Source organism: Pseudarthrobacter sp. HLT1-3 (assembly GCF_059383535.1).
On sequence record NZ_JBWZCJ010000004.1, the window covers coordinates 113,556 to 169,510 of the forward strand.

At 66.3% G+C, this 55,955-nt stretch carries 50 protein-coding genes and 1 tRNA gene; 39 read left to right on the forward strand and 12 right to left on the reverse strand.

Going from position 1 to position 55,955, the window contains the following annotated elements:
* Window positions 1–355 precede the first annotated feature (355 nt).
* Window positions 356–438 (forward strand) — tRNA-Leu (locus tag AC50X9_RS05170).
* 245 nt (window positions 439–683) lie between these two features.
* On the opposite strand, the gene AC50X9_RS05175 is transcribed toward AC50X9_RS05170, so the two are convergent.
* The gene (locus tag AC50X9_RS05175) at window positions 684–1,370 is read right to left on the reverse strand and encodes a TetR/AcrR family transcriptional regulator (protein ID WP_494890981.1); all 687 of its coding nucleotides are present in this window, start codon (window positions 1,368–1,370) and stop codon (window positions 684–686) included.
* 171 nt (window positions 1,371–1,541) lie between these two features.
* Here AC50X9_RS05175 and AC50X9_RS05180 point away from each other — a divergent pair, with 171 nt between their 5' ends.
* The 4 genes from AC50X9_RS05180 (at window position 1,542) to AC50X9_RS05195 (ending at window position 6,070) form a co-directional block, all read left to right on the forward strand.
* A complete protein-coding gene (locus tag AC50X9_RS05180; protein WP_494890983.1) occupies window positions 1,542–2,963 on the forward strand; it encodes a flavin monoamine oxidase family protein in 1,422 nt (473 codons plus the stop codon).
* 62 nt (window positions 2,964–3,025) lie between these two features.
* Window positions 3,026–3,946, forward strand: a complete 921-nt coding sequence (locus tag AC50X9_RS05185; RefSeq protein WP_494890985.1) for a universal stress protein — start codon at window positions 3,026–3,028, stop codon at window positions 3,944–3,946.
* Window positions 3,943–5,463 carry an APC family permease gene (locus tag AC50X9_RS05190; RefSeq protein ID WP_494890987.1) on the forward strand — a complete coding sequence of 507 codons (1,521 nt, stop codon included), beginning with the start codon at window positions 3,943–3,945 and terminating at the stop codon, window positions 5,461–5,463. Before AC50X9_RS05185 ends, AC50X9_RS05190 begins: the two co-directional genes overlap by 4 nt.
* 124 nt (window positions 5,464–5,587) lie before the next feature.
* Window positions 5,588–6,070, forward strand: coding sequence for a pyridoxamine 5'-phosphate oxidase family protein (locus AC50X9_RS05195; protein ID WP_494890989.1), 483 nt, complete (start codon window positions 5,588–5,590; stop codon window positions 6,068–6,070).
* A 7-nt stretch (window positions 6,071–6,077) separates the two neighbouring features.
* Here AC50X9_RS05195 and AC50X9_RS05200 read toward each other — a convergent pair whose 3' ends face one another.
* Both AC50X9_RS05200 and AC50X9_RS05205 read right to left on the reverse strand, forming a co-directional pair.
* Window positions 6,078–6,716 carry an NADPH-dependent F420 reductase gene (locus AC50X9_RS05200; protein ID WP_494890991.1) on the reverse strand — a complete coding sequence of 213 codons (639 nt, stop codon included), beginning with the start codon at window positions 6,714–6,716 and terminating at the stop codon, window positions 6,078–6,080.
* Window positions 6,717–6,783: 67 nt separating this feature from the next.
* Window positions 6,784–7,413, reverse strand: coding sequence for a hypothetical protein (locus tag AC50X9_RS05205; RefSeq protein WP_494890993.1), 630 nt, complete (start codon window positions 7,411–7,413; stop codon window positions 6,784–6,786).
* 156 nt (window positions 7,414–7,569) lie between these two features.
* Here AC50X9_RS05205 and AC50X9_RS05210 point away from each other — a divergent pair, with 156 nt between their 5' ends.
* Window positions 7,570–7,953: a VOC family protein gene (locus AC50X9_RS05210; RefSeq protein ID WP_494890995.1), complete on the forward strand. Its 384-nt coding sequence runs from the start codon at window positions 7,570–7,572 to the stop codon at window positions 7,951–7,953.
* A 74-nt stretch (window positions 7,954–8,027) separates the two neighbouring features.
* On the opposite strand, the gene AC50X9_RS05215 is transcribed toward AC50X9_RS05210, so the two are convergent.
* Window positions 8,028–8,432: a DUF5997 family protein gene (locus tag AC50X9_RS05215; protein ID WP_494890997.1), complete on the reverse strand. Its 405-nt coding sequence runs from the start codon at window positions 8,430–8,432 to the stop codon at window positions 8,028–8,030.
* A gap of 89 nt (window positions 8,433–8,521) precedes the next feature.
* On the opposite strand from AC50X9_RS05215, the gene AC50X9_RS05220 reads away from it, so the two are divergent.
* Complete coding sequence (locus AC50X9_RS05220) at window positions 8,522–9,274, forward strand: LysR family transcriptional regulator substrate-binding protein (protein WP_494890999.1); 753 nt, start codon at window positions 8,522–8,524, stop codon at window positions 9,272–9,274.
* A gap of 23 nt (window positions 9,275–9,297) precedes the next feature.
* Here AC50X9_RS05220 and AC50X9_RS05225 read toward each other — a convergent pair whose 3' ends face one another.
* Window positions 9,298–9,633 carry a hypothetical protein gene (locus tag AC50X9_RS05225; RefSeq protein ID WP_494891001.1) on the reverse strand — a complete coding sequence of 112 codons (336 nt, stop codon included), beginning with the start codon at window positions 9,631–9,633 and terminating at the stop codon, window positions 9,298–9,300.
* 180 nt (window positions 9,634–9,813) lie between these two features.
* On the opposite strand from AC50X9_RS05225, the gene AC50X9_RS05230 reads away from it, so the two are divergent.
* The 8 genes from AC50X9_RS05230 (at window position 9,814) to AC50X9_RS05265 (ending at window position 16,112) form a co-directional block, all read left to right on the forward strand.
* On the forward strand, window positions 9,814–10,116 hold the full coding sequence (locus tag AC50X9_RS05230; protein ID WP_494891003.1) for an urease subunit gamma: 303 nt from the start codon (window positions 9,814–9,816) through the stop codon (window positions 10,114–10,116).
* 10 nt (window positions 10,117–10,126) lie between these two features.
* The gene (locus tag AC50X9_RS05235; protein WP_494891005.1) at window positions 10,127–10,471 is read left to right on the forward strand and encodes an urease subunit beta; all 345 of its coding nucleotides are present in this window, start codon (window positions 10,127–10,129) and stop codon (window positions 10,469–10,471) included.
* Entirely contained in the window at window positions 10,468–12,252 is a 1,785-nt protein-coding gene (gene ureC, locus AC50X9_RS05240; RefSeq protein ID WP_494891007.1) for an urease subunit alpha, read from the forward strand. The genes AC50X9_RS05235 and ureC overlap by 4 nt, the downstream gene beginning before the upstream one ends.
* A 33-nt stretch (window positions 12,253–12,285) precedes the next feature.
* Window positions 12,286–12,768 carry an urease accessory protein UreE gene (ureE, locus tag AC50X9_RS05245; protein ID WP_494891009.1) on the forward strand — a complete coding sequence of 161 codons (483 nt, stop codon included), beginning with the start codon at window positions 12,286–12,288 and terminating at the stop codon, window positions 12,766–12,768.
* Window positions 12,749–13,438 (forward strand): urease accessory protein UreF, encoded by a 690-nt coding sequence (locus tag AC50X9_RS05250; protein ID WP_494891011.1) that lies wholly within the window; start codon window positions 12,749–12,751, stop codon window positions 13,436–13,438. The genes ureE and AC50X9_RS05250 overlap by 20 nt, the downstream gene beginning before the upstream one ends.
* A 33-nt stretch (window positions 13,439–13,471) precedes the next feature.
* Window positions 13,472–14,089 carry an urease accessory protein UreG gene (gene ureG, locus AC50X9_RS05255; RefSeq protein WP_494891013.1) on the forward strand — a complete coding sequence of 206 codons (618 nt, stop codon included), beginning with the start codon at window positions 13,472–13,474 and terminating at the stop codon, window positions 14,087–14,089.
* A gap of 140 nt (window positions 14,090–14,229) precedes the next feature.
* Entirely contained in the window at window positions 14,230–15,060 is an 831-nt protein-coding gene (locus tag AC50X9_RS05260) for an urease accessory protein UreD (RefSeq protein WP_494891232.1), read from the forward strand.
* A gap of 8 nt (window positions 15,061–15,068) precedes the next feature.
* A complete protein-coding gene (locus AC50X9_RS05265) occupies window positions 15,069–16,112 on the forward strand; it encodes a HoxN/HupN/NixA family nickel/cobalt transporter (RefSeq protein WP_494891015.1) in 1,044 nt (347 codons plus the stop codon).
* Window positions 16,113–16,137: 25 nt separating this feature from the next.
* Here AC50X9_RS05265 and AC50X9_RS05270 read toward each other — a convergent pair whose 3' ends face one another.
* The gene (locus tag AC50X9_RS05270; protein WP_494891017.1) at window positions 16,138–16,611 is read right to left on the reverse strand and encodes a hypothetical protein; all 474 of its coding nucleotides are present in this window, start codon (window positions 16,609–16,611) and stop codon (window positions 16,138–16,140) included.
* Between the two features lie 122 nt (window positions 16,612–16,733).
* Here AC50X9_RS05270 and AC50X9_RS05275 point away from each other — a divergent pair, with 122 nt between their 5' ends.
* Window positions 16,734–17,141, forward strand: coding sequence for a VOC family protein (locus AC50X9_RS05275; protein ID WP_494891019.1), 408 nt, complete (start codon window positions 16,734–16,736; stop codon window positions 17,139–17,141).
* Between the two features lie 182 nt (window positions 17,142–17,323).
* On the opposite strand, the gene AC50X9_RS05280 is transcribed toward AC50X9_RS05275, so the two are convergent.
* A complete protein-coding gene (locus AC50X9_RS05280; protein ID WP_494891021.1) occupies window positions 17,324–18,055 on the reverse strand; it encodes a GntR family transcriptional regulator in 732 nt (243 codons plus the stop codon).
* Window positions 18,056–18,162: 107 nt separating this feature from the next.
* On the opposite strand from AC50X9_RS05280, the gene AC50X9_RS05285 reads away from it, so the two are divergent.
* The 4 genes from AC50X9_RS05285 to AC50X9_RS05300 all read left to right on the forward strand — a co-directional run bounded on the left by AC50X9_RS05285 (window position 18,163) and on the right by AC50X9_RS05300 (window position 23,898).
* The gene (locus AC50X9_RS05285; protein ID WP_494891023.1) at window positions 18,163–18,921 is read left to right on the forward strand and encodes a LamB/YcsF family protein; all 759 of its coding nucleotides are present in this window, start codon (window positions 18,163–18,165) and stop codon (window positions 18,919–18,921) included.
* Between the two features lie 142 nt (window positions 18,922–19,063).
* Window positions 19,064–20,401, forward strand: a complete 1,338-nt coding sequence (locus AC50X9_RS05290; protein ID WP_494891025.1) for an MFS transporter — start codon at window positions 19,064–19,066, stop codon at window positions 20,399–20,401.
* 45 nt (window positions 20,402–20,446) lie between these two features.
* The gene (locus tag AC50X9_RS05295; RefSeq protein WP_494891027.1) at window positions 20,447–22,138 is read left to right on the forward strand and encodes a 5-oxoprolinase subunit B/C family protein; all 1,692 of its coding nucleotides are present in this window, start codon (window positions 20,447–20,449) and stop codon (window positions 22,136–22,138) included.
* Window positions 22,138–23,898, forward strand: coding sequence for an acetyl/propionyl/methylcrotonyl-CoA carboxylase subunit alpha (locus tag AC50X9_RS05300; RefSeq protein WP_494891029.1), 1,761 nt, complete (start codon window positions 22,138–22,140; stop codon window positions 23,896–23,898). Before AC50X9_RS05295 ends, AC50X9_RS05300 begins: the two co-directional genes overlap by 1 nt.
* Window positions 23,899–24,003: 105 nt before the next feature.
* Here the strand turns inward: AC50X9_RS05300 and AC50X9_RS05305 are convergent, their stop codons facing one another.
* Window positions 24,004–24,723, reverse strand: a complete 720-nt coding sequence (locus AC50X9_RS05305) for an SDR family NAD(P)-dependent oxidoreductase (protein ID WP_494891031.1) — start codon at window positions 24,721–24,723, stop codon at window positions 24,004–24,006.
* A 372-nt stretch (window positions 24,724–25,095) separates the two neighbouring features.
* Between AC50X9_RS05305 and AC50X9_RS05310 the strand changes: the two genes are divergently transcribed.
* Window positions 25,096–26,232 (forward strand): acyl-CoA dehydrogenase family protein, encoded by a 1,137-nt coding sequence (locus AC50X9_RS05310; protein ID WP_494891033.1) that lies wholly within the window; start codon window positions 25,096–25,098, stop codon window positions 26,230–26,232.
* 9 nt (window positions 26,233–26,241) lie between these two features.
* Here the strand turns inward: AC50X9_RS05310 and AC50X9_RS05315 are convergent, their stop codons facing one another.
* The gene (locus AC50X9_RS05315; protein WP_494891035.1) at window positions 26,242–27,117 is read right to left on the reverse strand and encodes a helix-turn-helix transcriptional regulator; all 876 of its coding nucleotides are present in this window, start codon (window positions 27,115–27,117) and stop codon (window positions 26,242–26,244) included.
* Between the two features lie 190 nt (window positions 27,118–27,307).
* On the opposite strand from AC50X9_RS05315, the gene AC50X9_RS05320 reads away from it, so the two are divergent.
* Complete coding sequence (locus AC50X9_RS05320; protein WP_494891037.1) at window positions 27,308–28,351, forward strand: NAD(P)-dependent alcohol dehydrogenase; 1,044 nt, start codon at window positions 27,308–27,310, stop codon at window positions 28,349–28,351.
* 160 nt (window positions 28,352–28,511) lie between these two features.
* On the opposite strand, the gene AC50X9_RS05325 is transcribed toward AC50X9_RS05320, so the two are convergent.
* Window positions 28,512–29,558 (reverse strand): hypothetical protein, encoded by a 1,047-nt coding sequence (locus AC50X9_RS05325; protein ID WP_494891039.1) that lies wholly within the window; start codon window positions 29,556–29,558, stop codon window positions 28,512–28,514.
* 306 nt (window positions 29,559–29,864) lie between these two features.
* Here AC50X9_RS05325 and AC50X9_RS05330 point away from each other — a divergent pair, with 306 nt between their 5' ends.
* The 7 genes from AC50X9_RS05330 (at window position 29,865) to AC50X9_RS05360 (ending at window position 39,091) form a co-directional block, all read left to right on the forward strand.
* Window positions 29,865–30,551: an HD domain-containing protein gene (locus tag AC50X9_RS05330; protein ID WP_494891040.1), complete on the forward strand. Its 687-nt coding sequence runs from the start codon at window positions 29,865–29,867 to the stop codon at window positions 30,549–30,551.
* 60 nt (window positions 30,552–30,611) lie between these two features.
* Window positions 30,612–31,877 carry a 3-hydroxyacyl-CoA dehydrogenase family protein gene (locus AC50X9_RS05335; protein WP_494891042.1) on the forward strand — a complete coding sequence of 422 codons (1,266 nt, stop codon included), beginning with the start codon at window positions 30,612–30,614 and terminating at the stop codon, window positions 31,875–31,877.
* A 75-nt stretch (window positions 31,878–31,952) separates the two neighbouring features.
* A complete protein-coding gene (locus tag AC50X9_RS05340) occupies window positions 31,953–33,143 on the forward strand; it encodes an acyl-CoA dehydrogenase family protein (RefSeq protein WP_494891044.1) in 1,191 nt (396 codons plus the stop codon).
* 10 nt (window positions 33,144–33,153) lie between these two features.
* A complete protein-coding gene (locus tag AC50X9_RS05345) occupies window positions 33,154–34,785 on the forward strand; it encodes an AMP-binding protein (protein ID WP_494891046.1) in 1,632 nt (543 codons plus the stop codon).
* On the forward strand, window positions 34,782–35,981 hold the full coding sequence (locus AC50X9_RS05350; protein WP_494891048.1) for an acetyl-CoA C-acetyltransferase: 1,200 nt from the start codon (window positions 34,782–34,784) through the stop codon (window positions 35,979–35,981). Before AC50X9_RS05345 ends, AC50X9_RS05350 begins: the two co-directional genes overlap by 4 nt.
* The gene (locus tag AC50X9_RS05355; RefSeq protein WP_494891050.1) at window positions 35,965–36,648 is read left to right on the forward strand and encodes a TetR/AcrR family transcriptional regulator; all 684 of its coding nucleotides are present in this window, start codon (window positions 35,965–35,967) and stop codon (window positions 36,646–36,648) included. Before AC50X9_RS05350 ends, AC50X9_RS05355 begins: the two co-directional genes overlap by 17 nt.
* A 76-nt stretch (window positions 36,649–36,724) precedes the next feature.
* The gene (locus tag AC50X9_RS05360) at window positions 36,725–39,091 is read left to right on the forward strand and encodes an ATP-binding cassette domain-containing protein (protein WP_494891052.1); all 2,367 of its coding nucleotides are present in this window, start codon (window positions 36,725–36,727) and stop codon (window positions 39,089–39,091) included.
* On the opposite strand, the gene AC50X9_RS05365 is transcribed toward AC50X9_RS05360, so the two are convergent.
* Window positions 39,076–39,372: a hypothetical protein gene (locus AC50X9_RS05365; RefSeq protein ID WP_494891053.1), complete on the reverse strand. Its 297-nt coding sequence runs from the start codon at window positions 39,370–39,372 to the stop codon at window positions 39,076–39,078. The genes AC50X9_RS05360 and AC50X9_RS05365 overlap by 16 nt on opposite strands.
* Before the next feature lie 366 nt (window positions 39,373–39,738).
* On the opposite strand from AC50X9_RS05365, the gene AC50X9_RS05370 reads away from it, so the two are divergent.
* Window positions 39,739–40,086, forward strand: coding sequence for a hypothetical protein (locus AC50X9_RS05370; protein ID WP_494891055.1), 348 nt, complete (start codon window positions 39,739–39,741; stop codon window positions 40,084–40,086).
* A gap of 85 nt (window positions 40,087–40,171) precedes the next feature.
* On the forward strand, window positions 40,172–40,660 hold the full coding sequence (locus tag AC50X9_RS05375) for a GNAT family N-acetyltransferase (RefSeq protein WP_494891057.1): 489 nt from the start codon (window positions 40,172–40,174) through the stop codon (window positions 40,658–40,660).
* A gap of 12 nt (window positions 40,661–40,672) precedes the next feature.
* Here AC50X9_RS05375 and AC50X9_RS05380 read toward each other — a convergent pair whose 3' ends face one another.
* The gene (locus AC50X9_RS05380; protein WP_494891059.1) at window positions 40,673–43,342 is read right to left on the reverse strand and encodes a PEP/pyruvate-binding domain-containing protein; all 2,670 of its coding nucleotides are present in this window, start codon (window positions 43,340–43,342) and stop codon (window positions 40,673–40,675) included.
* 329 nt (window positions 43,343–43,671) lie between these two features.
* On the opposite strand from AC50X9_RS05380, the gene AC50X9_RS05385 reads away from it, so the two are divergent.
* From AC50X9_RS05385 to AC50X9_RS05420, 8 genes are all read left to right on the forward strand, one after another.
* Window positions 43,672–44,115: a nuclear transport factor 2 family protein gene (locus AC50X9_RS05385; protein WP_494891061.1), complete on the forward strand. Its 444-nt coding sequence runs from the start codon at window positions 43,672–43,674 to the stop codon at window positions 44,113–44,115.
* 163 nt (window positions 44,116–44,278) lie between these two features.
* Window positions 44,279–45,232: an alpha/beta hydrolase gene (locus tag AC50X9_RS05390; RefSeq protein WP_494891063.1), complete on the forward strand. Its 954-nt coding sequence runs from the start codon at window positions 44,279–44,281 to the stop codon at window positions 45,230–45,232.
* Window positions 45,229–46,827 carry a flavin-containing monooxygenase gene (locus tag AC50X9_RS05395; RefSeq protein ID WP_494891065.1) on the forward strand — a complete coding sequence of 533 codons (1,599 nt, stop codon included), beginning with the start codon at window positions 45,229–45,231 and terminating at the stop codon, window positions 46,825–46,827. The genes AC50X9_RS05390 and AC50X9_RS05395 overlap by 4 nt, the downstream gene beginning before the upstream one ends.
* Before the next feature lie 179 nt (window positions 46,828–47,006).
* Window positions 47,007–48,602, forward strand: coding sequence for a GMC family oxidoreductase (locus AC50X9_RS05400; RefSeq protein ID WP_494891067.1), 1,596 nt, complete (start codon window positions 47,007–47,009; stop codon window positions 48,600–48,602).
* Window positions 48,603–48,680: 78 nt separating this feature from the next.
* Window positions 48,681–50,156, forward strand: coding sequence for an aldehyde dehydrogenase (locus AC50X9_RS05405; protein ID WP_494891069.1), 1,476 nt, complete (start codon window positions 48,681–48,683; stop codon window positions 50,154–50,156).
* A 265-nt stretch (window positions 50,157–50,421) separates the two neighbouring features.
* Window positions 50,422–51,744, forward strand: a complete 1,323-nt coding sequence (locus AC50X9_RS05410; RefSeq protein ID WP_494891071.1) for an MFS transporter — start codon at window positions 50,422–50,424, stop codon at window positions 51,742–51,744.
* Between the two features lie 1,601 nt (window positions 51,745–53,345).
* Window positions 53,346–53,909, forward strand: a complete 564-nt coding sequence (locus tag AC50X9_RS05415) for a nuclear transport factor 2 family protein (protein WP_494891073.1) — start codon at window positions 53,346–53,348, stop codon at window positions 53,907–53,909.
* 257 nt (window positions 53,910–54,166) lie between these two features.
* Window positions 54,167–55,381 carry an MFS transporter gene (locus AC50X9_RS05420; RefSeq protein WP_494891074.1) on the forward strand — a complete coding sequence of 405 codons (1,215 nt, stop codon included), beginning with the start codon at window positions 54,167–54,169 and terminating at the stop codon, window positions 55,379–55,381.
* Window positions 55,382–55,955 lie beyond the last annotated feature (574 nt).

The window sequence follows — 55,955 nt, forward strand, 5'->3', positions numbered from 1 at the left end:
TCCCAAATCTGCGGGAGCCCGCCATCAGCGGGCACTCCTACATCAGATACTACTGGGCGAGTCTGGGAATGGCCTTAATTCGCATCGCGGCTCCGTGCCGGAAAATTGCCGCCGACGGGCCCTGACATGCGCTGACATCGCCCCGCCCGCACCGCCGGGGAGGGCCTCCAGCCGGCGCCAAGAGGCGGCATTCGGGTGGCGCAGGGTTCCCGATTGGAGCGCAAGCAGCGGCCGGATACCGTCGCTGCGGGTACCGATTGGTGTTTTGCCGCAGTTGTCCGTTATGCTTGATCTCGCTGCTTTTACGAGGTTGGCGGCCCGGATTCCGGACCAATAATTGAGTGGAAGAAGTTGCGCGCGAGTGGCGGAACGGCAGACGCGCTGGCTTCAGGTGCCAGTGTCCGAAAGGGCGTGGGGGTTCAAATCCCCCCTCGCGCACGCAAATGAAAGAACCCCGGTCTTCAGGCCGGGGTTCTTTTTTCTTAACCCACATCCGCCGACACCCCGTAACCACCAACCGCCCCCGTCATGGCGAGGCCCGCCCGAATCCTCCGGACACCAACGCGGGGTCACTCAGCGCCCATTCCTGGGTGGTTTATCGGCGCTAGCTGACCCCGCGTTGCTCCTGGCTAGCTGGGCTTGCTGGGGCAGAGCCCAGGCAGCGCACCGGAGGAGTGCCGCGGCTAGCCGCGCAGCGCGCCGAAGTGCGCGATCATCGCCTCGAGGCCCAGGTTGAAGGCGACGTCGGCGGGCTTCTCATAGCCTTCCAGGTCCTGTTCCGTGACCGCGGCGGTGAAGTTCGGCGTCGACTCCGCCATGCTCCCCGAGTCAAAAATGTCCGCCGGGGCCGTGACGTCATAGGCCGAGCCAAAGATGAAGGACTCCAGGGCCACGATCGCGGAAACGATCCGTCCCTGCGGGAAACCCGCGCGGCTGAAGCCGGCGCTGACGGCCTCATACAGGGCCAGCGTTTTGGGCGCGTCGGCCACCGGGAGCACCGCGATCACCGGGATCAGCGGCGTGTGCTTGGAAAACACGTCTCGATAGCTCCACGCCCAGCTGCGCACAGCCCGGTCCCACGGTTCGGACGCGAAGGCGGACACGTCAACGAACGAGGTCAGGTGGTCCTGGACCAGGACCAGCACATCCCTTTTGGACGAGACGTGGTTGTACAGGGCCGACGGCGCCACGTTCAGCGTCCGCGCCAGGGCGGCCATCGTAAAGCCGTCATAGCCGCTCTTGCCGATCAGCTGCAGCGCCGCGGCGGTAATGCCGTCCTGGTCAAGGACCGCTGCGGCGGGCCTGCCCACCCGGCGTCGCGGTGTGGCGTCCTCATGGGGATCCGCTGGGGCGCTGATTGATGCCGGCATTCCTGGCCTCTCTGCTGTCGGTGGGGTCCTCCCATTCTCCCCCGAACTCACCCGCGGAAATTCTTGGACGTGAGGTCTTCCCTGGCGCACCCGAAGGGTCTATAGTCGAGTCTAAATGAATGGCATTCATTTAGTGGTCCGCATCACTTCCGCGGGCACAGAGAGGACATCATGCTGGAACTTGATCGCGACGTCGTCATCGTCGGCGCGGGCCCTGCCGGGCTGACCGCCGCCCGGGAACTGCAGAAAGCCGGCCTGAGCGTGGCCGTCCTGGAGGCCCGCGACCGCGTCGGCGGCCGCACCTGGACCGACACAATCGACGGCGCCCTGCTGGAAATCGGCGGCCAGTGGGTCTCACCGGACCAGACCGAACTGCTGGCGCTTCTCGACGAACTCGGCCTGAAAACCTACTCCCGTTACCGCGAAGGCGAGTCCGTCTACATCGGCTCCGACGGCAGGCGCACCCTATATACCGGCGACACATTCCCGGTGGGCGGGACCACCGCCGCCGAGATGGACAAGCTCACCGTCCTGCTTGACGCCCTCGCGGCCGAGATCGGCCCGACCGAGCCGTGGGCGCATCCCAAGGCCCGCGAGCTGGACACCATCTCCTTCCACCACTGGCTGCGTGAGAACTCCGCGGACGAGGAAGCCTGCAACAACATCGGCCTCTTCATCGCCGGCGGCATGCTGACCAAACCCGCGCACGCTTTCTCCGCCCTGCAGGCGGTGCTGATGGCGGCCTCCGCCGGGTCCTTCAGCCACCTCACCGATGAGGACTTCATCCTCGACAAGCGCGTCATCGGCGGCATGCAGCAGGTTTCCGAGCTGCTCGCCGCCGAACTGGGTGACGACGTCGTGCTGGACAGCCCGGTGCGGAGCATCACCTGGGCGCCGGCATCCGCCGACGGAATCGGCGGACCAGACGCAACGGATGCCGGGCACCGCGTAACCGCCGTCTCGGATCGGGCCACCGTGAACGCGCGCTTCGTGATCATGGCTGTGCCGCCGAACCTCTATTCCCGGGTCTCCTTCAACCCGCCGCTGCCGCGGCGCCAGCACCAGATGCACCAGCACCAGTCGCTGGGCCTGGTCATCAAAGTGCACGCGGTCTACAGCACCCCGTTCTGGCGCGGGGATGGCCTCTCCGGAACCTGCTTCGGTGCCGGCGCCCTGGTCCAGGAGGTCTACGACAACACCAACCACGAAGACCCCCGCGGCACCCTGGTCGGCTTCGTCTCGGACGAGAAGGCCGATGCCATGTTCGAGCTCAGCGCCGAGGACCGCCGTCGCGCCATCCTCGGCTCGATCGCCGAATTCCTGGGGGCCAAAGCCCTCGAGCCGGAGGTCTACTACGAGTCGGACTGGGGCTCCGAAGAGTGGACCCGCGGCGCCTACGCCGCCAGCTACGACCTTGGCGGACTGCACCGCTACGGCAAGGACCAGCACGCGCCGGTGGGCCCGATCTACTGGTCCTCCTCCGACCTGGCCGCCGAGGGCTACCAGCACGTCGACGGCGCCGTCCGGATGGGACGCCACACGGCAGCCCGGATCGTGGCAGCGGCAGACCGCACGTCCGTCGCACCCAACTGATCGCATACCGAGATGATCCGTTCCACCCCAACCCGCCCGACAGTTCAGAGAGGACCGGCCAGATGCGTTACGTAGTGGGGTATTCAGCCAATGCCAGAGGCCGCGACGCGGTAAATCTGGCCGTCGCACTGGCGCGGGGCCGGGGGGCCAGCCTGGACCTGGTGCTGGTGCTGGTGGTACCCGAAGTCCAGCAGTTCGCCGCCGCCCATGCACCCAAAGCCGGGTTCGAAAAGCTCCTGAACGAGCAGGCATGCCAGTGGCTTGACGAGGCCCTCGCCCTCGTTCCGGCAGACGTGCCGGCGCGTGGGCACCTCCGCACCGGTGACTCGGATGCCCACGCGCTGATTGAGGCGGCTGAGGAACTCGGGGCCGACATCCTGGTCATCGGGGCAACCAGCTCAGGGCTGTTCAAGCGGTTCAGCATCGGTTCGGTGGCCAGCGCGCTGCTGCACGCGTCAACCGTCCCGGTGGCGCTGGCACCCCACGGCTACCACCGCAAGGATGCCCTGACCCGGATCAGTTGCGGGCTCGGCACCCGGGCGGGAGCCGGGAAGCTGCTGGACTTCGCCCTTGGCATGGCGGCGAACCGGAAGGTCCCGTTGCGGGTGGTCTCCCTGCTGGCGGTCGACGGCGGCGACCCGGCCGCGGCGGTTGGGGCCGCCCGCGAACACGCGGAGAAGTCGGTCGCGGCTGCCGCGCCGGTCAGCCCGGAAGGCATCCCGTTGGCGGCCACCACGGAAGTGGTGGTTGCGCAGGGGCGGAGCATCGAGGAGGCCGTGGACGGCCTCGCCTGGGAAGACGGCGAGGTTTTGGTGATCGGCTCCAGCCGGCTGGCCCAGCCGCGCTCCATCTTCCTGGGCAGCACGGCGAACCGGATCCTGCGTGCCCTGCCGGTGCCGATGCTGGTGGTTCCCAGCGGATATGAACTCAAGCCCGAAAACCCCGCAACCTCTACTGACACTTCCCGAGAGGCACTCCAATGAGCACCGAACACGTGGCTGCGAAAACCTCGCACGACCCCCACGCAGGACTGAGCGCCAAGGGCCTCAAGGCCGGATCCGTTGGCCTGATCGGTGCCGTCGTCATCGGCGTGTCCTGCATTGCCCCGGCCTACACCCTGACAGCTGCCCTTGGCCCGACGGTCGCGGAGGTCGGGGTCCAGCTGCCCGCGATCTTCCTGGTGGGCTTCATTCCGATGCTGCTGGTGGCCTTCGGCTACCGGGAACTGAACAACGCCATGCCCGACGCCGGAACCTCCTTCACGTGGGCATCGCGCGCCTTCGGCCCGTGGATGGGCTGGATGGGCGGCTGGGGCCTGATCGCCGCGACGAACATCGTGCTGTCCAACCTGGCGGCCGTGGCGGTGGACTTCTTCTACCTCATGCTGGCCCAGCTGTTCGGCAATCCGGAACTGGCTGACCTGACCCTGAACCTGCCGCTGAACATCGCCACCACGCTGGTCTTCATCGCGCTGGCCTGCTGGATCTCCTACCGCGGCATGGAAACCACCAAGGGCGTGCAGTATGTGCTGGTCGCGTTCCAGCTCTTTGTCCTCGGCTGGTTCGCCGTCGCCGCCTTCAGCCACGTGGCCAACGGCACCGCCTTCGACGCCACCGCGATCACACCCGAGTGGTTCAACCCGTTCGCCGTCGGATCCTTCTCGGCCTTCGCCGCCGGCGTCTCGCTTTCAATCTTCATTTACTGGGGCTGGGACGTCACCCTGACCATGAACGAGGAAACCCGCAACCCGGAAAAGACCCCGGGCCGCGCGGCCACCGTCACCGTGCTGGTCATCGTGATCATCTACATGACCGTCGCCCTGGCCACGCTGGCGTTCGCCGGCATCGGCCAGGAGGGACTGGGCGCCGGAAACCCCGAAAACCAGGGCAGCATCTTTGCCGTCCTCGCCGGACCGGTGATGGGACCCTTCGCCATCCTGATGTCCCTGTCCATCCTGAGCAGCTCGGCCGCGTCCCTGCAGTCGACGTTTGTTTCGCCGGCCCGGACGCTGCTCGCAATGGGCCACTACAAGGCCCTGCCGGCGAAGTTCGGCAGGATCAGCCCGACCTTCAAGTCGCCGAGCTACGCGACCATCGCTGCGGCCATCGCCGCGGCGGGGTTCTATGTGATCACCCGGACCACCTCCGAGAACGCTTTGTGGGACACCATCACTGCGCTCGGCATGATGATCTGCTTCTACTACGGCATCACCGCCCTGGCCTGCGTCTGGTTCTTCCGCGCCGAGGCGTTCAGCGGGGCCCAGGCGTTCTTCTTCAAGTTCCTGTCACCACTCCTGGGCGGCGTCATCCTGCTGGTGATGTTCTTCAAGACCGCCTACGACTCCATGGACCCGGCGTACGGCTCCGGATCGTCCGTCGGCGGCGTTGGCCTGGTGTTCATCCTGGGCATGGGCGTGATCCTGCTGGGCGTGGTGCTCATGCTGGTCATGGCCAGAATCCGCCCGGAGTTCTTCAAGGGCCAAATCCTGCGTCAGGGATAGTGACCCCGGCAGCTACGAACCGGGAAGGTCCTCCTTCCGCCAGCCATTGGAAAGTAAGCACACTTACCAATAGGCTGGCGGGAGGGGGACCTTCCCCTGTTTGGAACCAGAACGAGGTGACAGCATGTCGGACGCAGAGAGCATCAGCAAAGTTACGGACATCATCAACGATTCGCGGATCGGGATGTTCACCACCGTCAACGAAGACGGCGCACTGGTCAGCCGTCCGCTGGCTGTCCAGGACGTGAAGGACGACGGCGACATGTGGTTCTTCACCTCGGCCACCACCTCCCAGGTCGCCCACGTCCGCGCACACCCGGGCGTGAACGTCTCCTTCGGCAAACGAACGGAATGGGTGTCGGTGGCCGGAACGGCAGAAGTCGTCACCGACCGCCAGAAGATCCACGAGCTCTGGAACCAGATGGTCGAGGCGTGGTTCCCGGACGGCCCGGACACCCCCGAGGTGGTACTCCTCCACGTCGACTCGGACTCCGCCGAATACTGGACCAGCCCCGGCGGAACCGCCGCGACGGTGCTGCAGTGGGTCAAGTCCAAGGTCCTGAACAGCCGGATGAGCGTGGGCGAAAGCGGCACGGTCGAACTCTAGGCGGCAGTCAGTCGATGATCTTCAGCCCGGTGGCCCAGTTGAACGATTCGTACGCCGGGTTGGCCTGAAGAGCCATCACGAGGAGCTGGAAGCCCTCCAGCTCCCGGGCATGCCGTAGCCCGCCGACCCGCAAGGGCCGGAGCCCGGCCGCAGCCGCAAACGAGGCGACCTGGTTGCCGGCCTCCTCGGAGTCGGAGGCGATGAAGACGTCCAGCGCCAGGCCGCCCGTCGCTCCAGCCGTCAGCGGTCCGGGGAAGGTGGTGTTGAATGCCTTGACGACGTTTGCCCCCGGCAGCAGGGCCGCGATTTCCTCGGCGGCCGAGGACCCCGGTTCGACCAGCAGGGAATCGAAGGTCTCCGTATTGATCGGGTTGCTGATGTCCACGACGGTCTTGCCGCTCAGGGTGTCGCCGTAGTGAGTTGCAACTTCCCTGGCCGGGCCGTAGTAGAGGGCCAGCACCACGATGTCCCCGTCCGGGATGTCGCCCAGGCTTCCGGATGTCGCGTCACCACCCAGTTCGGCTGCGAGTGTGGCCGCGTGCTCCGGGGTCCGGTCCAGGATCTGGAGTGTCCGGCCGGCTGCCACAACGCGGGTTCCGATCGCCCGTGCCATGTTGCCGCTGCCGATGATGGTGATGTCTGTCATGGTGCTTCCTTCCAGGGGTGACTGTGGAGCGCAGAGACAAGGCCAAGCCGGTGGAATGCAGGATACGTCAGCCCAGGACCGGATCCGGGCCGGGGAATCCGGCGGTGCTGGTCGGGGCGTCGTGGCGGACACCGGCGGCCCGCTCGGCGTCGACGAGGGCCCGTTCCAACCGGTCAACCGCGGGGGCGTAGCCGGCGTCGGTGCCGCTGCGCAGGCGTTCCGCGGCCTTCATCGCCCGGATCAGGGCCGCCGTTTCCGGCTGCCGCGGGTCACTCATGGCTGGGAAGTCGATGGTGTGCGCGGGGTCCAGTTCATAACGCTGCCATCTGGCCAGGGCACTGCGGTGCCGGGAGGTGGCCTCCTCGTTCCTTGCAGCCGTCTCCCGGGAGAAGCGCCGGCCCGCCTGCCAGCTGAAGACCCGGGGGGTCCAAAGATACGAGGCAGCCGCCGCGCCCACGGCGACGACACTGAGGATGAGCCCGGCCCACGGGGCCACCAGGGCGGGCAGGATGACGGCCGGCGCAACGATGGCGAACCCGGCGAAACCGTCCCAGAAGACGGCGTCCGGCAGGCCGTCGTCGTCGGCCAGATGCTTCCGGAGCGAATAGACGGAGGCCCCCGCCGCGCAGACGATCACGGCGGCCAGGGCAAGCAATTGCACTGCCGGGAAGGGGACGGGTTCAAACAGGGACGGCATTCCAACACCTCCAGGGATCCTGCCCGGGGCGGGCGAGGTTCCGCTGATTCCATTGGAATCCATCCGACGCGGGCCGTCAATGGTGCAGCCAATGGTGCGGCGGCCGCCGCGCGGTCCGGTTCCCACTCGGGTACGTCCCGGCGTAGCGTATGCCCCATGCGACTGAAAATGTGCAGCATCCACGTCAAAGACCCCTCTGCCGCCTTCGAGTTCTACACCGGAATCCTGGGCTTCGAGAGCCTGATGGCCCTCCCGGAGCACAATCTGTTCATCGTGAAGGACCCGGCCGGAGCCGGCGGCGGAACCGTCGGGCTGCTGCTGGAGCCCAGCGACAACCCGATCGGGGCCGCCTACATGAACGGATGCCACGACGCCGGGCTGCCCGCGATCGTCTTCGGGGTGACCGATGTCCGCGCGGAGTTCAAGCGGCTCACGGCCAAGGGAGTCATCTTCCAGGGCGAGCCGTCCGTCGGTCCCGGGGGGACGACGGCGGTGTTCGACGACGGGTGCGGGAACTACGTGCAACTCCACCAGGACTGAACCGGGACTGATCCGTACCAGGAGCCGGCCGGCGTCGGCAGCCGGCCTGGGTTGCGACCGCGTCCTTGACGCTACTACTCGGCCGCGGTGCGTGCCTTCTTGGCGTCCTTCTTCGCGGAATCGTCCTTGACCCGCTGCGCCTCGGCGCGGACGGCGGCGTGGGTGGAGCGTTCGGCGACCAGCCATGCCGGGGGAGCCTGCAGCAGCGCGGTGATTTCCGCCGTCGTCAGCGCTCCCTCAACGCCGCCGCGGGCGAGGCCGCTGATGGAGACGTTCAGCTTCTGCGCAACCACCGGACGGGGGTGCGGGCCGTTGCGGCGAAGCTCCGCCAGCCACTCCGGTGGGTTGGCCTGGAGCTCGGCAAAGTCGGCGCGGCTGATTTCCGAATCCTGGAACTCCTGGGGTGTTGCGGGCAGGTAGATGCCAAGCTTCTTGGCAACGGTGGCCGGCTTCATGGACTGGGAGTTTGCAGAGGTCATGCTTCAAGGGTATCCGGCGGGGCACCAAACCAGCACCAAACAGCCCGCCGGGCGGAAGCCTACGCCAGCCCGGGCGGTACTGTGAACATGTGTCAGCAGCAGAAGAAACACCCCAGACCCCCGACGAAACCGCCGGTGTCCCGGCCGAAGCAGCAGCGCGGGAGTTGCGGTTCGCCTACGTCCCCGGCGTGACCCCGGGCAAGTGGACCCGGCGCTGGGAAGAGCGGATGCCGGACGTTCCGCTGCACTCCTTTATGTCCGACGACGGCGCGCAGCTCACGGTACTGCGCGACGGGTCCGCGGAACTGAGCTTCGTCCGGCTGCCGGTGGAGCGCGAGGGCCTGAACGTGATCCCGCTCTACGAGGAGCAGCCCGTGGTGGTTGCACCCAAGGGACACGAGATCTCCTTGTTCGAGGAAGTGGACCTTGCCGACCTCGGCCAGGAGAAGTTCCTGGACGTGGCGGAACTCGGCGGCCCGGAACTTGCCCTGCAGCTGGTGGCTACCGGTGCCGGCCTGGTGATCCTACCGATGTCCGTGGCCCGCCACTTCAACGTCAAAGACACCGTGGCGCGCCGGCTGACCGGGGCGCCCACCACGGAAATCGCCCTGGCGTGGCCCAGTGACAGCACGGACGAGGTGATTGAGGAGTTCATCGGGATCGTCCGCGGCCGCACCGCCGCGAGCTCACGCCAGCCCTCCGCGCAGCAGGGGAAGCCGAAGAAGGAGCCGAAGCCGGACCGCCGGGGACCTGCGGTCAAGAAGCCCAAGGTCGCGCAGCGCTACGCGCCGAACCCGGACAAGGGCCGCGGCAAGGGGTCACGGAAGAAGGGCAAGCGCTAGGCGGCAGCCCGACCCGCGAGGGGCTACTGGGCGCAGGCGTCCTGCAGGGCCTTGACCGATTCGGCCGGAACCTGGTCGCCGGAATCGGCGATCTGTCGCAGCGGCGTGGTGATCTCGGCGGGAACACCCGCAGTGTCCGCGCCGGCCACCAGACCGCCCAGCAGTTCCTTGTCCTGGACGCTGACCAGGCCGTCCTCCACAAGGGTGCAGGCCTGCTTCTTCACTTCACCGGCAGCCGCGGTCGCAACCTGGGATGCCCCGTCGCTGACCGCCTTGTTCGCGGCGTCCTGCACCGGGCCGCAGCCGGTCAGGGCGATCAGGAGGGCGGCAGCGGACAGGGCAGTGAGGCGAAGTTTCATCCGTCAAGCCTACCAATCGTGGCTGGTGCCGAGGTCGATGGCGCTGCCTCGCACGAGATCGGCCGCCGCCGGCACCGCACATTGTGACGCCGGTAACATGCAGGAAACGTTCCCCGTCTACGCTGGCAACACCGCGGCGCCGCCAGGCCCGCGAACGCCCGGTGATGAAGGGATTCCGTCATGCATCTTCTGCCCCGTGAGCAGGAAAAGCTCATGATCGTGGTCGCGGCCGACCTCGCCCGCCGCCGCCAGTCGCGCGGGCTCAAACTGAACTTCCCGGAGGCAGTGGCCATCATCAGCTATGAACTGGTCGAGGGCGCCCGGGACGGCAGGACCGTCGCGGAGCTGATGAGCTACGGCACCACGCTGCTCCGCCGCGACGACGTGATGGAGGGCGTGCCGGAGATGATCCACGACGTCCAGATCGAAGCCACGTTCCCGGACGGCACCAAGCTCGTCACCGTCCACGATCCGATCCGTTAAGGCAGCTGAGATGATTCCCGGAGAATACGTCCTCAGCCCCCGTCCCGTCCTGCTCAACGCGGGCCGTGACGCGATCGACGTCGTCGTGACCAACACCGGCGACCGGCCCGTGCAGGTGGGCTCACACTTCCACTTCGCCGAAGCGAACGCCGCCCTGACATTCGACCGGCAGTCCGCCTACGGCCGGCGGCTGGACATCCCGGCGGGCACGGCGGCCCGGTTCGAGCCGGGGGACAGCAGGACGGTCCGGCTGATCGAACTCGCCGGCCGGCGCGAGGTCTACGGCCTCAGCAACGCGGTCAACGGAACGCTTGGCCCGAATACGCTGGCCCCGGTTAAAGGAGCAGGCACATGAGCTTCGAACTGTCCCGCAGGCAATATGCGGACCTGTACGGCCCGACGACGGGCGACGCCATCCGCCTCGCCGACACCGAACTGTTCCTCGAAATCGAGAAGGACCTCACCGTCTACGGCGAGGAAGTGGTGTTCGGCGGCGGCAAGGTGATCCGCGACGGCATGGGTCAGAACGGCCAGGCCACCAGGGACGGGGACGGCAGTACTGGTTTCGGCGGTGTCGGTTCCGGCGGCGGAGTTCCCGACACCGTGATCACCAACGTGGTGGTGCTGGACTACACCGGGATCTACAAGGCCGACGTCGCGCTCCGCGACGGGCACATTTTCCGGATCGGCAAAGCCGGGAACCCGCAGATCACCGACGGGGTGGACATCGTGATCGGCGCCAGCACCGAGATCATCGCCGGCGAGCGGAAAATCCTGACCGCCGGCGGTGTGGACTCCCACATCCACTTCATCTCCCCGGACCAGGTCCCCGCCGCCCTGTGCAGCGGCGTGACCACGATGATCGGCGGCGGCACCGGGCCGGCCGAGGGCACCAAGGCCACCACCGTCACCCCCGGCAAATGGCACATCCAGCGGATGCTGCAGGCCGCCGAAGGTCTCCCGATCAACATCGGCCTGTTCGGCAAGGGCCACGCGTCCGCCGTCGAGCCCCTTGCCGAGCAGATCCGCGCCGGCGCGATCGGGCTCAAAGTCCATGAGGACTGGGGCGCCACAACCTCTTCAATCGACACGTCGCTGCGGGTGGCGGACCAGTTCGACGTCCAGGTGGCCATCCACACCGACACCCTGAACGAGTGCGGCTTCGTGGAGGACACCATCCGGGCCATCGACGGCCGCGTGATCCACACCTTCCACACCGAGGGCGCCGGCGGCGGGCACGCCCCGGACATCATCAAGATCGCCGGGCTGCCCAACGTCCTGCCGGCCTCCACCAACCCCACCCTGCCGTACACCCGCAACACGCTCGAAGAGCATCTGGACATGCTCATGGTCTGCCACCACCTGAACCCGGACATCCCGGAGGACGTGGCATTCGCGGACTCCCGCATCCGCGCCGAGACCATCGCCGCCGAGGACGTGCTGCAGGACCTGGGGATCTTCGCGATCACCTCCTCGGACTCGCAGGCCATGGGTCGGGTGGGCGAGGTCATCATCCGCACCTGGCAGGTCGCCGACAAGATGAAGCGGCAGCGCGGCGTGCTCAAGGACCCGGGGGGAGGTGTGCATGGCGCCGCCTCCGGCCGGGGCGCGGACAGCGACAACTTCCGGCTGAAACGCTACGTGGCGAAATACACCATCAACCCGGCCATCGCGCAGGGCATGGCCGACTCGATCGGCTCGGTGGAGGTCGGAAAGTTCGCCGACCTGGTGCTCTGGGACCCGGCGTTCTTCGGGGTGAAGCCGGAGCTGGTGCTGAAGGGCGGGCAGATCGCCTACGCGCTGATGGGCGACGCCAACGCCTCCATCCCCACCCCGCAGCCGCGCACCATGCGGCCGATGTTCGCCGCCTACGGCAAGGCCCTGCAGCAGTCCTCCATCACCTTCCTGTCCCAGGCCGCGATCGACGCCGGGGTCCCGGCGGAGCTCGGACTGCAGAAGGTCATCCGGCCGGTGTCCGGCATCCGCAGCCTCACGAAGGCGGACCTGAAATACAACGGCGCCACCCCGAAGATCGAGGTGGATCCGGAAACGTACCGGGTGAGCGTCGACGGCGAGGATGTCACCTGCGAGCCGTCCGACGTGCTGCCGATGGCGCAGCGCTACTTCCTTTTCTAGGCACCAAATTTCTAGGCACCAAAGGAGACGACCATGATCATCGACAAGGTCCTCGGCAACACCCACGACCTGCCGCCCGGTCCGGACCCGTACCTCGGGCTGCACCGGGAAAAGGTGGTGCTCCCCAGCGCCCAGCTGGTCAAGCGCATCCAGCGGGTCACCACCGACCACGGCCAGGAACTCGGCATCCGGCTGCCCGCCGGCTCCGGGGACCTGCGCGACGGCGACATCCTGCACGTGGCCGCGGCCAACATGATTGTGGTCTCCGTGCTGCCCACCGACGTCCTCGTGATCGCCCCGCGCACCATCCACGAAATGGGCGTGGTGGCGCACGCCCTCGGCAACCGGCACCTGCAGGCCCAGTTCTTCGATGCCGCCTCCGAATACCGGGCCGAGGTCATGGTCTGCCAGTACGACCACACCGTCGAGGACTACCTCAAAAACGTCGGAGCGCCCTACGCCCGCCAGGAGCGCGTGCTGCCCGTCCCCTTCCGCCATGCCGAACACGCCCACTAGCCCCGCCTCCTACCAGCTGGCCTTGCAGCAGCTGACGGATTCTGCGCTACCGACCGGGGCGTTTGCGCACTCGCTGGGCTTTGAAACGTACATTGACCGCGGGCTGGTGCGGGACGAGGAGTCGTTTGGCGTGTGGCTGTCCGCCTTCGTGTCCCAGCAGCTCACCTACTCGGACGCCCTGGCCATCCGGTTCCTGTACGAGGGCGTTCCCGCCGCTGAACTGGACGCGCTGCTGACCGCCCAGCTGCTGCCCCGGCAGTTGCGCGAGGCCAGCATCAAAATGGGTGGCCGGCTGCTCGAGATCGGCGCCGAGATCTTCCCGTCCGCCGGGCTCGCGGACTACCGGGAACTGGTGGGCTCCGGCCGGGCGGCCGGCCACCAGCCGCTCGCGTTCGCCGTCGTCGCACGCTCCCTGGCGGTCCCGCTGCCGGAGGCCCTCGCCGCGTATCTGTTCGCGGCGGTTACGGCGTTGACGCAGAACGCCGTCCGGGCCATCCCGCTGGGGCAGAACGCCGGGCAGCGGCTGCTGCGGCAGGCGGCCGACGACGTCGCTGCCGCGGTTGCGCGGGCCGGCAGCCTCGACCGGTCCGACTTCGGTGCCGTCAGCCCCGGCCTGGAGATTTCGCAGATGCGGCACGAGCGCCAGCGTGCCCGCATGTTCATGAGCTAACCAAGCCCACGAGAAATATGTCTGGAGAAGAATATGTCTGAACCCATCAAAATTGGCATCGGCGGCCCGGTGGGTGCCGGGAAGACCCAGCTTGTCGAGCGCCTCACCCGCCACATGAGCGGGGAAATCTCCATGGCCGCCATCACCAACGACATCTACACGATCGAGGACGCCAGGATCCTGGCGGCCAACAGCATTCTCCCGATCGACCGGATCATCGGCGTGGAAACCGGCGGCTGCCCGCACACCGCCATCCGCGAGGACACGTCCATGAACACGGCCGCCATCGAGGAGCTCAAGAAGCGGCACCCGGACCTGCAGGTGATCTTCGTGGAATCCGGCGGGGACAACCTCTCCGCGACGTTCAGCCCCGAACTGGTGGACTTCTCGATCTACATCATCGACGTCGCCCAGGGCGAGAAGATCCCGCGCAAAGCCGGCCAGGGCATGATCAAGGCCGACCTCTTCATCATCAACAAGACGGACCTCGCCCCGCACGTCGGCGCCGATCTGGCAGTGATGGAGCGGGACTCCAAGGAATTCCGCGGCGACAAGCCGTTCTGCTTCACCAACCTCAGGACCGACGAGGGGCTGGAGCGCGTTATCGAGTGGATGCGGCGGGATGTCCTGATGCTCGACCTGGCACCATGAGCACGACGGCAATTATCTCCCCTGCTGGTGCTGAAGCCGCTCGCGGCGCTTCGCCGGATATAGAGGGCCGTGCCCGCTCCGCGGTGCCCGCCACGCCGCGGCCCTCTATATCCGACTCCGCTGCTGCTGTCGTCGCACCCATGGGGGAACTCGCCTTGCGCATCGACGTGCGAGGCGGACGCTCTGTAGCGTCGCATCAGTACCATCGCGGCGCGTTGCGGGTTTTGCGGGGGCATTACTTGGATGACTCGGGGCAGGTTTGTTATGTGGTGGTGAATCCTGGCGGGGCTTATTTGGGGGCGGATCTCTATGTCATCGACGTGGAGGTGGCCGAGGGGGCGAAGCTGCTGCTCACGACCCAGTCGGCCACCAAGATCTACCGGACGCCGGACTCGTTTGCCGAGCAGCGGATGCGGCTCCGGCTGGGGGCCGGCGCGCAGCTGGAGCTCGCCCCGGACCAGCTGATCGCCTACCGCAAGGCCAGCTACCGGCAGAACACGCACATCACCATGCACCCGACGTCGAGCCTCGTGATGTCCGAGGTAATCACCCCCGGCTGGTCACCTGACGGGGCTTCATTCCGGTACGAAGAACTGCGGCTCAGGACCGAAATCGGGATCGAATCCGAAGCGGGGAGGCGACTGCTGGCTCTGGACAATGTGCTGATCCGGCCGCCGCTGCACGACGTCACCGGGATGGGGTTCATGGAGGGCTTCAGCCACGTGGGATCGCTGATCGTGGTGGATGCGTGGGTTGACCAGGCCCTCGCGGACGAATTTCACGTTCTGACCGACGCGCACGATGCCTATACAGGGATCTCGCTGACTGCCACAGTTGCCGGCATCCGCGGACTTGTCCTCCGCTCCCTTTCGAACAGCACCGGAGAACTCAATCGGCTCCTGGGCGCCTGCAGTGCCCTTCTCCGGAAGCGGTGGCACGGCACGGAGCCGCTGGACCTCAGGAAATACTGATAAGCACCTTGGCCGACTATGCAGCGCTCTACCATCAGCGCGAGCAGCTCCCGCTGCGGACCCGGCTGGGTGTCACCTTCGGTGCCGTCGTGGCCCTGCACGTTGCCGCCGTCGGGTTCCTCTTCGCCGGATTGGTGACGGCCGGAGAGCCGCTGGCCATTGGCCTGGTGCTGACCGCTTACGGCGCCGGCGTCAAGCACAGCTACGACTGGGACCACCTTGCCGCGATCGACAATTCAACCCGCAAATTTGTGGCCCAACGCAAGGACCCGGTAAGCGTCGGCTTCGCCTTCAGCCTGGGCCACAGCTCGGTGGTGATCCTGGCCGGGGTCTTGGTGGTGGGCGGCGCGGGGATGGTGGGCCACTTGATGGCGGACGGCACGACCGGAAACCTCGCGCTGGGCCTGGTCGGCAGCGGCGTTTCGGGGATCTTCCTGCTCGCCATCGGGCTGTTCAATGGATCCGCCTTTGTCCGGGCGGCGCAGGTTTACCGGAGCGTGCGGGCCGGAGGGCAGGTGCAGGACAAGGATCTCGAGGCCACGGGCCTGATGGCCCGGCTGCTGGCGAAACCCCTGTCCGGGGTCCGGCGGCCGCGGAACATCTACGTGATCGGGTTCCTTTTCGGGCTGGGCTTCGACACCGCCACCACGATCGGGCTGCTGGTCATGGCGGCGGCGGCATCCCTGGCCGGGGTCTCCCCGCTTGCCCTGCTGGCGCTGCCGCTGGCGTTCACCGCGGCCATGACGCTGTGCGACACCACCAACGGGGTCGCCATGATGCGGATGTACAGCTCCGCCCTGCACCGGCCCCACCGAAAGCTGGGGTTCAACGCGGTTATCACCGGCATCTCGGCCGTGTCGGCTCTGTTCATTTCGGTCATCACCCTCGGCGGGTTCTTCCACGCCGCCTTCGGCCTCGAGGATCCCGTGACCAGCTGGCTGGGCGGGGTAGATCTGGGCGAAGCCGGGCTGCTGCTGGCCGCGTCGCTGCTGACCGTCTGGGGCGCCGCGGCGCTGCGTGGCGGGCTGCCCGCCTCACGTCGGGCGAACTAGCCAGCCGGCGTCGCCGGGCTGCCCCTTAGGCTCCGGCCGCGCCGGTGGAAACTCCGCTTAGGGCGTCGATGTAATCCAGCGTTTTGGGACTGACATGCCGCACAGCCGCAAGGGCCTCCCGGACAACAGTTCTCCTGGCCTGGTCACCAAGTGCGCCTCGGAGGTCCGATATCGTCTCGATGCCAAGACGCTCAAACACGGCGGTGATGTCCTCTACCTGGGCAAGCCGGCCGGGCGAGGGCCAGTCGATAACTTCCGAGAGTTTGCCAGTATCCAAGTGCCGGCGGAATCCGCTGGTCGTGGCGGCATCCGGCCATGCCTCAACTAGGGCGACCACGCGGGGCTTGACGGTCTCGTGGTAGTTCTGCCGCCGCTGCAACGTCGCATCAACAATGATGGCCCCGATGTGGTCCCAACCGCGGCTCTCATCCTTGGGCCGGTCGGTGCCCTGCGGCTCCACGAACTCCGGAAGGTTGGCATCATCATTGTTGATAGTCATAAGTGAATACTTCCATGTGCCGGTCGTGTGCGCCCGATCGCGTCAGCAGCGGCCGGAGCCCCGGGCGATGGCATAGTTGCTGCATCCGGACGGAAAGCGAGCCAATGTCCTATTCATTCCAAGTGACCTTTGACTGCCACGACCTCGAGACGATGACAAGGTTTTGGGCGGTGGCCCTCAGCTGCAGCCGACAGGAGCCGCCGGAGGGATTTTCCAGCTGGGCCGCATTTGCCACGGTCCAAGGCATCCCCGAGGAGCATTGGCGCGGCGCTGTCATTGACCCTACCGGCAAGGGCCCTCGACTGTTCTTCCAACCGGTTCCCGAGGGGAAGACGGCGAAGAACCGAGTGCACCTGGACATCAATGTAAGCGAGGGTGCCGATTCCAACGCTGATGGTCGCCAGCTGGCCCTCGAGCACGCTGGACGCTGCGTTGAAGCCGGAGCCACGCTCGCCGGGGTGTTCGACGCCGAAGGCGGCTGGCACATGGCGATGCTGGACCCTGAGGGGAACGAGTTCTGCATCCAGTGACCGCCGCGTGGGGGGGTAACAATGACGCGGGAAGTGTTCAACGACTCGCGAAAGTCCTGTCGACACCGGAATCCGGGCGCGGCGGGATTTTGCCGCCACGCAGGACAGAAAGCGTGTCGCGGGAGTGGGTGCGCGCGGCAGGCGTGTCTCCAGGCGTGCTGTTCCGTTGTCTGTCCGGGCGTTCAGTCGCCGTGGACCGCGCTCTGCTTCTCTTCCGAGCGGTCCAGATAGGCCAGCAGCAGGTCACCGGCACGGTCCAGGTCGCCGGACTCGAGTGTCCGGCAGATCTCCTCGTTGTCGTCGAGGTAGCTGCCGTAGAAATGCGCATCGACGGTGGCCTTGTGGAAGAACAGCCGCATCTCGGCCAGTACCTGGGCCATCATTGTGTTCAGCCGGCGGCTCTCGGCCAGCGCCACGATGGCGCCATGGAAATGCTGGTTGGCGCTGCCCAGGGCTTCCTCGTCGTCCGCCGCCGCAGCGGCCCGGCCTTCCTCCACTGCGGCGCGCACGGCCGCGACCCGTTCGGGGCTTCCGCCGCCCCGGATGGCGCTCACTTCAATGAACCGGCGCACCGTATAAACGTCATGGATGTCGCCGGGACCGAGGCTTGCGACGAACACTCCCCGGTTGGGCTGACGGACCACCAGCCGCTCGGCGGCGAGCTCGGCGAACGCCTCGCGCACGGTATTGCGCGAGACGCCCAGCTCCTCGGAGATGGTGGATTCTGTCAGCCGCGCGCCCGGCAGCAGCAGACCTTCCGCCAGCTGCAGCCGCAGTTCCGCCGCCACCCGGTCCGCGACCGAGGGGATGGCAACCCGCAACCGGGCCGCCGCACCGAGGGACGCGCCGGAGCCTGCCAGGCTTGAGCCGGTCGAGCCGGAAATTCCATGTAATCCTGCTTGCGAGCTGGTCATACCTGAAAATTTACACGATCGTCACATCGTGGAATCGATGAATTGTTGAACAATCCGTAGATTTGAGGCATCCTAGATGAGGGGCATCAATGAGACGAGGATCACAAATGGCAACCATCGATCTGAACAGCGACGTAGGAGAGTCCTACGGACGCTGGACCCTGGGAGACGACAGCGCGATGTTCCGCTCCGTTTCCAGCGCCAACGTTGCCTGCGGATTCCACGCCGGCGACCCCAGCGTGATCCGTAAGACCTGCCGCGAGGCCGTGGCCGCCGGCGTCGTGATCGGCGCCCATGTCGGCTACCGCGACCTCGCCGGCTTTGGCCGCCGCTTCCTGGACATCGACCCGATCGAACTCGCGGACGACGTCGTGTACCAGATCGGCGCGCTGCAGGCCCTGGCCGCTGCGGAAGGCGGCAAGGTCACCTATGTGAAACCGCACGGCGGCCTCTACAACGCGATCGTGGCGCACACGGCGCAGGCGAGGGCCGTCGTCGACGCCGTAAAGTCCGTCGATCCGAACCTGCCCATCCTGGGCCTGCCGGGCTCGGAGGTGCTCCGCCTGGCCGAAGCCGCCGGGCTCCGCGCCGTGGCCGAAGCGTTCGCCGACCGGGCCTACAACCCGGACGGCACCCTCGTGTCCCGCACGCTGCCCGGCGCCGTCTTGCATGACCACGCTGCGGTCACTGAGCATGTCCTCCGGATGGCCTCGGATTCCGCCATCCGCGCGATCGACGGGTCTATCCTGAAGATCCGCGCAGAAAGCATCTGCGTGCACGGCGACTCCCCGGGAGCCGTCAACATGGCCGCCGCAGTCCGCGCGGCCCTCACCGCCGCCGGCATCAGCACGGCCGCGTTCGTCTGACCCCTTCGTCAGACCCTTTTCGGCCTGCCCATCCCGCAGGCCGTTCGTAAAAAGCACAGCATTCCCGGCGCCGCGTCATCCACCCGGCGCAGCTATCCCACCCGCAACAGCACAGGCAGCACCCGCACCCTGGAGGAAAACCATGACCGCACCGCACCAGGCCACCCCGGCCGCCAGCAAGAGGAAGCTGCCGCCGGGCGCCCTCAAGGCCTACGTCGCGAGCCTCACCGGCACGTCGCTTGAGTACTACGACTTCGCGATCTACTCCGTGGCCTCGGCCCTGGTGTTCCCGAAGATCTTCTTCCCGGGCAACGACGAATTCGTCGGCCTGCTGCTCTCCTTCTCCGCCTTTGCGGTGGGCTACCTGGCCCGCCCCATCGGCGGCGTGATCTTCGGACGGCTCGGCGACAAAATCGGCCGCAAGCACGTCCTCGTCGTCACCCTGATGCTGATCGGCGTCGCCACCGTATTGATCGGTGCGCTGCCGGACTACTCGGTGATCGGCGTCGCGGCCCCCATCATCCTGGTGCTGCTGCGCCTGGCCCAGGGCATCGGCGTCGGCGGCGAATGGGGCGGGGCCGTCCTGCTCTCCAGCGAATTCGGGGACGCCCACAAGCGCGGCTTCTGGTCCTCCGCCGCCCAGATCGGCCCGCCGGCCGGCAACCTGATGGCCAACGGCGTCCTCGCGCTGCTCGCTGCGACCCTCAGCAACGAAGCCTTCCTCTCCTGGGGCTGGCGCGTCGCCTTCCTCGCGTCCGCCCTGCTGGTGGTCTTCGGCCTGCTGATCCGGCTCAAGCTCGAGGAAACACCCGTGTTCAAGGCCATCCAGGCCCACGGCGAGCAGCCCAAGGCCCCGATCAAGGAGGTCTTCACCAAGGAACCGCGCGCCCTGGTCGCCGCCGCCCTGTCCCGCGTCTGCCCCGACGTGCTCTACGCCCTCTTCACCGTCTTTGTGGCCGTTTACGCCACCAAGGCGCTGGGCATGACCACCGGCAACGTCCTCTCTGCCATCCTGATCGGCTCCGCGGTCCAGCTGTTCCTGATCCCCGCCGCCGGCGCCCTCACGGACCGCTTCAACCGCCGCCTCGTTTATGGCATCGCCGCCCTCGGCACCGCACTCTATATCCCGGTGTTCTTCTGGATGATCCAGGGCAAGTCCGTCGCCATGCTGACCGTCGGCGTCGTGATCGGTCTGGCCTTCCACGCCTTTATGTACGGCCCGCAGGCCGCCTACATCACCGAGCAGTTCCCGGCCCGGCTGCGCTACGCCGGCAGCTCGCTGGCCTACACCCTGGCCGGTGTGGTCGGCGGCGCCGTCGCACCGCTGATCTTCACCGCCCTCTACGGCGCCACCGGCAACTGGTACCTGATCGCCGGCTACCTCGCCCTCGCCTCGGTCGTGACCATCGTCGGGCTGGCCCTGGGCCGGAACCCGCAGACCAAGGAAGAGGAGCGCCTCCTGCAGGAAGCCCACGCCTAAGCCGCGCGGATCCACCCGAAGCACCCACGACGATGAAGGCAGCTGATGATTGAGACAGCGGGGGAAACCCTGGCAGGACAGAAGGTCCGCTCCGTGCGGGCGGTGGGAACCCGCGCGGTCCTCGCCGAGCTCTCCGCCACCCAGGACGTGCTGGCACTGCAGGCACTGCTCCTCGAAAACCCGCTGCCGGGCCAGCAGGACGTGCTCGCCGCAGCCGAGACCGTGCTGGTCACGGCCGACTCGCCGGCGGCGGCACGGCGGATCGCCGCGCAGCTGCTCCAGCTCGACCTCACCGCGCCCGTCCAGCGGGACGGCGAGCTGGTCGTCATCGACGCCGTGTACGACGGCGCGGACCTCACCGAGGTGGGGGAGCTGACCGGCCTCGGGACCGAGGGCGTAATCGCCGCCCACACCGGGCAGATCTGGACCGTGGCCTTCGCCGGCTTCGCCCCCGGCTTCGGCTACATGGTGGGGCAGAACCAGGACCTCGCAGTGCCGCGGCGCAGCTCGCCGCGCACCGCCGTCCCCGCCGGTTCGGTGGCGCTGGCCGGGAACCACTCGGCCGTCTACCCGCGCCGCTCGCCCGGCGGCTGGCAGCTGATCGGCCGCACCGGCGCCCGGATGTGGGACCTGGACCGGGAGCAGCCAGCGCTGGCAGCCCCCGGCCACCGGGTGCAGTTCCGCGCGGTCCGCGAGGTCGTGGCGCTTGCGCCGGAACAGCCGGCCCAGCAGCCCGCTGTGACGTCGGGACTGCGGGTCGTTTCGCCGGGTCTGCAGAGCCTGGTCCAGGACCTGGGCCGGCACGGCCACTCCGGCCTGGGCGTGTCCGCCGCCGGAGCGCTGGACCGGGCCTCGCTGCGCCGGGCCAACCGCCTCGTCGGGAACGCGCCGTCGGCCGCCGCGGTGGAGACCGTCGCCGGCGGGCTTTCGGTGCAGGCTGTCGGGGACCAGGTCCTCGCCGTCGCCGGGGCGCCCGCGGAGCTGACTATCGTCTCGCCGTCCAACACCGAGGACGACGGCGGCGGCCCGGCCCGGCGGACTGTCCCGATTTCAACCCCCTTCGCGCTGCTCGACGGCGAAACCCTGACCCTCGGTTCCCCGCAGACCGGGTTCCGCAGCTACCTCGCCGTCCGCGGCGGCGTGGACACCGCCCCGGTGCTCGGCAGCCGCTCCACCGACACCATGTCCGGGATCGGCCCCGCCCCGCTGGCCGTCGGCCACCTCCTCGCCGCCGGCGGGGAGGCCGAATCCGGCGTCGTCGGGCACCCCGAACTGCAGCCGGACTTCCCGGGCGCCGGCGTCACGGTGCTCGACGTCGTCCCCGGCCCGCGCGCCGACTGGTTCGACGCCGCGGCGCTGGCCTCCTTCGCCGGCCAGGACTGGGACGTGGCCCCGCAGTCCAACCGGGTCGGCATGCGCCTGCAGGGAACTGCGCTGCAGCGCACCCGCCAGGGCGAACTCGCCAGCGAGGGCACCGTTGCCGGCGCCCTGCAGGTCCCGCCGGAAGGGCTCCCCGTGCTCTTCCTGGCCGACCACCCGATCACCGGCGGCTACCCGGTAATCGCCGTGGTGGTCGACTCCCAGCTGGACCGGGCCGCCCAGATCCCGATCGGCGGCAGAATCCGCTTCCGCTGGGTCCCGGCCGATATCGACGCAACCATCCCCACGGGAGCAGCGACCCCCGAATCCGCGAGCACCCCCGAACACGCCACCCCCGAAGAAGAAGCGAGCAACTGATGCGCAAGGTCCTGATCGCCAACCGCGGTGAAATCGCCGTCCGGATCGCCCGGGCCTGCGACGACGCACAGCTGGCCTCGGTCGCCGTGTACGCCGACATCGACGCCGACGCCCTGCACGTCTCCGCCGCGGACGAGGCCTACGCCCTGGGTGGCAACTCGCCCGCCGACACCTACCTGAACATCCCGAAGCTCCTCGCCGCCGCCGCGGAATCCGGCGCGGACGCCCTCCACCCGGGCTACGGCTTCCTCTCCGAGAACGCCGAGTTCGCCCAGGCCGTCCTTGACGCCGGCCTGACCTGGATCGGGCCCACGCCGGACGCCATCCGGCTGCTCGGCAACAAGATCACCGCCCGTGAAACCGCCGTCCTGGCCGGCGCCCCGCTCGTCGCCGGCAGCGACGGCCCGGTGGAGTCCGCGGCCGAGGCGCGCGCCTTCGCCGAACAGCACGGGCTGCCGATCGCCATCAAGGCCGCCTTCGGCGGCGGCGGCCGCGGCATGAAGGTGGTCCGCGCCCTGGATGAGGTTGAGGAAGCCTTCGACTCCGCTGTCCGCGAGGCCGTCGCCGCATTCGGCCGCGGTGACTGCTTCGTGGAGCGCTACCTCGACCGGCCGCGGCACGTCGAGGCGCAGGTCCTCGCGGACCAGCACGGCAACGTCGTCGTCGTCGGAACCCGCGACTGCTCGCTGCAGCGCCGGCACCAGAAACTCGTGGAGGAAGCGCCCGCACCGTTCCTCAGCGCCGAGCAGACCCGCCAGATCTACGACGCCGCCAAGGCCGTCTGCCGCGCAGCCGGCTACTCCGGCGCCGGCACGGTGGAATTCCTGGTCGCCGCGGACGGCACCGTGGCGTTCCTCGAGGTGAACACCCGGCTGCAGGTGGAGCACCCCATCACCGAGGAAACCACCGGAATCGACCTGGTCCAGGAGCAGTTCCGCATCGCCGCGGGCGAGCCGTTGCGCCTCACGGAAGACCCCGCGCCACGCGGGCACGCTTTCGAATTCCGGCTCAACGCCGAGGATGTGGGACGCGGCTTCCTGCCCTCGCCCGGCACCGTCGACGAATTCCGCGGCGCGACCGGCCCGGGCGTCCGGCTCGACACCGGAGTCCGGTCCGGCTCCTTCGTCCCGCCGCAGTTCGACTCGCTGCTGGCCAAACTGATCGTCACTGGCGCGGACCGGCAGCAGGCGCTGCGCCGCGCCCGCCGCGCCCTCGCCGAGATCAGCATCACCGGCGTCGCCACGGTGCTTCCGTTCCACCGGGCCGTGGTGGAGTCCCCGGACTTCACCTCCGAAACCGGCCTCGGCATCCACACCCGCTGGATCGAAACGGACTTCGCGGACAGTATCTCCATCTCCGCCGATCCTGCCTACAGCACAACCATGCCCGACGGCGAACGCCGCACCATCACGGTCGAGGTGGACGGCCGCCGGATGGCCGTCGGGCTGCCGGCGGACCTGCTGGACGGCTGGGCGCGTTCGGGCGGGGTCCTCCCCGCGGGGGTGTCCGTAGAGGGGGCGTCCGACGGCGGAGCTGCCGCCGCTGACCCGGGGGAGCTGCGCGCCGACATGGCCGGGACCGTGGTGAAGTGGCTCGTCGAACCGGGCGCCGAAGTCTCGGCCGGGGACGCCGTCGTCGTGCTGGAGGCGATGAAGATGGAAACCCAGGTGTCCGCGCACCGCGGCGGGACCGTGACGGGCCTGCGCGCGGAGGCCGGCGCCGTCGTTATTGCGGGAGCGGTGCTGGGCCTGATCGGGTAGTCACCGAGGGCTCCCACTGCTGCGGCCGCCGCCCGCGCGGGTCCCGGGAAACGACGTGCGCCCCCTCGGCTGGAGGGGGCGCACTCGGATGCTGCCGGTTTCGGGTCAGACGGCCGTATAGCCACCGTCGATCGGAATGGTCGCGCCGGTGATGAACTTCGCCTTGTCGCTCGCGAGGAAGGTAATGAGGTCGGCGACTTCCTGCGCCTCGCCGACGCGACCGGCCGGGTGCAGCTTTGCATACTGCTCGAGGGTCGGCTCGTCGATGAGCGGCGTGCGGATGACGCCCGGGGCCACCGCGTTCACACGGATGCCCTCCTTCGCGTACATCGTCCCAGCGGAGCGGGTCATGTTCACGACGCCGCCCTTCGAGGCCGAGTAAGCGATGTTGTTCGAGACGGCCACGAGGCCGAACATCGACGCGAGGTTGACAACGACGCCACCGCCGCCCTGTTTGAGGAGCTGCTCGATGACGTACTTGTTGGTGTAGAACACGCCCGAGTAGTCGATGCCGTTGGTGCGCTCCCAGTTCTCGACGGTCGAGGTGACGACGTCGCCCTCGCCGCCGACACCCGCCGAGGCGACGGCAATGTCAAGGCTGCCGAATTCCTCGACCGTCTTTGCGACGGCGGCTTCAACGCTCTCGGCCTTTGAGACGTCGCCCTGGACAAACTTCGCGCCGATCTCGTCGGCGACTTCCTGCGACTTGGGGTTTAAGTCGAAGATCATGACCTTCGCACCTTCGGCGATGAAGGTCTTTGCGGTGGCGAGACCGAGCCCCGATCCGCCGCCGGTGATGAATGCGACCTTGTTCTCGAGCTGCATGAGTCAGTCCAATCTGTGAGCAATTTGCGGGCACGGTCCTGTCGGTGTTCCGCAATACGCGTTTATATGTGTATGCATCTAGTTTGGCACTAATGCTTGAAAAGTCAACTAAAAGTGTGGCGCCTCACGTCTTGTCAGTCAGCCCGGGCGAGCCGCTTCCCGGTCGTGATCTACTTCGTCTGCTTCGTGGTCGCATCCTTGGCGCTCTTGCTCACCCCCGGCGCGCTGCGCAACTTGAGCCATCAAGCAGCGGGGGACCGGGGCCACGTCGGGTCCGTAGGGGGTTCGGGAGGAAAATATAGTAGGAAGTCCTAGTAATTATTGGCCAGTCGTACTACATTGGGTCAAAATCTACGCTTCGGAGGACTGGGTATGTTTGAACTCAACGAGGACCAGCAGTCGCTGGTTGCGATGGTGCGGGACTTCGCCAACGGGGCTCTGGCGCCGAACGCCGCGAAATGGGACGAGACCAAACACTTCCCGGTGGACGTGCTGCGCGAAGCCGGCGCCCTGGGTATGGGCGGCATCTACGTCCAGGAGCAGTTCGGCGGCTCCGGGCTCACGCGCAGCGATGCGGTGCTGATCTTCGAGGAACTGGCCAAGGCCGATCCGACGATTGCCGCCTACATCTCCATCCACAACATGGTGGTCTGGATGATCGACTCGTTCGGCAACGATGAACAGCGCGCCCAGTGGGTCCCGCAGTTGGCCTCGATGGAAGCGCTGGGCAGCTACTGCCTTACCGAACCGGGCGCCGGCTCCGACGCTGCCGCGCTGAGCACCAAGGCAGTGCGCGACGGCGAAGACTACGTGCTCAACGGCGTCAAACAGTTCATCTCCGGTGCGGGATCATCCAGTTTCTACATCGTGATGGCCCGCACCGCCGACACCGGAAACCGCGGCATCACGGCCATCGTCGTCCCGGCGGAAACTCCGGGCCTATCGTTCGGTCCGAACGAGAAAAAGATGGGATGGAACGCCCAGCCGACCCGCCAGGTCATTTTCGACAATGTCCGGGTTCCCGTTGCCAACCGCCTCGGCGAGGAAGGCAGCGGATTTGGGATCGCGATGAAGGGGCTCAACGGAGGCCGCATCAACATGGGCGCCTGCTCCCTGGGCGGCGGTCAGACTGCCCTGGACAAGTCGGTGGCCTACCTCAAGGAACGCGAAGCGTTCGGCGGTCCGCTGATCAACCAGCAAGCACTGCTGTTCCAGCTGGCCGACATGGAAACCGAGCTAGTGACCGCCCGGACGCTTCTCTGGCGGGCAGCGGACGCGCTGGACCGCGGCGCGCCCGACGCCGTCAAGCTCTGCGCCATGGCTAAGCGGGTCGCCACGGATGCCGGGTTCAACGTCGCCAACAACGCGATCCAGCTCCACGGCGGCTACGGCTACCTCTCCGAGTACGGGCTGGAGAAGATCGCCCGGGACCTGCGGGTCCACCAGATCCTCGAAGGCAGCAACGAGATCATGCGCCTGATCATCGGCCGCATCGTGGCCGGCACCTAGCCATGGCCCTTAGCCTTGCTTCAGCGGGTGAGCCGACTCTTGCGTAGCGGCCCAGCTGGCCAGCAGCCGCACGGCGTCCTCGGTGGATGAACCGGGCTCAGCGGTGTAAACGAGCAGCGACAGCCCGGCGTCGGCCGATAGATCAAGGGCCTCATACATCAGGTGGAGGTCCCCGACCACGGGGTGCCGGAGGTGCTTGAGGCCGGAGTAGTGCAGGCGCACGTTGTGAGCCGCCCACCGGGTCCGGAACTCCTCGCTGCGGGTGGACAGTTCACCCACCAGGTCGGTCAGGCCCCGGTCGTAGGGGTCCCGGCCGGCCTCGGTGCGCAGGATCGCCACCGTGTCATTCGCGGCGCGCTCCCAGTCCGGATAAAACCCGAAGGAACGGTCGTCCAGGAAGATGAACCGGGCGTGGTTGGCGGGCCGGACCGGGCTGACGTACATCTCCGAGTACAGGGCGAAGCCGAGCCGGTTGGCGGCAAGGATGTCCATCCGGCCATTGCGCACAAACGCCGGGGCATTGGTGATCGCGTCAAGCATCAGTTGGACGCCCGCACGGACCGGCTGGGCCGTGGGCCGCCGGCGCTGCGGCTTGCGGCTGGTACTGGCGGCCCGGGCCAGATCGAACAGGTGCGCCTGCTCCGCCTCATCGAGCTGCAGTGCCCTCGCCAGGGCTTCCAGCACACCCTCGGACACGCCGGAGAGGTTTCCGCGTTCCAGCCGGGTGTAATACTCGACACTGACGCCCGCCAGCATCGCCACCTCCCCACGGCGCAGCCCGGGGACGCGGCGGTTCCCGCCGTAGACCGGCAGGCCCGCCTGTTCGGGGGTGATTTTCGCCCGCCGGGTGGCAAGGAAGTCCCGGGTCTCGCTCTGGTTGTCCATACCTCCAACGGTAGAGGGTGCGGGCTGGGGAGGGAGTCCCTGCCAGTACCCCTTTCAGCAGGGCCTCCCTCACGGGAACCTGAATGGTGTTTGATGGATAGTGCCCCCGATGACGTCCGGGCCGAAAGGCCGCACCTGACCGGTGCTACGCCGGGGCACCCCCCAAAAACCATCCACAAGCAGGAGATCCATGCTTACCGTTAATGCTTACGCCGCCACCTCCGCGACGGAACCACTGGTTCCCACCACGATCGAGCGACGGGACGTTGGCCCGAACGACGTCCTGATCGACATCAAGTTCGCCGGCATCTGCCACTCGGACATCCACACCGCCCGCGGCGACTGGGGACCGGCCAGCTACCCGCTGGTCCCGGGCCACGAAATCGCCGGCATCGTCGCCGAGGTCGGCTCGGCCGTCACCAAGCACTCCGTCGGCGACCGGGTCGGCGTCGGCTGCATGGTCAACTCGTGCCGCGAATGCGTGAACTGCCTGAAAGGCGAAGAGCAGTTCTGCGTCAAGGGCAACATCGGGACCTACGGTGTTGTCGACCGCGACGGGACCGTCACCCAAGGCGGATACTCCACGCATGTTGTGGTCACCGAGGACTTCGTAGTGCGGATTCCGGAGGCCCTGGAGCTCGACGTCGCGGCGCCGCTGCTCTGCGCCGGCATCACCACCTACTCCCCGCTGAACCACTGGGGCGCCGGCCCCGGCAAGAAGGTCGCCATCGTCGGCCTCGGCGGCCTCGGCCACGTCGCCGTCAAGATCGCGCACGCGATGGGCGCCGAGGTCACCGTGCTCTCGCAGTCGCTGAAGAAGCAGGAGGACGGCCTGCGCCTCGGCGCGGACCACTACTTCGCCACCAACGAGCCCTCCACGTTCGAACAGCTCGCCGGCTCCTTCGACCTGATCCTGAACACTGTCAGCGCGAAGATCGACCTGAACGCCTACCTGTCGCTGCTGGCCGTCGACGGCGCCATGGTCAACGTCGGCGCCCCGGCCGAGCCGCTCTCGCTCAACGTCTTCTCGCTGATTGGCGGACGCCGTTCCTTCGCCGGCTCGCTGATCGGCGGCATCCGGGAGACCCAGGAAATGCTGGACTTCTGCGCCAAGCACGAACTTGGCGCCGAAATCGAGGTCATCCCGGCCGGGAAGATCAACGACGCCTACGAGCGCGTGCTGGCCTCCGACGTGCGGTACCGCTTCGTGATTGACACCGCCACGCTGGGGTAGTCCAGACGCGGCGACAAGCATTCAGGGGAGGGGCCCGGCCGGTTTGAACCGGCCGGGCCCTTCCATATTCCGTTGCCCCGGCCTGGCGCCGCGGGCCGCCGGAACGGGCGCTTCGGTGTCGATATGCCCTAGGGTCACCCCCGCCGCCGGTCCGTTCAGGTCATTTCGTGAAGGGAACCTTCGTCCAGTCGAGCACTTCCCCAGTGGCCTCGCTGTTCGCTGCCACGGTGAACTTCACATAGTTGGTGGCATTGGCGGAGCCGTCAACGGTGATGCGTTGTAGGTCATCGGCGGCAGTGTCCTGGCCGTAGACCTGAAGCCAGGGTGAAGCGCCTCCCAAGGGCTTGTCCTCGGCGTAGACGTGGCTGTCGCCGTTGACCAGGTACACCGGGGCGTCGAAATTGTTGGTTTCCTGGACCAGGGTGTCGATGATTTCCCGGAAGCCGGACATGGCGGCCGGGTCCGCAGTGGCGGCGGCCAGCAGCGAGGGGTCGAACATGTCGGCCTGGGTCATGATTACCACGGCCCGGTCATTGCGCCGGGTTGCGTCGCTGAAGGTATTACGCAGCTGGTCGACGGCGGCGTCGATCCGGTGTTCGGCTTCAGCCTTCTGTTCCGGCGTGGTTTCGGTGCGGCCTAGCCCGGTCCAGGGCTGCAGCGAGTTGTTGCTGCCCTGGATATTTAGCACGGAGAAGGCCACCCGGTTGCGGGTGAAGCGGACGTTCTCGGGCAGGCCGAGAGCGTCTTGCGACTTGACCGGCATGGTCGCGCCGAGGGTCTTTCCGGAGGTCGGGAAGAAGACCTGTCGCAGTTTGTCCAGGCGTTCCAGGGGATTGTAGGCGCCGTTGTTTTCCCGGTGGCAGTCCACCCACTCGTTGTCGCCCGGACTGTAGACCAGGGGGTGCTCGAACGTGTCGAAAGCGGCACGGATCCCGGCGAAGTACTCATCAGTGCAGGCCGAGGAGCCGTTCTTGATGTCGCCGACGTGGGCCACGAAGTCGAGATCCCGATCGGCGTTGATGTCCCCGATCCGCGAGGGGAACAGTTCGGCTTCCCGCTGGCCGTAGGGGATGTCCCCGATCATGCCAAAGCTGAAGGATTCCTGCGCGGTCTCCTCGGGCGGGACAGGAGCTGCGTGGGCCGGCGCGAGTGTAGTGGCGGCCGTGAGCACGGCAAGGCCGGCGGCGGCAAAAATGCGAAATGTCATGGAGATCCTCCCGGGCTGAACAAAGTCAAGTGGTGAACGGTCCCTGTCAGTGTTGTGAGCACGGGTGAGCAGCAGGGGGCCGCCGAATGGCCCGCAGGTGAAACCCCGGGGGACCTCTGCAGTTCCATGCGGTGCTCGGAGAGACAGCGATGTGAAAACTTCGAAGGGCAGCGCGCAACGCTGGGGTAGTCCCGCGCGGCAAGGAGCCAGACCAGTGGGTCGGCCGGTCGACCGGCCGGCCCTTTCTGGTTCCGCTGGGCGGAAGGTTTTCTTGCCCGCGGCCGGTTCGGCGGGCACGCTGGCAGGATGACCAAACTGCAGCCCGACGCCAATTTTTCCGGCCTGGACATCTCCGCAGGGATCGAGGCGGAACCCGACGGCGTCATCGCCCTCGACCCGCAACTGGCGGCGATCTGGAATCTTGCGGCGCCGTATCTGAAGGTCCGCGACAACGACGCCCACACGCTCTACGCAGTCGGGCTGGCCCGGGCCCTGCTCGAGGCGCACCCGGCGGCGGACGCCGCCGTCGTCCTCCCCGCGATCATGCTGCACGACATCGGCTGGTCCCAGGTGCCGCCCGCGGAGGTCCTTCAGGCCATAGCGCCCGGCGGCGGAAGGCCGGATCTGGTGCTGCTGCACGAGAAGGAAGGCGCCAGGCTCGCCGCCGGGATCCTTGCCGAGGCCGGGTACGACGCCGGAAAGGTGCCTGCGATCCTGGACATCATCGATGGCCACGATTCCCGCCGCGAGGCGATCTCGATCGAGGACGCGATCGTCAAGGACGCGGACAAGACCTGGCGGCTCAGCCCGCACGGCATCGATACGGTGATGGACTGGTTCGGCCTGGACCGCGGCCAGGCACTCAGGCTGTGCAGCCAGCGAGTCCACGGGCATCTGTTTACGGCGGAGTCCCAGGCCGTGGCCCGGGCACTGTCCGCGCTGGAGTCCGTGACGCTGTGGCCGCAACGGCAGGCGCTGGCCGGCGGGGAGTAGCAATAGTCTGAAACTCAGTATCACTTGACGTGACACGCAGTTTCGCGATAAAACGGTCACATGGTTCCTGACAACGTCGTTGAAACTGCCACGCCCGCGGGGGCCGGCACAGCTGTCTCCCTCATCCCTGAGATGTCGCCCAGCGCGTACGGGGCGGCCCTTCTGGCCGCCGAACGCCAAACGCCGCAGGGCGTGCCCGGCGCGGACCCGAGACCTGTCCGCAGCGTTGGCGTCCTCGGCGCCGGGCTCATGGCCAGCCAGCTTGCTTTGCTCTTCGCCAAACAGCTTGGTGTCCCGGTCCTGATCACCGACCTGTCCCAGGAAAAGGTGGCCGGGGCACTTAGCTGGATCGCCGGACACCTGGACAAGCAGGTTCTGCGGAATCAGCTCACAGAGCCGGCCGCGCGGGAACTTGGCAGTCTGGTCCGCGGAACGGTGGATAAGCGCGAATACCGGAACTGCGACGTGGTCATTGAGGCCGTGTACGAGGAGCTGAGCGTCAAACGCGCCGTCTTCGCCGAGATAGAGCCCCTGCTCCGCGCTGATGCGCTGCTGCTGACCAACACTTCTTCGCTTTCCGTGGCAGCAATTGGTCAAGGCCTGGCCAATCCGGAACGCCTGGTGGGACTGCACTTCTTCAACCCGGTGGCTGTGCTGCCGCTGGTGGAAATCATCAGCACCGACGACAACGACGACGTCAGCGTCGCCACTGCCTGTTCGCTCGCCCGGCTGCTGGGCAAGACGGCCGTCCTGGTTACGGACACGCCGGGCTTTGTTGTGAACCGGATCCTGAGCCGGCTGTTCTGCGAACTTCTCCGGATCATTGACGACGGCGCCGATCTCCAACTGGCGGACCACGCCCTGGATCCGCTGGGCCTGCCCATGACGCCGCTGACCCTGCTGGGTTTCATCGGACCCGCCGTCCAGCTGCATATCTGCGAGACCATGCACGCCGCCTACCCGGACCGCTTTTACGTCAGCACCAGCCTCGCCGCCCTGGCAAAGGCGGGCCTGCGCGGCTATCTCGACAAGACGGGCACCCTGCTTCCCGAGGCGGCCGCCCTGTTGGCGGATGCCGACGTCGGCGCGGCGGCGCCCGATGCCGAGTCCATCAGGGCACGGATCCTGGACGCCCTGGCGGAGGAGGTGGGCCTGATGCTCGCCGAAAATGTGGTGGCCGGACCGGCGGAAGTGGATTTGTGCATGCTGCTCGGTGCCAACTTCCCGGCGCACCAGGGCGGCCTCACGCCGATGCTTGACCTCAGCGGCGCCTCCCGGCACGTGTGGGGACAGGAATTCCACCCCGGCACCGGATTCGCCCGATAGCCACAGACGCGGACCGTCCAAATGCCGCCTGCCGGCCCTCCTTCCCGCCCCCCTTTCCCTATCCCTCCGCTAAGGATGCAAGCCATGCCCGACTATGACGTCGCCGAACCCCTCGACACCGACTACTACTCCGTCTTCGCGAATATCCCCGCCGCCGACCGTGCAGTCTGGGACCGCGCCAGGGCCTTCACCGCGGAGGCCCTGCCGCAGATGAACGACTACTGGGAGCGCGCCGAGTTCCCTGCCCACCTGGCCAAGCGGATGGGCAGCCTGAACCTGCTGGCCGACGGCATTGACGTCGAAGGCCTGGACCTGATGTCGCCACTGGGCGCCGGACTGGTCAACATGGAAGTCTCCCGCGGGGACGGCTCGCTGGGTACCGTGATCGCGGTCCAGGGCGGGCTGGCAATGCGCTCGATCGCTCTGTTCGGTTCGGACGCGCAGCGCGCCACCTGGCTTGGCCCGCTGGGCCGGGGCGAAAAGCTCGGCGCCTTCGCCCTGACGGAACCCGACCACGGCTCGGATTCCGTGGCACTGGAAACCACCGCCACCCTCGACGGCGGGGAGTACGTCCTCAACGGCGAGAAGAAGTGGATCGGCAACGGCTCGGTGGGGGATGTCACCGTGGTCTGGGCCCGCGATGACGCCGGCGACGTCCGCGGCTTCCTGGTGGAGCAGGACCGCGAGGGGTACGAGGCCGAAACCATGACCGGGAAGGCGTCGCTCCGCGCCATCCACCAGGCCCGGATCAGGCTGAACAATGTCCGCATCCCGGAGGCCAATCTGCTCCCCGGCGTGCGTACGTTCAAGGACACCTCCAAGGTCCTGGTTGCCACCCGGCTGGGCGTCGCGTGGTCGGCCCTGGGCCACGCCACCGCTGTCTACGAAGCCGCGCTGAACTATGCCACGCAGCGGACCCAGTTCGGCAAGCCGCTGGCAAAGTTCCAGCTGGTCCAGGAACGGCTGACCTACATGCTCTCGGAGCTGACCAGCATGCAGCTGCATTGTTTCCACCTGGCGGGCCTTGATGCTGCCGGCCTGATGCGCCCCACCCAGGCCGCGATGGCCAAGTACCACAACACCCGCAAGGCCCGCGAGCTGGCCTCCATTGCCCGTGACATGCTGGGCGGCAACGGCATCCTTCTGGAAAACCACGTGGTCCGGCACCTGCTGGACATCGAATCCATCCATACCTATGAAGGCACGCAAAGCATTCAGACCCTATTGATCGGCCGCGATGTCACCGGACATAGCGCCTTCGCCTAAAGGACCCGCGATGACTGCAACCGAGCTTCCCAACGAAACTCCGCTGAGCCCCCTGCGGTTCCTCCAGCGCTCCGCCGAGGTCTTCGGACAGAGGACGGCGATCATCCACGGCGACCGCTCCTACACTTATGCTGAATTCGCCGCCGAAGCCCAACAGCTGGCCAAGGCGATCAGGAGCAAGATCCAGCCGGGGGACCGGGTAGCCTTCCTGTGTCCCAATGTGCCTGAACTGCTGATTGCCCACTACGCCGTTCCGCTCGCCGGGGGCGTCCTCGTGGCACTGAACACGCGGATGACCGCCCGGGAACTCCAGTACATCCTGGAGCATTCCGAAGCCAGGCTGCTGTTTGCCGATTCGGAACTGCTCGGCACCGTGGCGGGACTGGATCTTGGCCCGACCCAGCTGGCCGGCGTAATCGAAGTGCCCGACAGCACCATCCCCTATCCGGAGGTTCCGGCGGGGATCGGCGCCACCCTCTATGCGGATTTCCTCGCTGCGTCGGCTGGCCGGGAGACAGATCTCGCGTGGGGAGTCCAGGACGAACGCACTCCCATCACGCTGAACTACACCTCAGGGACAACGGGCAGGCCCAAGGGCGTGCTGTATTCACATCGCGGGGCTTACCTGAACTCCCTCGGGGAAACCATCCACAACCAGTTCACCGGCGACACCCGCTACCTGTGGACGCTTCCGATGTTCCACTGCAACGGCTGGTGCACGACGTGGGCCGTGACCGCCGTGGCGGGTGTCCACATCTGCCTGCGTGCCGTGCGCGAGGATGCAGTCTGGGACGCCATCGACACACTCGGCGTCACCAACCTCTGCGGCGCCCCCACGGTGTGCAGCATCATTGCCGAAGCGCCCCAGGCGCACCAGCTGACCGCGCTGCGGATCACGACGGCGGGCGCCCCGCCGTCGCCCGCCATCATCACTTCCCTGGACTCACTCGGGATCAGCGTGGTCCACGTCTACGGGTTGACCGAGGTGTACGGCCCCTACACCATCTGCGAGTACCAGTCCGAGTGGGATGAGCTGTCCCCGCAGGAGCGGGCCGTGAAGATCTCACGGCAAGGAGTGGGGATGCTGCAGGCCGAGACGGCGCGCATCGTGGACCTGGACATGCTCGACGTCCCGGCGGACGGCACCACACTGGGCGAAATCGTGCTGCGGGGCAACAACGTAATGCTCGGATATTTCAAGGATCCCGAGGCCACGGCCGAAGCCTTCGCCGGCGGCTGGTTCCACACCGGAGACCTCGGCGTGATGCATCCGGACGGCTACATCCAGCTCAAGGACCGGGCCAAGGACATCATCATCTCCGGCGGAGAGAACATCTCCACCATTGAGGTGGAGCAAGCCATCAGCAGCCACCCTGCAGTATTAAACGTCGCCGTGATCGGCGTCCCGCACGAGAAATGGGGCGAACGCCCGGTTGCCTTTGTCATCCGCAGCAACTCCACCCCGGTCACAGCCGAGGAAATCCGCTCGCACGTCCAGGGCCTGCTCTCCGGATTCAAGGTGCCGGACCGAGTCATCTTCCCCGACGAACTCCCGCACAACTCCACCGGAAAAGTCCTGAAGTCCCAGCTCCGCGCCCTGGGCATCAGCGCCACGGCCCCCAGCCAGAAAGCCGCCAAATGAGCCAGCAGGACATCGTCATTGTGGGCGCGGCCCGCACGCCGCAGGGAAAACTGATGGGCCAACTCGCCGCCCTGAGCGCCGTGCAGCTTGGCGCTTCCGCCATCGCAGCGGCCCTGGAACGCTCCGGAATCGAACCGGCCGCCGTCGACGCCGTCATCCTGGGCCAGGTACTGACCGCCGGCGCGGGCCAGAACCCTGCACGCCAAAGCTCCGTGGCGGCAGGAATACCTCTCAAAACCCCCGCCGTCACGGTGAACAAGGTGTGCCTCTCCGGGTTGACGGCCATCATCGAAGGCGTCAGGCTGCTGCGGCTGGGCGAGGCGGACGTCGTCGTGGCCGGCGGCCAGGAATCCATGAGCCAGGCGCCGCACCTGCTGGCCCGCTCGCGCGCCGGTTACCTCTACGGCAATGTCACGGCCTTGGACTCAGCCAGCCACGATGGACTGACCGATGCCTTCGACGACGAGATCATGGGAATTGCCACAGACCGCGCCAACGGGGAACTTCAGGTTTCCCGCGCAGCGCAGGACCGGATCGCGGCACTGTCGCACCAGCGTGCGGCCGCGGCCCAGGCCGAAGGGCTGTTCGACGCCGAGATAGCCCCCGTTTCGGTGCCGCAGAAGCGCAGCTCACCCACGCTGGTCAGCACCGACGAGGGGGTCCGCCCCCAGACCACGCTGGAGGTGCTGGCCGGGCTGAAGCCCGCCTTCACAGCCACCGGCACCGTCACGGCCGGAAATGCCTCGCCGCTAAGCGACGGCGGTGCCGCCGTCGTGCTGGTGAGCCGCGCGTACGCCGAGACCAACGGACTCGAGGTGCTCGCCGTCGTCGGCCCCGCCGGGCAGATTGCCGGGCCCGACACGACGCTGCCCGACAAACCGGCGCAGGCCATCACCGCGGCACTGGCCCGCGCGGGCTGGACGCCCGCTGACCTCGACTTCGTGGAGATCAACGAGGCCTTCGCATCGGTGGTTGCACACTCCGCGGCCGACCTGGGTGTCGGTTTGGACAAGGTGAACGTCAACGGAGGCGCCATCGCCATCGGACATCCGATCGGCGCCTCCGGGGCGCGGCTCGTCGTCTCCGCCGTCCATGAGCTGGTCCGCCGCGGCAGCGGCAAAGCCGCCGTCGCACTCTGCGGCGGCGGGGGACAGGGCGATGCGCTGCTACTGTACCGGGATGGCATCAGTGGGTAATTTCCGTTCCGAGGTGGCCGAGGCCGCCCTGGACCTGTTCACCGGCAACGGCTACGACCCCACCAGCGTCGAGGAAATTGCCCAGGCCGCCGGGATCTCCCGGAGCACCTTCTTCCGCCAGTTCCGCGCCAAGGAAGACGTGATCTTTGCGGACCACGAGGCCTTGCTAGATGAGCTGGGCAGCTATCTGGCCCGGAGGCATCCCGATCCGTGGGAAGCGGTATGCCAGGCCGCGGCACTTGTCTTTGGAAGGTTTTCTGAACGCCGGGAAATAGCCCAGAAACGCTACCAAGTGGTGCAGGCGGTGCCCGCGCTCCGGGACCGGGAAACGATCATGGTGTCCCGCTACGAGCGCCTTTTTTCGGACTACCTCCGGCAGTCCCTCCCAAGCCTGGCGACACTTGACGCGATCCGGTTCGCCGCAGCTGTCACCGCCACGCACAACTACGTGCTGCGCGAAATGATGCTGGATTCCCCCCGCGGTTCCCTCCAGGACCTGAAAAACGAACTGCGGACAGTCCGCCGCATCTTCGGCGTACTGTCCCCGGCTGACACATCCGCCGCCCCCGCCAGCGATGACCTCGTCGTGGCCGTTTTCCCCCGATCCACCCCCACCGCCGAAGTGGCGCGCCGCATCCAGGACACGCTCGACGGGCGCTCCGCCTAGCTGGGACGTTTTGCCGGCCAGGCCACCTGGCGCCGTCAAACCCGGCGCCGCCCGGGCCGCTGCTAGCATGACCGTCATGGGAAACACCGAGCCGCATATTGCCGACAGCCACGACCTGATCCGCGTGCAGGGCGCCCGCGAGAACAACCTCAAGGACGTCAGCATCGAGATCCCGAAACGCCGTCTGACGGTGTTCACCGGGGTCTCCGGCTCGGGCAAAAGCTCGCTCGTGTTCGCCACCATCGCCGCGGAGTCGCAGCGGATGATCAACGAAACCTACAGCGCCTTTGTGCAGGGCTTCATGCCCAATCTGGCACGGCCCGACGTCGACTTCCTGGAGGGGCTGACGACGGCGATCATCGTCGACCAGGAGCGGATGGGCGCGAACCCCCGCTCCACCGTGGGCACGGCCACCGACGCCAACGCCATGCTCCGGATCCTCTTCAGTCGGCTCGGATCCCCGCACGTGGGGCCGCCCACGGCGTTCTCCTTCAACGTCCCGACGCGGAAGGCGAGCGGGGTGATGAGCACCGAGAAGAGCGGGCGGGTGGAGAAAAGCGTCGTCCAGAACGCCGTCTACCTGGGCGGCATGTGCCCGCGGTGCGAGGGCATGGGCTCAGTCTCCGATTTCGACCTCACCGCGCTCTACGACGACAGCAAGTCGCTCGCAGGCGGTGCCCTGACGATCCCTGGCTACAGCATGGACGGCTGGTATGGCCGCATCTTCAGCGGCGCCGGCTTCGACATGGACAAGCCGATCGCCAAATTCACCAAAAAGGAAATGAACGACCTGCTCTACAAGGAGCCAACCAAGATCAAGGTCGAGGGCATCAACCTCACCTACGAGGGCCTGATCCCGAAGATCCAGAAATCGATGCTCTCCAAGGACGTCGAGGCGATGCAGCCCCACATCCGGGCCTTCGTTGACCGCGCCATCACCTTTCAGGCCTGCCCCGAGTGCAACGGCACCCGGCTCAGCCCGGAGGCCAGGTCCTCGAAAATCCAGGGCAAGAACATCGCCGAACTGTGCCAGATGCAGATCAGCGACCTGGCCCTCTGGGTCCGCGGGCTCAACGAGCCCTCGGTCGCGCCGCTGCTCAAAGGCCTGCGGCATCTGCTTGAGTCGTTCGCCGAGATCGGGCTGGGCTACCTCTCGCTGGACCGGCCGGCGGGAACCCTGTCCGGGGGAGAGGCCCAGCGCACCAAGATGATCCGGCACCTGGGCTCATCCCTGACGGACATCACCTACGTCTTCGACGAGCCGACCATCGGCCTGCACCCGCACGACATCGAGCGGATGAACCAGCTGCTGCTCCAGCTCCGGGACAAGGGCAACACCGTGCTCGTCGTCGAGCACAAGCCGGAGACCATCGTCATCGCCGACCACGTCGTTGACCTCGGTCCCGGTGCTGGCACTGAGGGCGGCAGGGTCTGCTTCGAGGGAAGTGTGGAGGGCCTGCGGGTCAGTGACACCATCACCGGCCACCACTTCGAGGACCGGGCGACGGTCAGGGAGACGGTGCGTACGCCGTCGGGCGCGCTCGAGGTCCGCGGCGCGTCGACCAACAACCTCCGGAACGTCGACGTCGACATCCCGCTCGGTGTGCTGTGCGTGCTCACCGGCGTGGCCGGATCCGGCAAGAGCTCGCTGATCCAGGGCTCGGTGGCCGGCCGGGACGGCGTGGTGGTCATCGACCAGGGTGCCATCAAGGGATCGCGGCGCAGCAACCCCGCGACGTACACCGGCCTGCTCGAGCCGATCCGCAAGGCGTTCGCCAAGGCCAACGGCGTGAAGCCGGCGCTGTTCAGCTCCAACTCCGAAGGCGCCTGCCCCACCTGCAACGGCGCGGGTGTCATCTTCACCGAACTCGGTGTGATGGCCACCGTCGAGTCCACCTGCGAGGACTGCGAGGGCCGGAGATTCCTGGCGTCCGTGCTCGAATACAAGCTGGCCGGCCGCAACATCGCCGAAGTGCTGGCCATGTCGATGACCGAAGCCGAGGGGTTCTTTTCAGACGGGGAGGCCCGCACGCCGGCGGCGCACAAGATCCTGGACCGGCTGGTCGACGTCGGGCTCGGCTACCTCACCCTCGGGCAGCCGCTCACCACCCTGTCCGGCGGTGAGCGGCAGCGCGTCAAGCTGGCCACCCAGATGGCGGAGAAGGGTGACGTCTACGTCCTCGACGAACCCACCACCGGCCTGCACCTTGCCGATGTCCGGAACCTGCTGGGCCTGCTCGACCGGCTCGTCGACTCCGGCAAGTCCGTCGTCGTCATCGAGCACCACCAGGCCGTCATGGCGCACGCCGACTGGATCATCGACCTCGGTCCGGGAGCGGGGCACGACGGCGGCCGGATCGTCTTCGAGGGCACCCCGGCGGACCTCGTCGCCGGCCGCTCCACCCTCACCGGCGAGCACCTCGCGACCTACGTCGGCAGCTGACCGGGCTCGCCGCCGCGGCCGATCCTAGGTGGCGGCGAGGCTGCGGTTACCAGAATTTTCTGCCCGCCGGCGGCGTCACGGAGCCTGGTTCCGTCAAGGATAATGGAGCACTCCGCCACGCCGCGGTCCATCCATTGCGCGACCAGGCGGAGCTCACCGGCCGGCGGCAGCGGCCAGAGCCAGAGTGTGCCTGAGCCGGAAAATTCGTCGTCGCCGCCGTTCCCGCCGCCGTTCCGCATCAGGAGGACCGGCGGGGACGGCTCGTCGGTGCCCTCGAACAAGCCGTGCGGCTGCGAACTCGCGCTGGCCTGACCCGTCGGGGAAGGCCACGCCGAACAACAGCATCGACGCTGCGCCGCCGCCCCGGCGCGCCCCGGGTCCGGGCCGGAAAAAACACCTCGTTGAGACCGGCCCACTCCTCGTCGCTCTGTTCGCCCCGGCGGATGGTTTCAGGGCGCGGGCACGGTTGTCATCCCGCTGGGTAATGGCGTCGACAATGAGCCGGTCGTCATGGAGGCTCCGTCGGAGTTCGTCGGGTGGACGACGGCGGTTGGGTTTCCACGCGCACCCCTTCCCGAAGGGGTCTCCCACTGAAGCTCGCCTACCGCCGGCGTTGAGCACAACTGCTCCATGGCAGACTTTCTGCCATGGAGCCATTTGATTGTCTGGTCATTTACGTTCCCACCGGAGCCGCGCCGGCTGTCCGGGAGGCCATTGGCAACGCCGGGGCGGGCCGGCTGGGCAACTACTCGCACTGCTCGTTCAGCCTCGAAGGCACCGGGCGCTTCACGCCGCTGCCGGGCGCTAACCCCGCCGTCGGCGTTGTCAATTCCCCCGAGGTAGTGGCGGAAACCCGGATCGAGGCCATTTACCCGCGCTCCCGACGCAACGCCGTCGTCGGCGCCGCACTGTCCGTGCACCCGTACGAGACGCCGGCGTTCATGACCTTCCCGGTCGATGCCAGCCTGCCGGGTGGCCCGGGCCAATCGGGCTAGCGCTGGCCTCCGGCAGCGGCGCTGAGGAAGAGGAGCTGCCGGGTCACTCTCGGGCCGTCGTACCGCGGGATGGAATACTCGGGACATGACTCCCACCAAACTGGACCTGCCCGGAGGCACTTTCACTCTGCGGAAAGCCGAGGCCTCGGATGTCGGGTCGATTGTTGGGCTCCTGGCAGCCGATCCGCTCAGAGCCGCCGTCGAGTCGGTGGCGATCGGGGACCGGCGCCCCTACGATCTCGCATTTCAGTCAATCGACGCGGATCCCGCCCAGCTCCTGGTCGCTGTCGTATCGACCGACAACGTAGTTGCTGCGACCATGCAACTGACGTTCATCCCCGGACTCGCCCGAGGCGGAGCCACAAGAATGCAGATTGAAGCCGTGCGCGTTCGGTCGGATCTTCGGGGCAACGGTCTTGGCGGCGCCATGATTACGTGGGCGATGGACGAGGGTCGCCGACGCGGTGCAACACTTATCCAGCTCACGTCTGATGAGTCCCGGGCCGCTGCCCACCGGTTCTATCAGCGCCTCGGCTTCGAAGCGTCGCACGTGGGCTTCAAACTTTCACTCTAGGAAGCGTCCATCCTAGGGAACGTCCGTCCGCTCGATCGTGACCGTGCCGGCGTCGCCGTCGACGCGGATTCGCTGGCCGTTGGTGATCCGTTGCGTGGCCACGCCGGTGCCGAGCACCGCCGGGATGCCGTACTCCCGCGCCACGATGGAGCTGTGGCTCAACGGGCCGCCGACGTCGGTGACCACGGCGGAGGCCATCGCGAACAGCGAGGTCCAGGCCGGCGTGGTGATGCGGGCGACCAGGACGTCGCCGGGCACCATCCGGCTAAAATCCTGCGGCCCGGTCAGGACGCGGGCGGCAGCGGTGACCTGCCCCGAGCTGGCGCCGACCCCCTTGATGACGTCGCCGGTCTGGTCCTGGGGTCGCGCCGGCATCATGGCCCCGAAGGACCGCTCCATCCACCGGCTTTCCGGCAGCAGTTGCGGCGCGGCGGCCCTGGCCTGGCCCCGCCACAGCATCTTGCGCTCCTCGACGGCGGTGGAGCGAACGGGCCGGTCCGCCCCGGTAATGGTGACGGCCGCCGTCGCGCCCGGCGCGGCGAGGCCGAACTCGACGGCGCCTTGCAGCTCTCGGTGGCGCAGCCAGAACACGTCGGCGGGCCCGGCGATGACACCGGAGTCCACCAGCCGTTGTCCGAGTTCGAACAGCATCCGCCGCAGCAGCGGCCAGGCCAGGCCGACGTCGGCCAGCGCATCCTCGCGGATGGGGGCCGCACGCTGCGCCCAGCGGAGCAGTCGAAGGAACGCGGCCCGGCGGCGCGGGCCGAGCCGGTCGGCCGCGCGGCTGGTTTCCTCCTCGCGGCGGGCGGCCGAGTGCCGCTGGCGCTCGTGCGGGTCGTTGCCCTGCCCGCGCAGGTAGAACTTCACCGTCTCCAGCAGGGCCGAGGGATCGTCGGCCGGTACGGGGCTGGCGAAGTCCAGGTTGTAGACCGCATGGCCGAACCGGTCGAGGTGGTCCTGCAGTCGGGCGTGCCATTGCGTCCAGGGCGCCGGGGCCATCCCGGCGGGCGGGAATCCGGTGCGCTGCGACTCCACCAGCGCCGGGGTGGGCGCATTAAGGATCGCCGCGGCCAGCCCCGGGACTTCCCGGGCCCAGACCGCGAGGTCGTAGAGCGACTTCTCCGCGCGGATCGGTTCGCTGTCGTAGCCGAGCAGGAACGTCTGGGCGGGGGGATCGCCGTCGCGGCGGACGAACTTGTCGTAATAGGTCCGGAACGTGATTTCGCTTGTTGCGGCGAGCGGAATGATGGACTGGACCGCCGTGTAGTACACCGTGCCGGCGTCCAGGAGTGTCTGCACCCCCTCCAGCAATTCCGCACCGGTCAGCTCCGCGGCCGGCTTGGCTGACCAGTCCTTGATTACCGTCTCGTAGCGGGGGTGTGAAAAGTCCCGCCACCCGGCCACTCCCATGTGGGCCTCGCCGCGGACCAGTGCCCGCACCGCGTTCAGCGACTTGCCCATCACCCGCCGCATTGCCGAGGTGCGGTAGAAGTAATAGGCGTACCCGTTGATGGTGGGCAGCCCGACGTCGTCCGCCCGGATGACGTTCTTGCCGACGGCCTCGGCCAGCAGGGCCCGCAGCGAGCGGGACACCGAGCCGTCTATAAGGTCGGCAAACAGCGGTGAGAGCGGGTCGGGCAGCTGCTCCACGATGCTCGCCCGGAAGTACAGCCCGTGCGGGTAGGGTACCGGCCAGGTATCCGGGGTGTCGGCCGCCGGTTCAGGCAGCGCGGTCACGGGCCGGGACTGCAGGATGAAGAACGCGCCGCCGGCCCGTGCCCATTCGACGTCCTGCGGTGCCCCGAAATGCTCCGCGATCCGTGTGCCATAGCCGGCCAGCTCGGCGGCTGCCCGGTCGTCCAAAACGGGCTCCCGACGGCGGCCCGCCGGCACCGGCTGCTCCCGGGTGCCATGATCCGCGTAGACGGTCATGACTTCCTTGTCGGCTGTGCGGCGCGTGAGCACCCGGCCCGTCCGTGCCTCGACGACGACGTCGTCCGTGCTGACCGTGCCGCTGACCACGGACTCGCCCAGGCCCCACGCGGCACTGATCGCGAGCTGGTCGCGGCGGCCGTTGGCCGGGTTGGCGGTGAACATCACTCCGGCTGCCCCGGCGTCGACCATCCGCTGGACCACGACGGCGAGGCGGATCGCGTCGGGTGCGATGCCTTCGCGGGCGCGGTAGGCCATGGCGCGTGCCGTCCACAGCGAAGCCCAGCAGTCCTTCACGGCCGCGGCCAAAGCCTCCGCCCCGCGGACGTTGAGGTAGCTGTCCTGTTGCCCGGCGAAGCTGGCCGAGGCAAGGTCCTCGGCGGTGGCGGAGGAGCGCACCGCCACTGCGGTGTCCCCGTCCCTGTCCCCGCCGCCGAGGTGACGGTAGGCGGCGTCGAGTTCTGCTGCGATCGCTGCCGGCATGGTTCCGCCGGAGAACAGGACGCGGATCCGCGTCGAGGCGTCCTCATAGTCCTGCGGCGTGGCCTGCGGAGACCTCGCGGCGAGCTCCCGGATGCCGGCCCCGAGGTGGTTGGCCTCGACAAAATCCGCGTAGGCGGCGGTGGTCAGCACAAACCCCGGAGGGACAGGCATCCCGGCCTGAACCAGCCCGCCCAGTCCAACGCCCTTGCCGCCGGCCAGGGCGAGATCGTCCGGTCCCACATCGCGGAAGTTCCTGATGTAGGTCATGACCGTGCCTCCTTCTGCCCGGACCCCGGGCGCCTCCGGACTGCTACCAACATGCTGGCACTGCCGCGGTCAGGAGGCCAGAGCGGCGACGGCGGCGAGGACGCGGCTGAGGCTGCGGGCACAGCCAACGCCGGAGACCATACAGCTACGGGGCGGTTATCAGTCCAAACGATGTGTCCCGCTCCGTGGGGTTTCTTCGAGTCAGCCGGAACCGTTGACTTACACCTCTGCCTTCAATATGGTGTCAATCATACGCATGAAATGTATCCGCGATAGCGGTTTAGATTGCCGCGACCGGGGCAGCTATGCCCCACCTATGAGGAGCAGATATGCCCGTAATGGCAAATGCACAACAAGGCACCGACCTAGACATCGAAGCGATACGGCGGCTGACCCATGAATACTCACGTGCGGTGGATACTTTCCAGCTGGAGGAGATCGTCGCTCTCTTTGCCGCAGATGCCGTCTTTGACCTCCGAGGCTTCGGAGCGCCGGAAGAAGCCCGCGGCCTCGACGCAATCCGTGCTTCGTTCACCGGGCTGATCGAAAGTCTCACCGCCTGCACCCACCTGACGATGAACCACCTGATCGATGTGGACGGGGACAAGGCAACGGGCACCATTTACTGTCATGCCTTCGTGATCGGGCTCGACGGAAGCCGAGACGACAACCTGGCCCTTTATGAGGACACTTACATCCGGACGCAAGGCGGATGGAAGTTCCAGCACCGCTCCGCGAAGCCGCTGCTCGCGGCTCCGGACTCTGCTGCCTGACAGCCCTTGGCCCTGATTCGCGTAGCTTCCGCAAACACCGAATATCGCACAAGCCCATACTGGCTCGGGAACCATGTAGGTCCCCGTCGCGCATGCCCGGATGTATTCTGCCCTACTATTTCCACGCGCCCGTCCTGTTACCTCAACGAAGAGAGACTTGAAGATGGCACTTGATTCCGCATCAACAGCATTCCTGACCGCAGCCGCCGAGGCCGCTGGCACTGACGCGAAACCCATGTGGGAAATGGAACCCGCAGAGGCCCGGGCGGCAGCCGCTGGCATGACCGCGATGTTCGGCAGCGGCCCGGAAATGCAGAAAACGGAAAACCGTACGCTGACCGGGATCGATGGCGGTCAGTTCGACATCCGCGTTCATGTCCCCGTTGCCAGGCCCGAGGGTGTCTTCGTATACCTGCACGGCGGCGGTTGGGTCCTCAGCGACATCGACAGTTTTGACACCTTGGGCCGGCAGCTGGCGGAGAAGTCCGGTTGCGCTGTCGTGCTGGTGAATTACCGCAAGGCACCCGAATCCCGTTACCCGATCGCCGTCGAGGATTCCTGGACCGCCCTGTGCTGGGTTGACGAGCATCTGGAGCAACTGGCCGGAACCCGGGTGCCGCTGTTTGTCGGCGGCGACAGTGCCGGCGGGAATCTTGCGGCAGTGATGGCATTGCGCGCCCGAGACAACAACGGCCCGGCCCTGGCCCAGCAGATCCTGATCTACCCCGTCACCGACGCCGACTTCACCAGGGGCTCATATCTGGAGGAAGAGAACCAGACGCTGCTCACCACCGAGTTCATGCAGTGGTTCTGGGATCATTATGTTCCCGATGTCGCGGACCGCTCCCACCATGAGGCCTCACCGCTTCGCGCGGAGTCCCTGCAAGGGCTGGCTCCGGCGCTGGTCATCACCGGCGCGCACGACGTATTGCGTGATGAAGGCGAGGCCTACGTGGAACGGCTAAAAGAGGCGGGCGTGCGGACCGAGCATCGCCGTTGGCCCGGTCAGATGCATGGCTTCTTCTCCATGGTCAATGTGCTTCCGGCATCAGCCGAGGCGATGGATTTCGTCGCTCAGTCAGTCCGCGCCAAACTCAAGACGGCGGCCGCCCGATGACTGCCCAGCGTAAAGTGGATGTCGTTGTTGTCGGTGCCGGTTTTGCGGGCCTGTACATGCTGCACAGCCTGCGCCAGCAGAATCTCTCCACCGTCGTTTTCGAACGCGGGGACGGCGTAGGCGGAACCTGGTTCTGGAACCGCTATCCCGGGGCCCGCTGCGATGTGGAAAGCCCGGACTATTCCTATTCCTTCTCACCCGAGCTGGAACAGGAATGGGAGTGGACAGAGCGCTATCCCACCCAGCCTGAAATTCTCAAGTACCTCAACCACGTGGCGGACCGGTTCGATCTTCGCAGTTCCATTGAGCTGGAAACGGAAGTTACGGACGCGGCATTCGACGACGGGGCCAACAGCTGGTCCGTTACGACCAGCCGCGGTGAAACCTTGAGGGCGAAGTACGTCATTATGGCCACTGGCTGCCTGTCCAATGGCCGCGTGCCCGACTTCGACGGCATGGACTCATACGCGGGGGAGATCTACCATACGGGTGCCTGGCCTCAGGAAGGCGTGGACTTTACCGGCAAACGGGTCGGCGTGATTGGAACCGGGTCCTCGGGCATCCAGGTCATTCCGGAAATTGCCGCGCAGGCCGAGCACCTCACTGTCTTCCAGCGGACACCAAGCTTCAGTGTTCCGGCCCGAAATGCCCCGCTGGACCCCGAGGTCCTGCGGGAGATCAAGGCCACGTATCGGGAACGACGGGAGATCGCCCGACATTCTCCCACCGGGCTGCCCTTCCTCGGTAACTCAGCGATGGCCATGGACGCCACCCCGGAGGAACGCCGAGCGCAATATGAAGAACACTGGGACCAGGGCGGATTCAGGATCGGGGCCGCATACGCGGACCTGATCGTGAACAAAGACTCCAACGACACCCTGGCCGAATTCATCCATTCCAAGATCGATTCCATCGTCGATGATCCCAAGATCGCGGATCAGCTGAAGCCTCGGAATTATCCTGTGAGCACCAAACGGATCTGCGTCGACTCCGACTATTACGCCACCTTCAACCGCGGCAACGTCTCACTCGTAGATGTGGGCAGTGCGCCCATTGTAGGAGTGGATGAACGGGGGCTGAAGACGGAGGACGCCGAGTACGAGCTTGATGCGATCGTCTTCGCCACCGGTTTTGACGCCATGACCGGCGCGCTTCTGAAGCCGGAAATCAAGGGTGCCGGGGGAATCTCACTGCGGGAGAGGTGGGCTGCGGGACCCCGCACCTATCTGGGTCTGTCGACGGCGGGGTTCCCCAATCTTTTCATCGTGGCCGGGCCGGGGTCACCGTCCGTTCTGACCAATATGGTCTCGGCGATCGAGCAGCATGTGGAGTGGATCTCGGAACACATAGCGCATGTTGAGCAGCTGGGGCTGAGCCGTTCCGAAGCTTCCCCGGCGGCAGAGGACGGCTGGGTGGACCAGGTGAACGCGATTGCCGGGATGACCCTCTTTAAGGAAGCGAACTCCTGGTACCTGGGAGCCAACGTTCCCGGCAAGCCCAGGGTGTTCATGCCCTATGCCGGCGGTTTTGGTGCCTACCGTGAAACCTGTGATGCGGTGGCCAAAGCGGACTACGAAGGATTCGTTCTGAGCTAGGCCGCACCCGACCGGGTAATTCTGCAGTTGGATCCTCAGCGCGCGAGACGGACGGCGGGCCAGTGCCCGCCGTCCGCCACGCAGTCCCAACCACCATCCGTTTCAAAGTTTGCCGCTCCGCAATGCCGGGGCGAAGCAGGCGCGTCGACCCAACAAGTCAACCCATCAAGGAGCATTCTATGGCGATAACCACAGTGATTATTGGTGCCGGCAGCGGCGGCGGCGCCCTCGCAGCACGGCTGACCGAAGATGCGGACCAGAATGTCATTCTGGTTGAGGCCGGGCCGGACTACGAAGAGTTGGCGCTCGTGCCTGAGGACGTGCGTGATGCCGGCGAGATGAGCGTCGAGAAGCATGACTGGGGACTGAAGGCGTATTTCCTGGAGCCGCAGGAAGCGCGCGAGGCCATGCCGTATGCGCGCGGCCGTATTGTTGGCGGCTCCTCGTCCGTCAACGCCGCCATCGCCGAGCGGGCCACCAAGGAGGATCTGGATGTCTGGGTGGCCGCTGGAAACCCCGAGTGGTCCTACGAAAAGACGCTCCCCTATTTCATGCGGCTCGAAAATGACCTGGACTTCCCCGACGCCCCGGGACACGGCTCCACCGGGCCGGTGCCGATCATGCGCCACTTCGAGGAAAACTGGTCCGCCGGCGCCCGGGCCTTTGGCCAGGCCTGCGCGGACCGCGGCTTCGCCAAGGTGGAGGACTTCAACGCCGAATCCTCCTCCGGCTACGGCGCGGTGCCACGGAACCTGCTCGGCGACGATGAGTTGCGCGCCAGCTCACTGCTGACCTACCTCGCCGAGGCCCGCAACCGCTCCAACCTGAGCATTCGTGCCAACACGCTGGCCCGCCGCGTGCTCTTCAACGGCACAACCGCCGTCGGCGTCCAGATCGAGCGCGACGGAAAGATCGAGACCATCAGCGCGGATCGGGTGGTTCTTGCCGGCGGCGCCTTCCACACGCCGCACCTTTTGATGCTCTCCGGTGTGGGCCCGCGCGGCGTCCTCGAAAAGCAGGGCATCGAACCGGTCATCATCAACGAAGCGGTGGGCAGGAACCTCCAAGACCACCCTTTCGCTCCGATGGTGGCGCTGCTGAAGGAGAAAACCGATAAGAACGGTGTGCGCGCGCAGCTGAAGTACAGCAGCAGCATCGGCAACGTTGTTGATGACGTCATGATCTTCGCTGCGGTGCTGGATCCGGCGACGATGAACATCCCGGCCGATACCAAGGGCGCCAAGGCGCTGATGATGAACAACCTGCTGGCGAAGCCGCGTTCTGTTGGCTGGGTCACGCTCTCCTCACCGGATCCGAAGGTTCAGCCGGAGCTGCATGTGAACTTCCTCTCTGATCCCAGCGACATTGAACGGCTGAAGGAATCCCTGCGGCTGTCCTGGGACATGATCACCTCTGCCCCGCTGGCGGATGAAATCCAGGAAATCTGCTTCCTCGACGCTGATACCGTGGCCGATGACGCCAGGCTCGAAGCTTATATCCGCAGCCTGGCCTCCACCTCGCTACATGCCGCGGCCACCTGCCGGATGGGTCCGGCCGGTGATCCCGGGGCCGTCGTGGATCAGTATCTGGCGGTGCACGGCGCCGAGAACCTCTACATCGCCGACGCCTCCGTCATGGTCAATGTCACCACCGGCCTGACCAACCTGACCGCCTACATGATCGGTGAGCGCCTCGCCGACTGGCTCAGGAACGGCTCTGGTGCGGCAGGAGAACCGGGCGCCAGCGAAACCGAGTTGGCGTCCGCTGCGCGGTAAATAACCGGGCACCTTTGTCGTCGACATCAAAAGCGTCAAGAGCAACCAACGGGGACGAACCCCACAAGAGGAGCAGACATGACAGTGACCACTGCAGCATCACCGACGGAGTCCTCGGATCAGCTGCCCAGCTATGACAAATTATTTATCGGCGGCGCCTGGGTGGCCCCCTCCAGCGATGCCGTGATCGAGGTGGTTTCCCCGATTACCGGCAGGGTCGTCGCGAGCGTGCCGGAGGCGCAGAACGCTGACATGGACGTCGCGGTCGCTGCGGCCCGCAAGGCCTTCGACGAGGGCCCCTGGCCGAGGATGAGCCCGGCCGAACGCGCCGCGGCCCTGGTCCGGGTGGGCGAGGAAATCAAGAAGCGCATCCCGGAGATGTCGGCGGCGTTCACTGCCGACGTCGGCGCCCCGGCCGCCGCCAGTAACGCCTTCCACGAAAACGCGGTGAAGGTCTGGGAAGACGTGGTGACCCTGCATGAGCGCTTCAGCTTTGAGGAGGAGCGCACTTGGCCCGGGGGGCGGGGGAAGCTGGTGCAGGAACCGATCGGCGTTGTGGCCGTGGTCCTGCCCTGGAACGGGCCGGTGGCAACGGCGTCGCTGAAGTTCGCCCCGGCCCTGGCGGCAGGCTGCACCGTGGTCGTCAAGCCGGCACCGGAAGGCCCGATCAGCATGATGATTTTTGCCGAGGCGCTTGAGGCCGCGGGCCTGCCCGAAGGCGTGATCAGCCTGCTGCCGGCAGGACGGGAGGTCGGGGAATACCTGGTCCGCCACAAGGACGTGGACATGATCACCTTCACCGGCAGCACCGCCGCGGGCCGGACCATTATGGGCATCGCCGCGGAGCGCATCGCCCGGGTCACCCTGGAACTGGGGGGTAAGTCCGCGGCCATCATCACCGAGGACGCGGACTTGGACCGCATTTTCCCGGAGCTGGTTTTCTACGGCATCGGGCACTCGGGACAGGTCTGCGCCGCGCTGACCCGGATCCTGGTCCCGCGCTCCCGCCAGGACGAGATTGTGGAGCGGATCAGGGCTGTGATGGAGTCTGTCACGATCGGGGATCCGCGGAACCCCGAAACGCTGATCGGCCCGCTAGCGGCCGAACGCCAGCGCACCCGGGTGGAGGAATACATCGAAATCGGGAAAAAGGAAGGTGCCCGACTGGTAACCGGCGGCGGACGGCCGCCGGGTCTGGATGCCGGCTGGTATGTTCAGCCGACTCTCTTCGCCGATGTCACCCCGGATATGCGGATCGCGCAGGAGGAGATCTTCGGCCCGGTCATCGTGGTGATTCCGGTGGATTCCATCGACGAGGCGGTGGCGGTGGCCAACGGCACTGAGTACGGGCTCTCCGGTGCGGTCTATGCCGGCGATGACGCGACGGCCGAGGCAATAGCCCGGCGGGTGCGTACCGGTCAGATCTCTGTGAATTCCTGGGGAATGAACGTGCTGCAGCCTTTCGGCGGATACAAGCAGTCCGGGCTGGGCCGCGAGGGCGGCCTCGAAGGATTCGCCGAGTTCCACGAAACCAAACTGATCCAGCTCCCGTAATCAGTTGAAATGCAGTGACGACAGCGGTCATCCGAATGACGGATGACCGCTGTCGTCGCGTGCGCACAACCCAGCCCGCCACAGCCGATGACCGCGACCGTCTAGGCCGGCCTCATTACGCAGTGTTCACCGCAGCACCAACACCGATGCACCAGGACGGAGGAGCGCTTGCCCGATCAGGGATAATCTATAATAATGGTTATTATAGGTTTGCGAGCCTTAGGCTGGCGCTTCTGCCAGCTAACCAACAAGAGAGGTCGGGGCAATGACGCTTTCGACGGGGAATCTCCAAAGTTCCCAGGATGGAATCACAGCAGCGTCACGCAGAGATATGCGAAGAATTGTTGCTGGTGGCGTTGCCGGACAGGTTGTGGAGTTCTACGACTATGCACTTTACGGCTTGTTGGCGGCATCAATTGGGCGGATCTTTTTCCCCTCCACCGACCCGGCTGTCGGCATACTTTCCGCCTTTGCAGTGTTTGGAGTCGCCAACGTGATGCGGCCTCTGGGTGGCCTGATCCTTGGTCCTCTAGGCGACCGCGTCGGGCGGCGGACGATTCTAGTCATCTCCGTAACTGCCATCTCAGTGGCGACGTTCCTGGTCGGTGTACTGCCGGGGGAGGCTGCCATCGGGATTGCGGCGCCGATCCTTTTGGTTCTGCTACGTCTGGCCCAGGGTTTCTCCGCCGGCGGAGAAGTCATTTCCGTGGTGACGTATATTGCCGAACATTCGCCCGTAAACCGTCGCGGCTTTTACACCGCATTTCTGCAAAGCGGTGCTACTTTTTCTTTTCTTCTCGCATCCTTCGTGGTTTTGCTGGTCACCGTCTGGGTTCCGCAGGAATCGTTTGATACTTGGGGATGGCGCATTCCTTTCCTCCTGGCGCTGCCGTTGGGCGGTGTAGCGGTCTACCTCCGTTTGCGTCTGGAGGAGAGCCCTGTATTCATGAAGTTGCGTAAGGAAGGCGCGCTGTCGAAGACTCCTCTGCGCGAAGCGCTGACCAAGACCCCCAAGCTGATCATCCAGGGCATTGCCGTTGTGGCCTTGACATTTTCGGCCAACTTCGTGTTCCTGTCCTACTTCCCGACTTACCTAAAGGGACAGGGCTTCTCCAGTCAAGACTCGTTCCTTGCCACCACAATCGGGTTGACCCTGAGTGTGATATTCCATCCCCTGATCGGCCTGCTCTCCGACTACATCGGACGCAAGGAGGTTGCCATAGGCGCTTCCCTATTTTTCCTGGTGCTGAGCTGGCCGATGTTCATGCTGCTGTCCTCCGGTTCGCTCGGGTTGGTCATCCTGGGCCTTGGAATCATGGCGATCGGACTGGGGGGCGGCGTCGCGGTGGTCATCTGCTTCTTCACTGAATTCACATCTTCACGGACCCGGATGGCAACCTTCGCCATAGGCTACAACATCGGAGGCGCGATCTTTGGTGGCCCGGCGTTATTCGTGGTGCAACTTTTGGTGATGCAGACCGGTGACCCTCGATCGCCGGCATACTTCCTTATCACGGCCGCCATCATCACTTTGGCTACGCTGCTCACGATCCGCGTTTATGCCAAACCGGGTCAGCCCCTGCGCTGAGGCGAACAATTACGACGCATGGACTGCCAGACCGCCACACCCAACTGGTGGGCCTGGGCCCAGGAGGCTGCTGAATTGGGGCGTTTGTGGCGTCGCTGTCCGGTTCTTGGCCGGTGCGAGTGCGAGGGCTGTCGTTGTGCGCGCTTGCCGCGGGTTCCGTCCGAGGTCTGGGAAATCCAAAAGGGCGCTGGGGGATGGGCTCCGGTGCGGAAATCCGACTCAGGGGTAGCAGTATGCCCTTCAGGCCAGGACCCCGCCCCCGTTGCTGTTCCGGACTCCCAGGTTGAGAAGCCGACGCAGGTTCAGTCCCGCGATCCCGCAGGTGCCATGGGCCGATACGTGCGGTAGTCGTCGCGGAAGCCGGATCCGCGGCGCGCTGACGGTGTTCGCGCTGCAACGCGCGTATCGAAGCGTTCGACCGCACCGATGACACCACAATCAGGGCAGCCCATGATTCGCCTGGTCTGTCTCGATGTGAACGACAAGTGCTTTGGCCGCGACGGAGACTGGTGTGGTGGGGTACCCGGCCCACCGAGAACCGAATCATCATGTTCACATCGCCGTAAGCGGGCGGCTACATAGGTTCCCAGGGCAAGACCGTGTGCTTGCCCACCGGCGTATTGGCCGGGGACACTGAAGCGATTGCGCAACCACCGATGCAGGGACTTACGGTCGCCCAAGGCTGAAGGGCATGAGCCGTCTCCTCGCACACAGCGTCCCGATCAGCGCGGATTGATGTGGACAGAAACTTCCCGAACGCCTGCAATCTCGACGAGGTGCTCGGACGTGAAGATGATTTTTCCTTTGCCGCGCGCGCTTTTGGGTATTGTGCTGGCTGGCCGGCTCGAAGGACTCGGGACTCATCTCGAACTCGCACGGCACATAATCTGCGTTTCGCTTTCGCAGTTCATGGTCAGCGCGGGGCGGCCACCGATACTCAATTCTGGCAAGTTGGGCGTTGCACGCCTGTCAGCAGTTCTCTGACAGCTGATCTCCGCAGCGTCCCCTCCGGGAGCCTGGGAGGGACACTCGGAGGATTCAGCGGAGTGCTCTAGCAGCATCCGGGACTTACGTCGTTGGTGGTCCTAATCCCCGCTCGAGCGAGGATACAGACTCGTCCAAACCTGATACCCGGATGCCACGTCAATAAATTCTCGGGTATCCGCGCCATCGGCGGCCAGCCAAAAGCCGGAGGCGTCGGCCATGGCCGCATCGACGAATCCGTCTCGGTACAACTCCCCACCAATCCTGACTTCGACAACGGTTCCGGCGAGGGACTGCCATTGATCAGTCACATGCATCCGGGCATGCCTAGAGTTTGCGGAGATCACGGGCTACCGTCCTTTCCTGAGGGGCCCGAAGCCACCGTGAGGAAGGAAGGGAAGCCGGTAACCGAACATGCCGCGGGTGCCGTTAAGCCGCTGGGAAGCACAGCTCTGCTGAAACTCGGGATGCCGCCTGGCCGTCACCAACATAGTGACCCTTTCCATTGAACCTGCTATTAGTTATTATGAATTAACCTACACATGTGGTGTACTTCACTGCAAGGTCAGACCGGTGTTTGAAAGTAAAAAACTAGATCAAAGAGCGAGGAGTGGCAGATGGCAACAAAATTGTCAGTCGAGGCCCGGATGGGGAGAATGGAGGATCGCGCAGCGATCCAGGAGCTCGCGATCCTCTATGGCTTCATCATGGATGAACGCGACGAAGGGGGTATCCGTCAGATCTTCGCAGCGGATGCCACCCTACGATCCCAGGACGGGGTGTTCGCTGCGGCCGGCATCGAGGAGATCGTGAAGACCTACCTCGGCCGGTTTGATGCCCTCGGGCCGACCAACCATTACACGCACGGACATGTCGTACGGTTCGACGACGCCGATCCGGACACCGCGACCGGGCTGCTGTCCTCGCATGCAGAGGTGGCCCGCAACGGCGTCGCGATGCAGGTCGCGCTGCGTTACAAAGATGTATACCGCCGCATGAACGGCCAATGGCAGTTCGCGGACCGGTTGATGTCCTACATGTATTACCTGCCGGTGTCGGAGTACTCCGAAGGTCTTGCCGACCGCAACAGCGTGCGCGCCTACGGCGACCATCGTCCGGCAGATTGGCCGGAGGCGCTCTACTCTGAGAACGGCAGCGCCTGGCTGAAGGCCTACCTCTGACCAACGCCCCGACAGCAGGTCCACCGCTTGATGCCAGAGCAGTGGACCTGCATCCCTGGGCCCGGCTTTAACAGCCGGACCGCCGACCAAGCCGGTGGCAGGACGTCGCGTTGCCGGAGGCGCCCGAGACGGTTTTCAACACCGGCATTCTGACTCCTAAGCGACTGGCATTCCAGGGCCCGCTGTGCTTGTAACTGTCGGAATACCAATTATGTAGCGCGGATAACCGGGCTGAATCCCGGAGACGGGGCAACTTCATGCGACTTGCTTATGCACTGTTCGTGGTTTTTCTTTTATCCAATATTCCCTCACCGCTGTACCCACTGTGGCAGCTCCAGATGGGTTTCACCGCGTCCACGACCACGGTCCTCTTTGCCGCGTACCAGGTTGGTGTGCTGTGCGGTTTGCTGGTACTGGCAGGGTTCGCTGGGCGTCGTGGATCGCGATGGTCGATGGCCACGACCTTGGGTATTGCCGCCGCAGCTGCTGCGCTCTTTGGCGTGGCCACGGAACCATGGCATCTGGCGTTGGCAAGATTCCTCAGCGGATTGGCCTCCGGCATTGTTGTTTCCTATGGTGCTGCAACATTGACCGCGCACTACGCGGCGCGAGGAAAAGTGAATGGTCATTGGGTGGCAGCACTTTCAATCACGGCGGGTCTTGCTTTGGGGCCAGTCATGGGCGGCGCTTTTATTGACCTGGTGATCAATCCGGCAGTGAGTGTGTTCGTCGTCGAGGGCGTCCTTCTGCTCGGTGCCGGCGTGGCGGTGGCGCTGAGTCGACCGCCGGCCCCGGCGCCTCCTCTGTTCGGCCCGGCAGCTCAGGCCAAGCCGGTGAGCGGCCGGATCGGCTCGGGTGACCGGCGTCCGCCACAGCTGAGTCTGGCCTTGCCGGTATTCACCGCCTCCGGGATTGTCTGTTCCATCCATATGTCCGTCGGCTCGGTGTATCTGGCCTCGGAACTCGGAATCAATACAGGACTTGCCGCAGGCGGAATGGTGTCTATGGTATTTGCGGCTGGCCTTCTCATCCAGTTCGCACTCACCCGGTCATCGCTTCAAGCGAAATCTTATTGGGGGATGGCGCTGGGCGTTGCCGGAGCTGCCGTCTTGGGCTACGGAATCCTGGCAACCTCGGTTGCTGCGGTGTTTGCCTCGGCTGTCCTGAGCGGCGCTTCACAGGGGGCCAGCCAGCTGGCCGCGATGTCGATAGCCCGCGAGTACATGCGGGATCACGATCTGACCAAGGGTTTCGTTCGGTTGAATGTGTTCGGTTACAGCGCGGGTGCGGCTACCGTGCTTCTAACGGGGGCATTGGTCCCGGCCATGGGCCTGAGCGGGGCCATCACCTTGATCTGTGCCCTGGCGCTGGCCATCACGACGGGCACGCTGATCTTCTTCACGGTTCGCAGGGATCTGCTGAAACCAGCGCAAAATGCTGTTCCGGAAGCGTCCGGGATGGCTGCCCGCTGAGGGTTTGTGAGCTTGCCCGGGGCTGTCCTGTTCCCGGACACTTCCGCATGAAACTGATCGCAATCGGCTGACGGGATGTGACCTCACTCGCCGTGGAGGCTTCGTGATCCAAATACGTCAGCAAGATCTGCGCCTTGGCAAGTGGGTGAGTCGCAGAAACGACCGCATTGGCCGGATAAGAGGGAATCGCTCTCGGGTCCGACGGAGGCCGCGGCGCCTGCTTCTTCCAGCCGCCGGGTGCGCTCGGGCCGGGAGCGGCGGGAGTGCGTGCCGGGACCGTCTGCAGCACGTTACAGATCGGCCTTGACCCGTGCTCAATGCGGAGCGTGTTCGCCCGGCGCAGCTCGCGGACCTCACGATCGAGTTCGGAGTTCCGGTCTGGTGTCGTCGTCCCCCCGGACGCCCCTCGTCAATTTCGGCCCGGCTGACTCAGGCCCACAGTGCCGCCTCGGGATTCGCCCGTGATGCGTGGCGAGCCGGAATGACGTGCCCGGGCCTGGCTGTCGGAAGCATGACATTCAATCCCTGTTCCAAATAGATGGTAATAAATAGTATGGTTTCGGTAAGCTTGACT

What these genes read in the sequence shown, in the direction of transcription:
- AC50X9_RS05195 (WP_494890989.1), top strand. Translation starts at nt 5,588, where the DNA reads ATGTCGGACGCAGAGAGCATCAGCAAAGTTACGGACATCATCAACGAT.
- AC50X9_RS05330 (WP_494891040.1), top strand. Translation starts at nt 29,865, where the DNA reads ATGACCAAACTGCAGCCCGACGCCAATTTTTCCGGCCTGGACATCTCC.
- AC50X9_RS05355 (WP_494891050.1), top strand. Translation starts at nt 35,965, where the DNA reads ATGGCATCAGTGGGTAATTTCCGTTCCGAGGTGGCCGAGGCCGCCCTG.
- ureE (WP_494891009.1), top strand. Translation starts at nt 12,286, where the DNA reads ATGATCATCGACAAGGTCCTCGGCAACACCCACGACCTGCCGCCCGGT.
- AC50X9_RS05340 (WP_494891044.1), top strand. Translation starts at nt 31,953, where the DNA reads ATGCAAGCCATGCCCGACTATGACGTCGCCGAACCCCTCGACACCGAC.
- AC50X9_RS05270 (WP_494891017.1), bottom strand. Translation starts at nt 16,611, where the DNA reads ATGACTATCAACAATGATGATGCCAACCTTCCGGAGTTCGTGGAGCCG.
- AC50X9_RS05185 (WP_494890985.1), top strand. Translation starts at nt 3,026, where the DNA reads ATGCGTTACGTAGTGGGGTATTCAGCCAATGCCAGAGGCCGCGACGCG.
- AC50X9_RS05225 (WP_494891001.1), bottom strand. Translation starts at nt 9,633, where the DNA reads ATGAAACTTCGCCTCACTGCCCTGTCCGCTGCCGCCCTCCTGATCGCC.
- AC50X9_RS05300 (WP_494891029.1), top strand. Translation starts at nt 22,138, where the DNA reads ATGCGCAAGGTCCTGATCGCCAACCGCGGTGAAATCGCCGTCCGGATC.
- AC50X9_RS05415 (WP_494891073.1), top strand. Translation starts at nt 53,346, where the DNA reads ATGGCAACAAAATTGTCAGTCGAGGCCCGGATGGGGAGAATGGAGGAT.
- AC50X9_RS05370 (WP_494891055.1), top strand. Translation starts at nt 39,739, where the DNA reads ATGGAGCCATTTGATTGTCTGGTCATTTACGTTCCCACCGGAGCCGCG.
- AC50X9_RS05395 (WP_494891065.1), top strand. Translation starts at nt 45,229, where the DNA reads ATGACTGCCCAGCGTAAAGTGGATGTCGTTGTTGTCGGTGCCGGTTTT.
- AC50X9_RS05410 (WP_494891071.1), top strand. Translation starts at nt 50,422, where the DNA reads ATGACGCTTTCGACGGGGAATCTCCAAAGTTCCCAGGATGGAATCACA.
- AC50X9_RS05375 (WP_494891057.1), top strand. Translation starts at nt 40,172, where the DNA reads ATGACTCCCACCAAACTGGACCTGCCCGGAGGCACTTTCACTCTGCGG.
- AC50X9_RS05385 (WP_494891061.1), top strand. Translation starts at nt 43,672, where the DNA reads ATGCCCGTAATGGCAAATGCACAACAAGGCACCGACCTAGACATCGAA.
- AC50X9_RS05280 (WP_494891021.1), bottom strand. Translation starts at nt 18,055, where the DNA reads ATGACCAGCTCGCAAGCAGGATTACATGGAATTTCCGGCTCGACCGGC.
- AC50X9_RS05295 (WP_494891027.1), top strand. Translation starts at nt 20,447, where the DNA reads ATGATTGAGACAGCGGGGGAAACCCTGGCAGGACAGAAGGTCCGCTCC.
- AC50X9_RS05315 (WP_494891035.1), bottom strand. Translation starts at nt 27,117, where the DNA reads ATGGACAACCAGAGCGAGACCCGGGACTTCCTTGCCACCCGGCGGGCG.
- AC50X9_RS05235 (WP_494891005.1), top strand. Translation starts at nt 10,127, where the DNA reads ATGATTCCCGGAGAATACGTCCTCAGCCCCCGTCCCGTCCTGCTCAAC.
- AC50X9_RS05260 (WP_494891232.1), top strand. Translation starts at nt 14,230, where the DNA reads ATGGGGGAACTCGCCTTGCGCATCGACGTGCGAGGCGGACGCTCTGTA.
- AC50X9_RS05380 (WP_494891059.1), bottom strand. Translation starts at nt 43,342, where the DNA reads ATGACCTACATCAGGAACTTCCGCGATGTGGGACCGGACGATCTCGCC.
- AC50X9_RS05360 (WP_494891052.1), top strand. Translation starts at nt 36,725, where the DNA reads ATGGGAAACACCGAGCCGCATATTGCCGACAGCCACGACCTGATCCGC.
- AC50X9_RS05400 (WP_494891067.1), top strand. Translation starts at nt 47,007, where the DNA reads ATGGCGATAACCACAGTGATTATTGGTGCCGGCAGCGGCGGCGGCGCC.
- AC50X9_RS05190 (WP_494890987.1), top strand. Translation starts at nt 3,943, where the DNA reads ATGAGCACCGAACACGTGGCTGCGAAAACCTCGCACGACCCCCACGCA.
- AC50X9_RS05405 (WP_494891069.1), top strand. Translation starts at nt 48,681, where the DNA reads ATGACAGTGACCACTGCAGCATCACCGACGGAGTCCTCGGATCAGCTG.
- AC50X9_RS05290 (WP_494891025.1), top strand. Translation starts at nt 19,064, where the DNA reads ATGACCGCACCGCACCAGGCCACCCCGGCCGCCAGCAAGAGGAAGCTG.
- AC50X9_RS05320 (WP_494891037.1), top strand. Translation starts at nt 27,308, where the DNA reads ATGCTTACCGTTAATGCTTACGCCGCCACCTCCGCGACGGAACCACTG.
- AC50X9_RS05215 (WP_494890997.1), bottom strand. Translation starts at nt 8,432, where the DNA reads ATGACCTCTGCAAACTCCCAGTCCATGAAGCCGGCCACCGTTGCCAAG.
- AC50X9_RS05180 (WP_494890983.1), top strand. Translation starts at nt 1,542, where the DNA reads ATGCTGGAACTTGATCGCGACGTCGTCATCGTCGGCGCGGGCCCTGCC.
- ureC (WP_494891007.1), top strand. Translation starts at nt 10,468, where the DNA reads ATGAGCTTCGAACTGTCCCGCAGGCAATATGCGGACCTGTACGGCCCG.
- AC50X9_RS05335 (WP_494891042.1), top strand. Translation starts at nt 30,612, where the DNA reads ATGGTTCCTGACAACGTCGTTGAAACTGCCACGCCCGCGGGGGCCGGC.
- AC50X9_RS05175 (WP_494890981.1), bottom strand. Translation starts at nt 1,370, where the DNA reads ATGCCGGCATCAATCAGCGCCCCAGCGGATCCCCATGAGGACGCCACA.
- AC50X9_RS05420 (WP_494891074.1), top strand. Translation starts at nt 54,167, where the DNA reads ATGCGACTTGCTTATGCACTGTTCGTGGTTTTTCTTTTATCCAATATT.
- AC50X9_RS05210 (WP_494890995.1), top strand. Translation starts at nt 7,570, where the DNA reads ATGCGACTGAAAATGTGCAGCATCCACGTCAAAGACCCCTCTGCCGCC.
- AC50X9_RS05250 (WP_494891011.1), top strand. Translation starts at nt 12,749, where the DNA reads ATGCCGAACACGCCCACTAGCCCCGCCTCCTACCAGCTGGCCTTGCAG.
- ureG (WP_494891013.1), top strand. Translation starts at nt 13,472, where the DNA reads ATGTCTGAACCCATCAAAATTGGCATCGGCGGCCCGGTGGGTGCCGGG.
- AC50X9_RS05230 (WP_494891003.1), top strand. Translation starts at nt 9,814, where the DNA reads ATGCATCTTCTGCCCCGTGAGCAGGAAAAGCTCATGATCGTGGTCGCG.
- AC50X9_RS05325 (WP_494891039.1), bottom strand. Translation starts at nt 29,558, where the DNA reads ATGACATTTCGCATTTTTGCCGCCGCCGGCCTTGCCGTGCTCACGGCC.
- AC50X9_RS05390 (WP_494891063.1), top strand. Translation starts at nt 44,279, where the DNA reads ATGGCACTTGATTCCGCATCAACAGCATTCCTGACCGCAGCCGCCGAG.
- AC50X9_RS05345 (WP_494891046.1), top strand. Translation starts at nt 33,154, where the DNA reads ATGACTGCAACCGAGCTTCCCAACGAAACTCCGCTGAGCCCCCTGCGG.
- AC50X9_RS05205 (WP_494890993.1), bottom strand. Translation starts at nt 7,413, where the DNA reads ATGCCGTCCCTGTTTGAACCCGTCCCCTTCCCGGCAGTGCAATTGCTT.
- AC50X9_RS05310 (WP_494891033.1), top strand. Translation starts at nt 25,096, where the DNA reads ATGTTTGAACTCAACGAGGACCAGCAGTCGCTGGTTGCGATGGTGCGG.
- AC50X9_RS05350 (WP_494891048.1), top strand. Translation starts at nt 34,782, where the DNA reads ATGAGCCAGCAGGACATCGTCATTGTGGGCGCGGCCCGCACGCCGCAG.
- AC50X9_RS05305 (WP_494891031.1), bottom strand. Translation starts at nt 24,723, where the DNA reads ATGCAGCTCGAGAACAAGGTCGCATTCATCACCGGCGGCGGATCGGGG.
- AC50X9_RS05200 (WP_494890991.1), bottom strand. Translation starts at nt 6,716, where the DNA reads ATGACAGACATCACCATCATCGGCAGCGGCAACATGGCACGGGCGATC.
- AC50X9_RS05285 (WP_494891023.1), top strand. Translation starts at nt 18,163, where the DNA reads ATGGCAACCATCGATCTGAACAGCGACGTAGGAGAGTCCTACGGACGC.